The 54,696-nt window shown below is 60.7% G+C and carries 45 protein-coding genes, 1 other RNA gene and 1 pseudogene; 26 read left to right on the top strand and 21 right to left on the bottom strand.

The window, feature by feature from the left end:
- Together B2V21_RS07335 and grpE are read right to left on the bottom strand one after the other, a co-directional pair.
- The coding region (locus B2V21_RS07335) for an Hsp70 family protein (protein WP_286916496.1) at positions 1-97 on the bottom strand (97 nt) is incomplete at its 3' end.
- A 116-nt stretch (positions 98-213) separates the two neighbouring features.
- Complete coding sequence (grpE, locus tag B2V21_RS07340; protein WP_056845239.1) at positions 214-780, bottom strand: nucleotide exchange factor GrpE; 567 nt, start codon at positions 778-780, stop codon at positions 214-216.
- Positions 781-1,008: 228 nt separating this feature from the next.
- Between grpE and recN the strand changes: the two genes are divergently transcribed.
- The gene (gene recN, locus B2V21_RS07345) at positions 1,009-2,682 is read left to right on the top strand and encodes a DNA repair protein RecN (protein ID WP_286916464.1); all 1,674 of its coding nucleotides are present in this window, start codon (positions 1,009-1,011) and stop codon (positions 2,680-2,682) included.
- A 157-nt stretch (positions 2,683-2,839) separates the two neighbouring features.
- On the opposite strand, the gene fur is transcribed toward recN, so the two are convergent.
- Positions 2,840-3,244, bottom strand: coding sequence for a ferric iron uptake transcriptional regulator (gene fur / locus B2V21_RS07350; RefSeq protein ID WP_049858656.1), 405 nt, complete (start codon positions 3,242-3,244; stop codon positions 2,840-2,842).
- 98 nt (positions 3,245-3,342) lie between these two features.
- Between fur and B2V21_RS07355 the strand changes: the two genes are divergently transcribed.
- Entirely contained in the window at positions 3,343-3,864 is a 522-nt protein-coding gene (locus tag B2V21_RS07355; RefSeq protein WP_049858655.1) for an outer membrane protein assembly factor BamE, read from the top strand.
- 61 nt (positions 3,865-3,925) lie between these two features.
- Here B2V21_RS07355 and B2V21_RS07360 read toward each other — a convergent pair whose 3' ends face one another.
- Both B2V21_RS07360 and B2V21_RS07365 read right to left on the bottom strand, forming a co-directional pair.
- Positions 3,926-4,237: an RnfH family protein gene (locus B2V21_RS07360; RefSeq protein ID WP_286916465.1), complete on the bottom strand. Its 312-nt coding sequence runs from the start codon at positions 4,235-4,237 to the stop codon at positions 3,926-3,928.
- Positions 4,230-4,664 carry a type II toxin-antitoxin system RatA family toxin gene (locus tag B2V21_RS07365; RefSeq protein WP_056845235.1) on the bottom strand — a complete coding sequence of 145 codons (435 nt, stop codon included), beginning with the start codon at positions 4,662-4,664 and terminating at the stop codon, positions 4,230-4,232. The genes B2V21_RS07360 and B2V21_RS07365 overlap by 8 nt, the downstream gene beginning before the upstream one ends.
- A gap of 258 nt (positions 4,665-4,922) precedes the next feature.
- Here B2V21_RS07365 and smpB point away from each other — a divergent pair, with 258 nt between their 5' ends.
- Positions 4,923-5,405 (top strand): SsrA-binding protein SmpB, encoded by a 483-nt coding sequence (gene smpB / locus B2V21_RS07370; RefSeq protein ID WP_043190812.1) that lies wholly within the window; start codon positions 4,923-4,925, stop codon positions 5,403-5,405.
- A gap of 49 nt (positions 5,406-5,454) precedes the next feature.
- Here the strand turns inward: smpB and B2V21_RS07375 are convergent, their stop codons facing one another.
- Positions 5,455-6,222, bottom strand: coding sequence for a GntR family transcriptional regulator (locus B2V21_RS07375; protein ID WP_286916466.1), 768 nt, complete (start codon positions 6,220-6,222; stop codon positions 5,455-5,457).
- A 185-nt stretch (positions 6,223-6,407) separates the two neighbouring features.
- Here B2V21_RS07375 and B2V21_RS07380 point away from each other — a divergent pair, with 185 nt between their 5' ends.
- From B2V21_RS07380 to B2V21_RS07430, 11 genes are all read left to right on the top strand, one after another.
- The gene (locus B2V21_RS07380) at positions 6,408-8,108 is read left to right on the top strand and encodes a lactate permease LctP family transporter (RefSeq protein WP_286916467.1); all 1,701 of its coding nucleotides are present in this window, start codon (positions 6,408-6,410) and stop codon (positions 8,106-8,108) included.
- A 216-nt stretch (positions 8,109-8,324) separates the two neighbouring features.
- A complete protein-coding gene (locus tag B2V21_RS07385) occupies positions 8,325-8,597 on the top strand; it encodes a hypothetical protein (protein ID WP_043190822.1) in 273 nt (90 codons plus the stop codon).
- A 78-nt stretch (positions 8,598-8,675) separates the two neighbouring features.
- Positions 8,676-9,068, top strand: a transfer-messenger RNA (tmRNA) gene (gene ssrA / locus B2V21_RS07390).
- 187 nt (positions 9,069-9,255) lie between these two features.
- A complete protein-coding gene (locus B2V21_RS07395; RefSeq protein WP_286916468.1) occupies positions 9,256-10,512 on the top strand; it encodes an integrase domain-containing protein in 1,257 nt (418 codons plus the stop codon).
- Between the two features lie 952 nt (positions 10,513-11,464).
- Positions 11,465-12,445 (top strand): integrase domain-containing protein, encoded by a 981-nt coding sequence (locus B2V21_RS07400; protein ID WP_286916469.1) that lies wholly within the window; start codon positions 11,465-11,467, stop codon positions 12,443-12,445.
- On the top strand, positions 12,442-12,717 hold the full coding sequence (locus B2V21_RS07405; protein ID WP_286916470.1) for a hypothetical protein: 276 nt from the start codon (positions 12,442-12,444) through the stop codon (positions 12,715-12,717). Before B2V21_RS07400 ends, B2V21_RS07405 begins: the two co-directional genes overlap by 4 nt.
- 681 nt (positions 12,718-13,398) lie before the next feature.
- A complete protein-coding gene (locus tag B2V21_RS07410; RefSeq protein WP_286916471.1) occupies positions 13,399-14,742 on the top strand; it encodes an N-6 DNA methylase in 1,344 nt (447 codons plus the stop codon).
- Positions 14,739-17,009 (top strand): sensor histidine kinase, encoded by a 2,271-nt coding sequence (locus tag B2V21_RS07415; protein WP_286916472.1) that lies wholly within the window; start codon positions 14,739-14,741, stop codon positions 17,007-17,009. The genes B2V21_RS07410 and B2V21_RS07415 overlap by 4 nt, the downstream gene beginning before the upstream one ends.
- Before the next feature lie 4 nt (positions 17,010-17,013).
- Positions 17,014-17,655 (top strand): hypothetical protein, encoded by a 642-nt coding sequence (locus B2V21_RS07420; RefSeq protein ID WP_286916473.1) that lies wholly within the window; start codon positions 17,014-17,016, stop codon positions 17,653-17,655.
- Between the two features lies 1 nt (position 17,656).
- Positions 17,657-18,307: an HNH endonuclease signature motif containing protein gene (locus B2V21_RS07425; RefSeq protein ID WP_286916474.1), complete on the top strand. Its 651-nt coding sequence runs from the start codon at positions 17,657-17,659 to the stop codon at positions 18,305-18,307.
- A 725-nt stretch (positions 18,308-19,032) separates the two neighbouring features.
- Entirely contained in the window at positions 19,033-19,554 is a 522-nt protein-coding gene (locus tag B2V21_RS07430) for a GAF domain-containing protein (RefSeq protein WP_286916475.1), read from the top strand.
- Between the two features lie 33 nt (positions 19,555-19,587).
- On the opposite strand, the gene B2V21_RS07435 is transcribed toward B2V21_RS07430, so the two are convergent.
- Entirely contained in the window at positions 19,588-20,841 is a 1,254-nt protein-coding gene (locus B2V21_RS07435) for an ATP-binding protein (protein ID WP_286916476.1), read from the bottom strand.
- An 899-nt stretch (positions 20,842-21,740) separates the two neighbouring features.
- Between B2V21_RS07435 and B2V21_RS07440 the strand changes: the two genes are divergently transcribed.
- Positions 21,741-21,956, top strand: a complete 216-nt coding sequence (locus tag B2V21_RS07440; RefSeq protein WP_286916477.1) for a hypothetical protein — start codon at positions 21,741-21,743, stop codon at positions 21,954-21,956.
- Positions 21,957-22,964: 1,008 nt separating this feature from the next.
- Complete coding sequence (locus B2V21_RS07445) at positions 22,965-25,160, top strand: TonB-dependent receptor (protein ID WP_286916478.1); 2,196 nt, start codon at positions 22,965-22,967, stop codon at positions 25,158-25,160.
- A gap of 10 nt (positions 25,161-25,170) precedes the next feature.
- On the opposite strand, the gene B2V21_RS07450 is transcribed toward B2V21_RS07445, so the two are convergent.
- A complete protein-coding gene (locus B2V21_RS07450) occupies positions 25,171-26,763 on the bottom strand; it encodes an ATP-binding cassette domain-containing protein (RefSeq protein WP_286916479.1) in 1,593 nt (530 codons plus the stop codon).
- Positions 26,764-27,007: 244 nt separating this feature from the next.
- Between B2V21_RS07450 and B2V21_RS07455 the strand changes: the two genes are divergently transcribed.
- Positions 27,008-27,913 carry a hypothetical protein gene (locus tag B2V21_RS07455; RefSeq protein ID WP_286916480.1) on the top strand — a complete coding sequence of 302 codons (906 nt, stop codon included), beginning with the start codon at positions 27,008-27,010 and terminating at the stop codon, positions 27,911-27,913.
- Between the two features lie 78 nt (positions 27,914-27,991).
- Here the strand turns inward: B2V21_RS07455 and B2V21_RS07460 are convergent, their stop codons facing one another.
- Both B2V21_RS07460 and B2V21_RS07465 read right to left on the bottom strand, forming a co-directional pair.
- A complete protein-coding gene (locus B2V21_RS07460; protein WP_286916481.1) occupies positions 27,992-28,273 on the bottom strand; it encodes a BrnA antitoxin family protein in 282 nt (93 codons plus the stop codon).
- Positions 28,233-28,505 carry a BrnT family toxin gene (locus B2V21_RS07465; protein WP_286916482.1) on the bottom strand — a complete coding sequence of 91 codons (273 nt, stop codon included), beginning with the start codon at positions 28,503-28,505 and terminating at the stop codon, positions 28,233-28,235. Before B2V21_RS07465 ends, B2V21_RS07460 begins: the two co-directional genes overlap by 41 nt.
- Before the next feature lie 222 nt (positions 28,506-28,727).
- On the opposite strand from B2V21_RS07465, the gene B2V21_RS07470 reads away from it, so the two are divergent.
- Positions 28,728-29,297 (top strand): isochorismatase family protein, encoded by a 570-nt coding sequence (locus B2V21_RS07470; RefSeq protein WP_286916483.1) that lies wholly within the window; start codon positions 28,728-28,730, stop codon positions 29,295-29,297.
- Here B2V21_RS07470 and B2V21_RS07475 read toward each other — a convergent pair.
- From B2V21_RS07475 to B2V21_RS07500, 6 genes are all read right to left on the bottom strand, one after another.
- Positions 29,210-30,307, bottom strand: coding sequence for an ABC transporter ATP-binding protein (locus B2V21_RS07475; protein ID WP_286916484.1), 1,098 nt, complete (start codon positions 30,305-30,307; stop codon positions 29,210-29,212). The two genes, B2V21_RS07470 and B2V21_RS07475, sit on opposite strands and share 88 nt — an antisense overlap.
- The gene (locus tag B2V21_RS07480) at positions 30,304-31,332 is read right to left on the bottom strand and encodes an ABC transporter ATP-binding protein (RefSeq protein WP_286916485.1); all 1,029 of its coding nucleotides are present in this window, start codon (positions 31,330-31,332) and stop codon (positions 30,304-30,306) included. The genes B2V21_RS07475 and B2V21_RS07480 overlap by 4 nt, the downstream gene beginning before the upstream one ends.
- The gene (locus B2V21_RS07485) at positions 31,329-32,216 is read right to left on the bottom strand and encodes an ABC transporter permease (protein WP_286916486.1); all 888 of its coding nucleotides are present in this window, start codon (positions 32,214-32,216) and stop codon (positions 31,329-31,331) included. Before B2V21_RS07485 ends, B2V21_RS07480 begins: the two co-directional genes overlap by 4 nt.
- Before the next feature lie 13 nt (positions 32,217-32,229).
- Positions 32,230-33,180 (bottom strand): ABC transporter permease, encoded by a 951-nt coding sequence (locus B2V21_RS07490; protein WP_043190850.1) that lies wholly within the window; start codon positions 33,178-33,180, stop codon positions 32,230-32,232.
- 57 nt (positions 33,181-33,237) lie between these two features.
- On the bottom strand, positions 33,238-34,914 hold the full coding sequence (locus B2V21_RS07495) for a peptide ABC transporter substrate-binding protein (protein WP_286916487.1): 1,677 nt from the start codon (positions 34,912-34,914) through the stop codon (positions 33,238-33,240).
- Positions 34,915-35,036: 122 nt separating this feature from the next.
- Positions 35,037-36,371: an NAD(P)/FAD-dependent oxidoreductase gene (locus B2V21_RS07500; RefSeq protein ID WP_286916488.1), complete on the bottom strand. Its 1,335-nt coding sequence runs from the start codon at positions 36,369-36,371 to the stop codon at positions 35,037-35,039.
- A gap of 131 nt (positions 36,372-36,502) precedes the next feature.
- Here B2V21_RS07500 and B2V21_RS07505 point away from each other — a divergent pair, with 131 nt between their 5' ends.
- A complete protein-coding gene (locus B2V21_RS07505; RefSeq protein WP_286916489.1) occupies positions 36,503-37,306 on the top strand; it encodes an IclR family transcriptional regulator in 804 nt (267 codons plus the stop codon).
- Between the two features lie 11 nt (positions 37,307-37,317).
- Here the strand turns inward: B2V21_RS07505 and B2V21_RS07510 are convergent, their stop codons facing one another.
- The gene (locus B2V21_RS07510; protein WP_282348983.1) at positions 37,318-38,619 is read right to left on the bottom strand and encodes an NAD(P)/FAD-dependent oxidoreductase; all 1,302 of its coding nucleotides are present in this window, start codon (positions 38,617-38,619) and stop codon (positions 37,318-37,320) included.
- Between the two features lie 469 nt (positions 38,620-39,088).
- Between B2V21_RS07510 and B2V21_RS07515 the strand changes: the two genes are divergently transcribed.
- On the top strand, positions 39,089-40,432 hold the full coding sequence (locus tag B2V21_RS07515) for an MFS transporter (RefSeq protein ID WP_286916490.1): 1,344 nt from the start codon (positions 39,089-39,091) through the stop codon (positions 40,430-40,432).
- 9 nt (positions 40,433-40,441) lie between these two features.
- Here the strand turns inward: B2V21_RS07515 and B2V21_RS07520 are convergent, their stop codons facing one another.
- Together B2V21_RS07520 and B2V21_RS07525 are read right to left on the bottom strand one after the other, a co-directional pair.
- Positions 40,442-41,401: a sensor domain-containing diguanylate cyclase gene (locus B2V21_RS07520; RefSeq protein ID WP_090356120.1), complete on the bottom strand. Its 960-nt coding sequence runs from the start codon at positions 41,399-41,401 to the stop codon at positions 40,442-40,444.
- Positions 41,402-41,404: 3 nt separating this feature from the next.
- Positions 41,405-42,403, bottom strand: coding sequence for a response regulator (locus tag B2V21_RS07525; RefSeq protein ID WP_286916491.1), 999 nt, complete (start codon positions 42,401-42,403; stop codon positions 41,405-41,407).
- A 489-nt stretch (positions 42,404-42,892) separates the two neighbouring features.
- Between B2V21_RS07525 and B2V21_RS07530 the strand changes: the two genes are divergently transcribed.
- The 4 genes and pseudogenes from B2V21_RS07530 to B2V21_RS07540 all read left to right on the top strand — a co-directional run bounded on the left by B2V21_RS07530 (position 42,893) and on the right by B2V21_RS07540 (position 47,117).
- On the top strand, positions 42,893-44,479 hold the full coding sequence (locus tag B2V21_RS07530; RefSeq protein ID WP_056845180.1) for an aldehyde dehydrogenase (NADP(+)): 1,587 nt from the start codon (positions 42,893-42,895) through the stop codon (positions 44,477-44,479).
- 326 nt (positions 44,480-44,805) lie between these two features.
- A pseudogene (locus B2V21_RS21575) lies at positions 44,806-45,684 on the top strand (methyl-accepting chemotaxis protein); the annotation flags it as partial.
- A gap of 198 nt (positions 45,685-45,882) precedes the next feature.
- Positions 45,883-46,722: a methyl-accepting chemotaxis protein gene (locus B2V21_RS21580; protein WP_414708373.1), complete on the top strand. Its 840-nt coding sequence runs from the start codon at positions 45,883-45,885 to the stop codon at positions 46,720-46,722.
- Positions 46,723-46,820: 98 nt separating this feature from the next.
- A complete protein-coding gene (locus B2V21_RS07540) occupies positions 46,821-47,117 on the top strand; it encodes a hypothetical protein (protein WP_286916493.1) in 297 nt (98 codons plus the stop codon).
- Between the two features lie 209 nt (positions 47,118-47,326).
- Here B2V21_RS07540 and B2V21_RS07545 read toward each other — a convergent pair whose 3' ends face one another.
- Together B2V21_RS07545 and B2V21_RS07550 are read right to left on the bottom strand one after the other, a co-directional pair.
- Complete coding sequence (locus B2V21_RS07545; protein WP_286916494.1) at positions 47,327-47,854, bottom strand: hypothetical protein; 528 nt, start codon at positions 47,852-47,854, stop codon at positions 47,327-47,329.
- Complete coding sequence (locus tag B2V21_RS07550; RefSeq protein ID WP_286916495.1) at positions 47,851-50,637, bottom strand: bifunctional diguanylate cyclase/phosphodiesterase; 2,787 nt, start codon at positions 50,635-50,637, stop codon at positions 47,851-47,853. The genes B2V21_RS07545 and B2V21_RS07550 overlap by 4 nt, the downstream gene beginning before the upstream one ends.
- 150 nt (positions 50,638-50,787) lie before the next feature.
- On the opposite strand from B2V21_RS07550, the gene B2V21_RS07555 reads away from it, so the two are divergent.
- Both B2V21_RS07555 and B2V21_RS07560 read left to right on the top strand, forming a co-directional pair.
- Positions 50,788-52,893, top strand: coding sequence for a PAS domain-containing sensor histidine kinase (locus B2V21_RS07555; protein WP_088435087.1), 2,106 nt, complete (start codon positions 50,788-50,790; stop codon positions 52,891-52,893).
- A gap of 4 nt (positions 52,894-52,897) precedes the next feature.
- Positions 52,898-54,655 (top strand): EAL domain-containing protein, encoded by a 1,758-nt coding sequence (locus B2V21_RS07560; protein WP_088435086.1) that lies wholly within the window; start codon positions 52,898-52,900, stop codon positions 54,653-54,655.
- Positions 54,656-54,696: the final 41 nt, after the last annotated feature.

Genomic DNA, 54,696 nt, shown 5'->3' on the forward strand with positions numbered 1-54,696 from the left:
CGCCTTCGGCGTTCTCGATGACCTTGGCCTTACCGTTTTCCAGAATGGAGACGCAGGAGTTGGTAGTCCCCAGGTCGATACCGATAATCTTGCCCATGTTTCTTCTCCTGGCACTAAGGCCCGAAAATTTTGGATTTGGTTGCCGCGACAGTGGTGGCTGTCTGCGGTAGCACTTAAACGCTTGACACTAAGATGGGGGCCACTTGGCCGATTTCAAGCCTGCTCGTCGATCGAAGGCGAAACCGGTGCGGCGGCCTTGCTGACCACGACCATGGCCGGGCGCAGCAGGCGTCCATTGAGCTGATAGCCCTTCTGGAAAACTTTCAAGACACTGTTGGGCTCGACGTCCGCGCTTTCCTGCATGGCCATGGCCTGATGATGCTCGGCGTTGAACGGCTGACCATGCGGATCGATGGCTTCGAGGTTGTAACGCTTGAGCGTGTCCTGGAACATCTTCAGAGTCAGCTCCATGCCTTCGCGCATCGGACGGATGCTTTCGTCATCGGGGCTGGACAGCTCGATGCCGCGCTCCAGACTGTCGAGCACAGGCAGCAGGTCGCCGGCGAACTTCTCGAGGGCAAACTTGTGCGCTTTTTCCACGTCCTGGTCGGCACGGCGGCGAACGTTCTGCAGGTCGGCGGCTACGCGCAGGGACTGGTCCTGGGCGGCGGCGAGCTGCTCTTCGAGCAATTGCACGCGCGCGGTGAGGTCTTCGGCACCGGCGTCGGCAGCCTGATTAGCGTCTAGATTCTGATCGTCCAGGTTCTGTTCGTCAGCCATTGGTTCTCTCCTCTCGATTACGTCCGCGAGGTCGACTCGCGCTTCTGACCGGTATATGGGGTCGCAAATCCGCGCTTCAAGGGCTGACGACAAGCGGCGTTACGCGAGCTTTGCGGGTCAGCAATAAAAACTCCCGGGATCAGGCGAAAACGAGCTAAGGACGAATATTGTCAGTCCTGCATGAAACACTGTATAAATAACCAGACATTCATGCCTGGGGGCGGTCTTATGCTGGTGCACCTGTCCGTACACAACTATGCCATCGTCGAACATCTCGACCTCGAACTCGAGCGCGGGATGAGCGTGATCACGGGCGAAACCGGCGCCGGCAAATCGATCATGCTCGATGCGCTGGGCCTTGCCCTGGGCGACCGTGCCGACAGCGGCGTGGTTCGCCCAGGCGCCGACAAGGCCGACATTCTGGCCACGTTCGACCTGGTCGATATCCCCGAGGCCAGTGCCTGGCTGGCCGAGCGCGACCTGGAAACCGACGGCCCCTGCATTCTGCGCCGGGTGATCACCGCCAAGGGCGGTTCGCGCGGCTACATCAACGGCACCCCCTGCCCGCTGGGCGACCTCAAGTCTCTGGGTGAGCTGCTGATCGACATCCACAGCCAGCACGAGCACCAGTCGCTGCTCAAGACCGACACCCATCGCCGCCTGCTCGACGAATATGCCGGTGCCAGCGACCTGGCTCGCCAAGTGCAACTGGCCGCGCAGAAATGGCGGCAGACTCGCCAGGAACTCGAACGCCTGTCGGATTCCGGCGACGAGCAGCGCGCACGCCACCAGCTGCTCAGCTATCAGCTGGAAGAGCTGGAGAATCTCGGCCTGGGTGAAAACGAGCTGGAGCAGCTGGAACAGGAACACAAGAACCTGACCAACGCCGAAGCGCTGTTCGGCATCTGCCGCCAGGTCATCGACCACTGCAGCGAAAACGATTCGGGCAACGTGCTCAGCGCGCTGACCGCCAGTCTGAATCGCCTGGGCGGCGTCAGCAATGCACCGAACGCGCTGGGCGAAGCCGCCTCGATGCTGGCCACGGCGCAGATTCAGGTGGAAGAAGCGGTCGGCGAACTCAATCGCTTTCTCGACCACTTCGAGGCAGACCCGGCGCGTTTGCAGCACATCGAGGAGCGCCTCGACACTATCTATACCCTGGCGCGCAAACACCGCGTGCACCCGACTGAAGTCGTGGCGCTGCAACACCGTTTGCTCGAAGAGCTGGAAGGCTTGAACGCCAGCGATGAATCGATCGAGCAACTGGGTGAAGAACTGGCGGCCTATGCCCGTCACTATCAGGAAAAAGCGCGCGAGCTGACCGGCCTGCGCACCCATGCGGCAGCGCAACTGGCCGCGGCGGTGGAAGTGGAAATCCAGCGCTTGGGCATGCCTGGCGGGCGCTTCACTATCGAACTGCGCGCCAACGCCCATGAGGATTTGCACCCCAATGGTCTGGAGCAGGTTGAGCTGCTGGTCAGCGCCAACCCTGGGCAGCCCATGAAGCCCCTGGCCAAGGTGGCTTCGGGTGGTGAGCTGTCGCGGATCAGTCTGGCGATCCAGGTGATCACGGCGCAGACCTCGCGGGTCCCGACGCTGGTGTTCGACGAAGTGGACGTGGGCATCGGCGGGCCTACCGCCGAAATTGTCGGCCAGTTGCTGCGTCGCCTGGGTGAACGTGGCCAGGTGCTGACCGTGACCCACCTGCCGCAGGTGGCGGCTCAAGGGCATCATCATCTGTTCGTGCACAAGGTGCGCGGCAGCGACGAGACGCGCACGGCGGTGTCGAACCTGGGCAAGGGCGAGCGCGTGGAAGAAGTGGCGCGGATGCTGGGCGGGATCGATTTGACCAAGGAATCACTTGCCCATGCCAAGAAGATGGTGGTGACGGCCAAGGGGTGATGGTGGCAGGTCCGACCTCTTCGCGGGCAGAGCCCGCTCCCACATGGGGGAGGTTGCCTTCCTGTGGGAGCGGGCTCTGCCCGCGAATAGGCCCTCACTGACACACCGCATACAAAAAAGGCGACCCTCGGGTCGCCTTTCTGCATCAAGCCCGAGATTACTTGGGCCGGCGCACGTACAGCACCAGGTTGTGATCGACCAACTCGTAGCCGTTCTGGATCGCACGCTCTTTCTGGAGCCGTTCAATCTCGTGATCGGTGAACTCGATCACTTCACCCGACTCCACATCGACCATGTGGTCGTGATGCTCGCCGTCTGCCAATTCGAACACGGCATGGCCGCCGTCGAAGTTGTGACGTGCTACCAGACCGGCCGCTTCGAATTGAGTCAGAACACGGTAAACCGTGGCCAGACCCACATCCTCGCCAGCCTCCATCAGCGCCTTGTAGACCTCTTCGGCGCTCATGTGGCGTTGCTGTGCCGATTCCAGCATTTGCAGAATCTTGACCCGTGGAAGGGTCACCTTGAGGCCGGCTTTACGCAGTTCGCTATTATCAACCATGGTCAGCTTTCTCAACGATGCGGCTTCGCAGCATCTCTTAATACGGGTATGATCGGGGTTTACGTTGTCCCAGCAAAGATAGTGGAAGTCGCCCACCGATGCAAAACACCAAGCACTTGCTAACCAGCCTCACCTTCGTGGGACTGCTCGCACTCGCCGGTTGTTCATTCCCCGGGGTTTACAAAATCGACATCCAGCAGGGCAATGTCGTCACGCAGGACATGATAGACCAGTTAAGGCCCGGAATGACCCGTCGGCAAGTAAGGTTTATCATGGGCAACCCTCTGCTGGTCGACACGTTCCACGCCAATCGCTGGGATTACCTGTACAGCCTGCAGCCAGGCGGCGGCGAACGTCAGCAGGAACGCATGAGTGTCCTGTTCAACGGCAACGACCAGCTGGTCGGCCTGTCCGGCGACTTCATGCCTGGCGTCAGCAAGGATCAGGCGATTCTGGGCAGCGATACCGACACCAACGTCGTGCCTCAACAGGGCGAGCCACAGAAAGCCGAAGAGCCACCCAAGCCTGGGTCGATGCTCGAAGACATCCAGCGCGATGTGGACGGTGTGAAGACGGTTCCCGTCCCAACGCCCCAGCCGCTGGACGTTTCGCCGCAGTAAGCAGGCGATACGAAAAAAGCCCGGTGATGCCGGGCTTTTTCATGGGCGAAGAACACGTATCTCAGCGTGTCTTGCGCGCTTGCGCCGCCTTGGCCGCGCGCAATCGCCGCACTTCTTTCGGGTGCGCCAACAAAGGTCGATAGAGCTCGATGCGATCACCTGCCTGCAGCACCTGTTCCGCAGGAGAATCCACAAGCTTTGCGAAGATGCCTACCGGACATTGGGAGAAGTCCACGCCGGGAAAGCGTTCGGCGATGCCCGACATCTCGATGGCCTGGGCCACCGTGGTACCTACGGGTACCTGAAGCGAGATCAATGCCTGGTCATCGACAGCGGCATAGACCACCTCGATCTCGATCGACTGGTCAGCCATGCAACTGCTTGGCGCGCTGGCAAAAGGCATCGACCAGGGTATTGGCAGCCTGGTTGAACAGCGGACCCAAGGTGGCACGAACGATGGGGCCTGCGTAGTCGAAGGACAGATCCAGGCTGATCTTGCAGGCCTTCTCACCCAACGGCTTGAATATCCACATACCGTGCAATTGATTGAACGGGCCTTCTTCCAGGTTCATTTCGATGGAGCGACCAGGCTCCAGAGTATTGCGGGTCACGAAGTGCTGACTCAACCCACCCTTGGCGATGTCCAGGTTCGCACGCATCAAGGTGTCGGTTTCTTCGAGGATGGTGGTGGCCGAACACCAGGGCAGGAACTCGGGATAGCGCGACACATCGTTGACCAGGTCATACAGGGCCTGAGCAGGATATGGCAGCAAAGCCGAGCGTTGAATATGGGTAGTCATGCGAGCGTCACTTCCAAAGCTGGGCGGCGGACGCGAGCATCACGCGCCGGCCGGACGACGCCAACGGCGCCTTGAAAATAAGGTAGGCATGCCAGCAGACAGGGGGCACGCCAACGAAATCATGGGGCTTCTTTGTCGACAGCGGCAGAGCGCAGGCTATCCAAAAAGATCACGTATTGTCCGGTATTCATTGCAACCGCTCAAGCACACCGCAATACCGTAGCCGAGAGCGCAACGACTGCCTATAATGCGCGCCCTATGGCCAAATTAAAGAAACACCCTACAGGGACCATCGCGCAGAACAAGAAAGCGCGACACGATTACTTCATCGAACACCGTTTCGAGGCTGGCTTGGTCCTGGCCGGCTGGGAAGTAAAAAGCCTGCGTGCCGGCAAGGCGCAACTGGTGGACAGCTACGTGCTGCTCAAGGATGGCGAAGCCTGGCTGATGGGTAGCCACTTCACCCCCCTGACCACGGCCAGCACCCACGTGATCGCCGACCCGACGCGTACCCGCAAACTGTTGCTCAACCGCCGCGAACTGGAAAAGCTGTTCGCCCAGGTTCAGCAGAAGGGCTATGCCTGCGTGGCCTTGTCGATCTACTGGAGCAAGCACTTGATCAAGTGCGAAATCGCTCTGGGCAAGGGCAAGAAGGAATACGACAAGCGCGACACCGAGCGCGAACGCGATTCCAACCGCGAGCTGCAGCGTGCCGTGCGCAACAAGGGCAAGGAAGACTAACTTCCCGCTCCTTGCAGCGCCGGCTTCGCCGCGATTCCCGGCTTGACCTTTACAAGCCGTTGCGCCGCTGCGCGCGAGCGGTTCGCTGCACCGTCTGCCGCGCCTCGTCGAGCACGCCCTGCACGTAGGTGATGTGCAGACTGGCCAACTCCCGCGCCTGTTCTGCCTGCCCCTCGACGATTGCTTGAAATAGCTGCCGATGCTGCGCGATGAGCTTGTCGCGGGTTTCGACACTGTGCCGATGCATCCCCCCGATGTTCACCACCATATTGCGCTTGAGCATGTCGAACAGCCCGCGCACGGTGTGCAGCAACACCGCGTTGTGACTGGCTTCGGCGATGGCCAGATGGAAGTTGGCATCGGCCACGCCCTCCTCCTCCCGCGTCACGCTGTCGACTCGCCGGTAACAGTCTTCCAGAACATCCATGGCCAGCTTCAGTTGTTCACGGTCGATCTCAGTGGCGCGCTGCGCCGCATAGAACGCACATGACGCTTCCAGCGTGTGGCGAAATTCCAGTAGATCGCGCTGACTCTCCGGATTGCTCTCCAGCAGCGCCAGCAATGGATCGCTGAAGGTCGAGCCCAGCTTGTGGCAGACATAGTTGCCGCCGCCCTGACGACTGACCAGCATGCCCTTGGCGACCAGCTTCTGGATGGCTTCGCGCAGCGAGGGGCGCGACACGCCAAATTGCTCGGCGAGCGCCCGCTCGGCCGGCAAGCGCTCGCCTGCACGCAGCGTGCCCTCCAGAATCATGGCTTCCAGACGCTCGATGATGCCATCGGACAAACGCCGCTGACGGACTTGATCAATACCCATGGGTGGCTCCAACACACGATTGCTTTGGCCGCACTCGACCAAAGTCATAGACAAGGAAATTGACAGCCCAACGGCTGCGCCCTAACCTGACTTGGATTTATTGTAAATTGGTATTACCAATTTCTGCAATCACGCAGCCGCACTACAGCGCCAAGCCTTCCAAAAAAAACAAGGGGCCTCAGCTTATGCAAACCTGGCAGCAGATCTACAACCCGCTCGGAAGCCTCGGGCTGTCCGCCCTGGTTGCCGTCATTCCCATCGTGTTCTTCTTCCTGGCGTTGGCCGTGTTCCGCATGAAGGGTCATATCGCCGGCAGCATCACGCTGGCGCTGTCCATCATCCTGGCCATCTTCGCCTACGGCATGCCCGCCGACATGGCGCTGGCCGCCGCGGGTTACGGATTCATGTACGGCCTGTGGCCGATTGCCTGGATCATCGTTGCCGCCGTGTTCCTCTACAAACTCACGGTGAAGAGCGGCCAGTTCGAAATCATCCGCAGCTCGGTGCTGTCCATCACCGACGACCAGCGCCTGCAAGTGCTGCTGATCGGCTTCTGCTTCGGCGCGTTTCTGGAAGGGGCGGCAGGCTTCGGCGCGCCGGTGGCGATTACCGCGGCCCTGTTGGTGGGCCTGGGCTTCAACCCGCTGTACGCCGCAGGCCTGTGCCTGATCGCCAACACCGCGCCGGTGGCCTTCGGCGCGCTGGGCATCCCGATCATCGTCGCGGGTCAGGTGACCGGCATCGACCCGTTCAAGATCGGCGCCATGACCGGCCGCCAACTGCCGCTGCTGTCGCTGATCGTACCGTTCTGGCTGGTGTTCATCATGGACGGCCTGCGCGGCGTTCGGGAAACCTGGCCAGCGGCGCTGGTCGCAGGCCTGAGCTTCGCCATCGTGCAGTACCTGACCTCCAATTTCATCGGTCCGGAACTACCCGACATCACCTCGGCCCTGGCCAGCATCGTCTGCCTAACCCTGTTTCTCAAAGTGTGGCAACCCAAGCGCGCGGCCAGCCGCGAAACGGTCGCCGTCAGCGGTGGCGCAGCCGTGATGGGCGGCGGGCCAACAGGCAAAGCCAGCACTGTCGGTGGCTCGACGCCAACGCCCTACAGCCTGGGGCAGATTCTCAAGGCCTGGTCGCCGTTCCTGATCCTGACCGTACTCGTCACCATCTGGACCCTGAAGCCGTTCAAGGCGATGTTCGCCCCGGGCGGCGCCATGTACGACTTCGTCTTCAACTTCGCCATCCCGCACCTGGACCAACTGGTGCTAAAGACCGCGCCCATCGTCGCCACCGCCACACCGATGCCCGCCGTGTTCAAGTTCGACCCGATCTCGGCCACCGGCACGGCGATTCTGTTTGCCGCGATCATCTCGATGATGGTGCTGCGCATCAATATCAAGACCGCGTTCAAGACGTTCGGTGAAACCTTGTTCGAACTGCGCTGGCCGATCCTGTCCATCGGCATGGTGCTGGCCTTCGCCTTCGTCACCAACTTCTCGGGCATGTCCTCCACCATGGCGCTGGTCCTGGCCGGTACCGGCTCCGCGTTCCCGTTCTTCTCGCCGTTCCTGGGCTGGCTCGGTGTGTTCCTCACCGGCTCGGACACCTCGTCCAACGCCCTGTTCGGCTCGCTGCAGGCCACCACCGCGCACCAGCTAGGTGTCAGCGATGTGTTGATGGTGGCCGCCAACTCCAGCGGCGGCGTGACCGGCAAGATGATCTCGCCACAATCCATCGCCGTCGCCTGTGCTGCCACCGGGCTGGTGGGCCGCGAGTCCGACCTGCTGCGCTTCACGCTCAAGCACAGCCTGTTGTTCGCCACCATCATCGGCTTGATCACCCTGGCCCAAGCGTACTGGTTCACCGGCATGCTGGTGCACTGATCGGCAGCCGATCTACGTCTATCACACCAAACCTGGGGGCTATCATGCCCCCTTTTGGTGCCTTATGAATTTTTTTACATCCGCACACGTTTTGCGTAGAACCCCTGCATTGGCGCGAAGTCCATTTATCAGGCCCGCAAGCAATCGGGCTATTTCTGACTGCGGACGCCGATCCTACCGAGGAGCGCCGAGTCCACCTTGAGTAAGGAGATTCTTATGAAGCGTACCTATCTGTCCGGCCTGATCGTAGCCTCCGCCCTGGTAGCATCCCCTGTGTTCGCAGCTGAAGACCTGTGCGCCGTCAACATGCAGAAGCTGAACGACGCCAAGACCACTTCCATGCAACTGGGCGACCCTGCCAAGAGCCAATACGACGACGCGTACAAAGCAGCCATGGCCGCCCACGCTGCCAAGGACGAAAAAGCCTGCATCTCGCACTCCACCGATGCCATGAACATCCTGATGGATGCTCAGAAAAGCAAAGGCTGACCGCCAAGCCAACCATAGGGTTGGCCTGACGCCGCAAAATGACGTAGACTACGTCTCCCCTGCCTAACCGCAGGGGCTGGGGCCGATTAGGATTCGACGCCGGTTGCGAAACTTTAGGTGCATGCCGACTTGGTAACAGAAGTCGTAAATCCACTGTTGCAACTTTCTATAGTTGCCAATGACGAAACCTACGAGGGCCAAGCTCTCGCTGCCTAACGGTAGCTGAGCCGCTCTTCTGGCTACTTCGGTGCCAGCGATCATCAGGGGATGCCTGTAAACCCAAAGTGATCGTCACGCAGAACAGGATCGTCGTGTAGCACGCTGTGGGCAAAGCGACTAAAACTTACACAGCTCGTCCAATGCACCCTGCCAGTCGGGCGGCTGCGGATTAACTCAGTAGACACGGCTAAGCATGTAGTACCGACAGCGGAGTACTGGCGGACGGGGGTTCAAATCCCCCCGGCTCCACCAAATGATAAAACAAAGACGTCCACGGACGTCTTTTTTTGTGCCTGCTATCCAGTAAATACGCGGCCTCCAGCGCTTTTGCGGTCTTTTGAGAGTTTTTGAGTTCCAACCGTTCGGGTATTCCAGGCGGTATTCCACCTCACCCGGTGCTAATCTTTGGAATACCGAATCAGTGCTTGAGGCCAATCTCATGCCTGCTCAAAACCTCCGCCTCTCCGATCGACAGCCCAAGGGAGTCAAACCGGCGTCCAAGGATTGCGTCCTTACTGACGGTGACGGTTTGCAGCTCCGCGTACGCAGCAACGGCTCGTTGCTGTGGAATTTCAACTACCGCGAACCGGTGACCAAAAAGCGCATCAACATCGGCTTCGGGACCTACCCCGAACTGTCACTGGCGAATGCACGAAAGATGGCAGTCGATGCGCGCGAGCTGCTCGCACAGGGCATTGATCCGAAGGTGCAGCGCAATACGTTGAATGAAGCCAAACGCGCGGAAACCGAACACACCTTCGAGAACGTGGCCACCGCTTGGTTTGAACTCAAGAAAGACTCGGTCACTCCAGCCTACGCCGAGGACATCTGGCGGTCGCTCACGCTGCACGTGTTCCCCGATTTGAAGACGACACCACTCACCAAAATCACCGCGCCGATGGTGATCGGACTGCTTCGCCCAATCGAAGCGAAAGGCAGCCTGGAGACGGTCAAGCGTCTTAGCCAGCGGCTAAACGAGATCATGACCTACGGCGTAAACTCCGGCCTGATCTTCGCCAACCCGCTCACCGGCATCAGGGCAGTATTCAAGAAGCCCAAGAAAGAGAACATGGCTGCGCTTCCGCCCGAAGAACTCCCCGAGCTCATGCTGGAGATCGCGAACGCCAGTATCAAACGCACGACCCGCTGCCTAATCGAATGGCAGTTGCACACGATGACTCGCCCCGCCGAGGCGGCGACTACTCGCTGGGCAGACATTGACTTCGAAAGGCGTGTCTGGACTATCCCACCGGAGCGTATGAAGAAGCGCCGTCCACACAGCATCCCGTTGAGTGATCATGCTGTCGCACTATTGGAGTCACTGAAGACTCACAGCGGCCATCGCGAATACGTCTTCCCGGCCGATAGAAATCCACGCACCCACGCCAATAGCCAGACCGCCAACATGGCATTGAAACGCATGGGCTTTCAGGATCGATTGGTCAGCCACGGTATGCGCTCGATGGCCAGCACCATCTTGAATGAACATGGGTGGGACGCCGAACTCATTGAGGTCGCACTGGCGCATGTCGACAAGGATGAGGTGCGCAGCGCTTACAACCGGGCCGACTACATCGAGCGCCGGCGCCCGATGATGGCCTGGTGGAGTGAGTACATCCAGAAAGCCGCCACCGGCAGCCTGCTTGCCTCAGCCTACGGTCAAGTCAGAGACAAGAACGTGGTACCGATCCGCTAGCTCTGTACGGCGCAAGAACGGCAGCAGCAACAACTGAACGTTCAAGATTCGGGTCAAGCAGCCTCGCTCATCCGCTTCTCAGCACGGGTCCTTCCAAACAGGGCTGCAAAGCCGCCCTGTTTGGAAGGACCTCACTTTGAAGAGCTAAAAGCGAACACGTTATCCAGGATTTACCACGGAATTCCATCGGTGGATAACCGCTCTTAAAGTCCAAAGTGGCGCTGAATCTCGAACCTTGACCGCGTTTATCCACAGGCGTAGAACAGGTCGTGCAAGCGCTGTCGATGACAGCAACCCAGGTGGCCCGAGCCTTGAAGGTCACGCCGCTCTCGCGGTGGTTCTCCCCCAAATGGCGATTCGCATCCGGCAGCTCGCCCGGTCACCTCCCCGGTGATGGATGCCTACTTCAGATCATGGCCCTCGTGCGCCAGGCAACACCTCCTACTTCGCTGCCCTGCAGCAACCAATCCGCTTGGCCGAATCTTGCACCAACCTGCGCCCGTCTCTTTCTCCTGGAAAGAGACGGGCGCTTCTAGCACTGCTGCAGCCCTCATCGCACCTGGCTCTGCGGCAACTCCACTCGTGACAATCGGCGTGACAAACGCCGATGTCACCAGCAACAGCGATGTAGATGATGGTGCCGCAGACTAGGGAATGGACTGCACCTGACTGACAGTCAGGCATGCCCCGGTCATCACATTGCTGCATTCACCCGGCTCAGGATCTCGCGGCACTGGACTCGTCAGCCAATGCAGCCTCCACCCGCCCACCGGTAACGGTGCTCAGGAGGCCAGATCATGAGATGCCCTTGCTCCCGGTCGTAAGGAGCCGCCAGTCCCGCGTAGAGGACATTCCCCACAGGTCGCAGGGGCCTTGATCCCTGATAACACTCAGCATTCTTGGCGGGATGACGTGGGGCGAGGATTGGAGAACGGCAAATGAGGTGACCAACATGGCATTGGTGGGTAGACGAGATGGTCGTAATTTCGGCTATGGCAGGCAATTGAGCTACGCGGGACCTCAGGCGCTGAAAGACATGTTCAGCGGTGGCCACTACGGTACGGTGAAGGCGCACAGTGGTCGATGGCAGGCATTCGTGAAGTGGTGCCGCTCCGAACAAGGGCCAGGTATCAATGATGCGCGGCAGATTGATCGGAAGGTATTGGCGGACTATGCGGCGTATCTGCGCGATGCGGTTGAGTGTGGTAGCCTCGCCATCAGCACCGCACAAAACCGCCTCTCCAGCGTTAACAGGACAATGGCGGCGCTTCGTGGTGATCAGTGCGTGAAATTGCCCAGTCCGAGCAAGGCGTTGGGTATGCAGCGCACCGGGGTTCGCCAGTCGGTACCGCAAGGCCAAAACCGCGAACAGGTTAAACAGATCGTCGATGCGCTTTGTAGCCAACATCAGCTACGGGCCGCTGCGATCGTTCTGTTGGCGCGAGCGACCGGCATGCGATTGCGCGAGGCGATCCTCGCTGACCTGCCACGCCTTTGCCGAGAGGCCAGCAACCTTGGAAGGATCAACATTCAGGATGGCACTAAGGGGGGCCGCACAGGTGCTTCGGCCCCTCGGTGGATTGTGGTCGATGAACAGGTTCTTGATGCCTTGACGATTGCGGCGCAGGTGTCGCCGGCGGGTAGCCACAACTTGATTGCGCCAAGCGAAAGCTATCTCGATGTTTTACAGGGAATTGCCAAACCAGCCCGCGAGGTATTGCACAAACACCACCTGAAAGGGTTTCACGAATTGAGGACTGCTTTTGCGTGCGAGCGCTACCAGCGGATCACCGGGGATCGCGCCCCTGTTAATGGTGGGAGGTGCTACACCGTGGACCGATGTCTTGACCGTGACGCCCGCCTGCGAATCAGCTATGAGCTAGGACACGGCCGGGTCGATGTGGTCGCTGCCTATATTGGGGGGCGGCCATGAGTAAAGCGTTTGATATGGAGGTGTTCTTGGCTGGCGTATTGACTGGATCACACGCGACGCGGCTGCGCCATTTGCGGCAGGCGAGGATCATCCAGGCTGCTATAGCTAAGCGGTGGCAGCGGGAGAGCCCTTGGGCTTGGCAGCGGAAGCATCTGGAGTGGTTTCTAAAGCATCACTTAGAACAGCGTCGCGAAAACACGCGGTATTACTATCTGCTCACCATCAGGTTGATCGTTCGACGCTTGGAGGTGTTGTGGATTTTTGATCTCTGAGTTGGGACGGTTCTGCGCAAGGAGCGACCGCAATCACTTCGAAGCAACTCCTCGCGTCCGGCTGTCGCCGGCAAGAAACGGTTACTGGCTCTGCGGACAGTTCTTCTACAATTTTTCTGCTCCACAAACGCCCCTGATCGTGTGGAGCACGCGCAACACCTGATTCAGATGTACCCGAAGGCCTCATGCTCTATGCCAACCGGCAGGCCTTCAAGGGAAGAGTGTTCGCGACCATCACGGAGTTGCACGTACCTTCCGCAGGTCCATGATCTTGATCGTCAGGGTCGACCCTGTCAGCGACTGCAGGCTAGCTCGCGAAACTTGGAATCCTGGGGCATCCCTAAGAAGCCATTCCCTACGGGTTCATCACAGCCTAGCTCGTTCCCCATAGCTGAAAACTACCGAGATGTCCATCCTCCTTGCATGGTAGCGAGACCTAACGGTTAGCAGGGTCAACCAGTGAAAATTCGTTCTACGCTCTGTGAAAATACGTCAATCTTTTCAGGTTCTCCGAACCGGCCTCTCCGACTGGACGCAGATCCTGCTCGTGCGCCCCCCAACCGCTGCTGTATATTTGTGCAAAGGATGGCGATTCCCTCAGGGTTGCTGAGTGACGTTGAAATGTATTCTGATTTTGAAGGTCACCTAGATGCATCGCTCACAAGAAAACTATAAATCTTAATGCTTATAATTCATTCACCAAAAACAGCTATTGAAACAAACAAGATTCAAGACGGGGAACAAATGGAAGGCTTTGCGAAATACAATACAAAACTTGAGCAAGTCTTCCATCTATGGAAAAAAGACTACAATTCCAACTTCTCCAATCATAGCAATATCACAGCCAGCAAAGTTAGAGAACTAATAGATATAGCAACTCTCCGCGAATCTGGAGTTTTCTTTACCAGCGATGCCCTGGCGGAAAAAGCTATAAACTCTTTTAACGAGCCAATTGATGATAGCTCTCTCGTGGTGGACCCCACGTGTGGCTCAGGAAGTCTACTTGTTGCTGCCTCCAGAAAGCTTTCCGTAATGCCTTTAGCCAGCGAGACTTTAGAGCAATGGGGAAAACAGCTATGTGGAATTGATTTATTCCCAGAGTTCGTTTATTGCACCAAGTTGAGATTAGTACTTGAGAGCTTAGTAAGGGGAGCTGAAGCAGACAAAAGCCTACCTGAACTACTGGACTTGTTAACCAATATCCACACGGGCGACTGTTTAGAAAATATAGCAGTTATAGCCAAGGCCACACACCTCGCGCTTAACCCACCTTACAACAACTCGAAGACAGTAGCAAAATATCGTTGGGCTAACGGCAAAATTAACAACGCGGCAATTTACTACTATGAGCTGACACAAGTCTTAAAGGACGGCTCATCGATTTCTGCTATTCTACCCGACGTCCTTAGAAGCGGAAGTAGATTTGAAGCGTGGCGTAACGCGATTGAGTCTACTCTAAGCATTTCCAAAGTCTCTGTCGAAGGCAGATTCGACAAGCAAACCGATATTGATATTTTCATTCTCAATGGACTAGTTGACCGGAAAAACCCTAGCATAATTGAATGGCAGACTGCGGAAACGCTAGGTCTCGAAGGCTCTCCTAAGCTCCGAGATTTTTTTGAGGTCTCGGTTGGAGCAGTCGTACCATATAGAGACCCTCACGAAGGAAAACTGTATGCATACATTCATCCAAAAACTCTTCCACGATGGGGGGAGATAGGGAAGATCTCAGAAAATCGTAAATTTTCAGGGAGAGTTTTCCAACCGCCCTTTGTTGCGATCAGAAGAACATCTGGCCCTAGAGACAGACATCGTGCTGTGCCAACTATAGTTCTAGGAAAAAGATTAGTCGCAGTCGAAAACCACCTAATCGTCTTAACGCCGAAGAATGGAAGCCTAGATAGGTGTCGCGAACTATTAAAGCTATTGAAAGAAGAAAATATTAATGAGTTTCTGAACAACAGAATTCGATGCCGCCACTTAACCGTATCGGCAATATCAGAAATACCATGGAGGTTTGAATGAAAGAATTGCTTGATGAGCTACCTTTTGAGATCGCAGCTCGTTTACCTATTCAGCTCGGACGACAAAGTATATCAAGCTCTATGGTAGCTATCTCCGAGCTCATCAAAAACTCCTATGACGCCGACTCAAAAAACGTACGACTTACATTCACCAAATCTAAAGAAGGCTTTCCCTCTCTAATAATTGATGATGATGGGGATGGCATGTCTTATGAAGAAGTAAAAGAAAACTGGTTGATTATTGGCACAAGCCATAAGACGCATCAGGACATCTCGGATAAAGAAAGAATTTACACCGGGGCTAAAGGGCTAGGCCGACTAGGTGCAGATAGACTTTGCAAAACATTAATTCTGCAAACCAAGCGAGAAAATGATCAAGCTGTACTGGAGCTCCAAATAGAATGGGAGGCATACGAAAACGCCGAAAAACCCCTTTCACAGATAAAGCATAAGCTTTACAAGCATTCCGGTCATATTCAGGACGAGCACGGAACGTTCCCAAACACCGAAAAAAATTCTGGCACGCGAATTATGCTGCTGGGTTTAAAGGATGACTGGAACCTGAGCCTTCTGACCGATCTTAAGAAAGAGCTATCACTATTAATCTCTCCTTTCGACGACGCCAATGACTTCTCAATTTCAATTAAGTCAGACTTCTCTGAAATAGATGGACAGGTCGCAAGCTCGTCTGCCGTCGAATATGCACGCTGGGTAGTTGAAGCAGAGCTTGATGGCGAAAACATCAATGCCAACTTTAAATACTCTGATGGCCGAGAGTTTAAAGTCGAGTCAGAAGAATGGAAAAGCTGGATCAAGGATCGACCACCTGTACCAAGCTCTGGTCCCCTCAAGCTTAAAATGTACTTTATTCCATGGGATGCACCAGGCCTAAAGAATATCGACTTTAGTAAGCGCAATTGGCGGGAGTTCATGAATGCGAACCAAGGGATTCGTATCTATCGAGATAGATTCAGAGTTCGCCCTTATGGCGAGCCTACGGGCAAAGGTGATTGGCTAGATCTTGGTATCCGTCGCGCGCGCAGCCCTGGCGGGGTTAAGCAAGGCGGTTGGAAAGTTGGCCCGCATCAAGTTATTGGAGCAGTATTCATAGGTAGGCAGACCAACCCCCTCTTGGAAGATCAAACAAATCGTGAGGGCATAGTTGAATCAGACGCATTTTATGATATGCGTGCTTTCTGTCTAAAAATTATTGCTCGATTTGAATCTTACGCTCATCAAATAGCCCGAGAAGAAGACGATGGGTCTGATACACAAGAAAAGAAACTGCTTGCAAAAAAGGCTCTTGATGAGACCACAAAAGTAGTCGAGGAACTTAAAGAATCCATCTCTAAAGGTGCACAACAAAACGTCGACACTGGTGAGCAAAAAGATATCAGCGTGGACAATCCCGAAACTCTAATGACTAGGATCGCCGAGGTGGAATCCAGACTGGCAGAGGCCGCAGCCAGATCAAGCGAGCTGGAGATACACTTAGAAAAAAAGGCTGAGGAGTTAGAGCATGAAAAGGATACGCTAGCTAACTTAGCATCGCTGGGAATTCTTACAGTCTGCTTTGGACATGAAGCAAAAGAGTTCACGAACCTATCATTGGTTAACGCAAAAAATCTAAAGGACAGTTTCGAGAGAGGCATATTCATGCTGACACCTCCTTACGACGAGGAATTTTCGAACTGTTTGAGAACGATAATATCAAGTACAGGCTTCGTAAGAAATTTTGCATCCTTTGCCTTAGGAAACATAAAGCCAGATAAAAGAAAGCGCAAAGCTGTTGACGTTGGCGAAGTCGCAACAGGAGTATTCAAAGCCTTAAACGCTTCACTAGAAAGGCAGAACATTGTAACAAGCGTCGCATGCACAACCAAACGAAAAATTACTGCCTTTGAAATAGATCTGGAGAGTATTTTTGTTAACCTCATATCTAATTCCATATGGGCACTCAAAAAAACTGCCATAGGGGAGCGCTTTATTTCTGTTAACATCCAGGAAGAAAATGAATACATGTTAATTAGCTTTGCTGATAGCGGTTTTGGGCTAGAGTTAGGAACAGAAGAACAAATCTTCCAACCGATGTATAGCACACGCCTCGACAGGAAAGGCTCAGTTGAGGGCACTGGCATGGGGCTTTCTATTGTCAAAAGTTTCGTAGACAATCACACAGGTGGGAATATTTCCGCAACGCCAAAGGGGAGGCTTGGCGGAGCAGAATTTACAATCAAAATACCTTTAACTACACACAGCAAGGCCTGACTTCATGGAAAGGAATGTCGTTCTATACATTGATGAAGAGCAAATCGCTCTTGACTCTTACGGCAGAGAACTCAGAAAAAACTTACCTCCAGAACTTGAGGTAATTTGCGCCTTACCTCAGCCCACCCTTCCTTTAATGCTAAAATTTATCTGCACCATGCGCCCCAGGATTGCCTCTATCGTTGTCGATGAGCACCTTGAGGTCGCGGGAACTGCAGATTATATAGGAAGTCAGTTGGCAGGTGCATATAGACAGCTCGATAGCAAAATCCCTATATATATTCTCAGCAACCATCCAGACGAAATTGATGACAATTTAGAAAGTGTTGAATATGTATTAAGCAAAGATGATTTTGCTGATGGTGGGGCTGCACTGGAGAGCGCCATCAAACGCATGGTCCGGCACATCAATGCTTACGAACAAATTGTGGATGAACGCGAACAGCGTTTTGTACTTCTACTAAAGAAATATGTCCTATCTGAAATATCAAAAGAAGAAGCAAATGAGTTAAATGAGTTAAAGCTTTGGCGAGAGGCTCCTGCTGCTATTGAGGAGTCGACTATGACCATGGAGCTTAAAAGAAAACTAGATGAACAGGAAGAAACATTAAACAACATAGAAAAAATACTTCTGGGCAAAAAATAAAATGTTCTATCCTCTTCTCACTCGCCGCCAAAATTACTCAAAAAAAGCAGACGGCAGCTATTATGCAGACTACCACCACTATTTCACAGAAATTAAAGAAGATTGCCAAGATCGATGCATTTATTGTGACGCACTACTTGAAGAGCACGGAAACGAAGGTTTTCATATCGACCATTTCAGACCGTATGCACACTTTGCAGAATTAAAGAGCGACCCAAACAACTTAGTCTTGGCCTGCTCCAAATGTAATATATGGAAATCAAAAAACTGGCCGACAAACATGTACTTCCATGTACACGCTTCTCACGACGGCACAATTGGATTCATTGACCCCTTCCTTGAACCATTATCCAATTATTTCAAAGTAGAGCGATCAGGACATCTCTTAACAACGGGAGTAGTTGCACGATATATGCTTGAGCTCCTACACCTCAACAGAGAGTCAAGAATTCAGCTAAGGAGGAAGAGAACCATTCTTTACAAAGCGATGCAGCTTAATGAAATTGTGGATCTAAAGTTAAAAGAGCTAGTCGAATACATGCAAGCCGACGACTTCGACCGAGACACGGCAAGAAACATGGCAACCTCATTGCGCGAAGTTAAGGACGTGCTAACTGAAGCCTTCAATATGCTTCACAAAAAAAACTTATGACAATTCGAATCACAGGGACTACCCGTTAATTTTACACTGATATTTAACCCAAGGATGAACCATAAAGCCCACTGACGAGCCGCACTAGCTGTGATGATGCCTTTCGCGAGAGATCTCGGAAAACGATATCTCTCCCTACGAGCCGGCTGAAATATCATCAATCAGGCGGAGCGTTCGTTGCATGCATAGTGCTCACCACCAAAGGCACGCCGTCCCCCCCGAGTCGATTCCACCAAGCGCCATAATTAGCTGATTTATTTATAACTACCCTAAGAGGAGCCCCGCGAATCCTCTGCCCTAACGGTGTCGTAAGCTAGGAGCTTCTGTACCTACAGGTGGCGCATCTTACGCGCTGGTGCGATGATCATCAGCAGTTGGTGATCAACCATTTGCTTGGTAGATTCAATACCGACTCATTAATGGCGTAGCTCTTTAAAAAGGCGCCGTCCATCGGAATCCAGACCACACAGCGTTCCAACTGGTATTCCAAGCGAGTTTATCAATCAATTATTAATTAGACAAAACAGATAGATACCTACTCGTTTCAGATTACCCCGGCCCATACAGCCGTCACAAACCAGGCACCTTGCGTAGCGCGCAACAGCTTATTTGTACCTAAATGCTCGGTTTTGGCTGCATAGCGCTCGTGTCACAACATCGCTCCATCTCCCCCCTTGCAGAACCTCCCTCACAAGCCGAAACTGCACCAAACGACGAGGTACACCATGGCACTCGACTACCCGCCCAGCCTCCTGTCCCAGGAAGAACGCTCAGCCATTGCTGAAATCGAAGCCACCACCAACATTCTGCGTCTGGTGACCCGGCTCACCAACATGCGCTTCGCCGCGATCACCAAATTTGGCGACGCTGAATTGGTCATCTGCTCCGTGCACGATTCCGCCGACCTGGGAATCGGCGCAGGTGAGGCCTTTCCGCTGGAAGACACGATCTGCAGCGAGTTTCAGCGGGATCCGGCGCCGTTGCTGATCCCGAGAGTCAGCCATGACCACAGCTTCGCCTCACGACTGATCGTCAAGACCTATGATCTGGACAGTTACGTAGGCGTGCCCATTTTCCTGCCTGATGGCCGGTTGTACGGAGCGCTTTGCGCGATCGATTCGCGGCCTGTGCTGTTTGAAGATCCGGATGTGTGCGAAACGCTGGAGATTTTTGCCCGGTTGATCGGGTGCATATTCTTCGCGAGCTTGGCCGTGAAAGTGGCGGGTGTCGGGATTGAGTTGGAGTGATTGTTGGAAGAGGATGTTAGCTCAGGTCACCCTCTAGCGATGTGCACACACAGCCCCGCACAACAAGCGCGACAGCTGCTCCACCGAATACGGCTTATGCAACAGCTCAAACCCATCCGTGCCCTTCTCTGCCAGCACATGGCTGTATCCCGACGTCAGCACTACAGGTAACCCTGCGTATCGCCGACGAATCTCATGGGCCAGCTCGATGCCTGTCATCCCCGGCATCACCACATCGGAAAACACCACTTTGAATCGGCTGGCGTCGCGGGCCAGTTCGGCCAAGGCTTCCTGTCCATTGATGGCAAGGACCGGCCGGTAGCCAAGATCCGTGAGTGAGTGCATCGCAAAGGCGCCCACCTGAGGGTTGTCTTCGACGATCAATACACCGGTGCCGTGCCCGTGTACCAATTCATGGGGCGCTTCGACACTCCGTTGCTCGCGCGGCTCGGATGCCTGGGGCAGGTAGAGTGTGAAGGTGGTGCCTTGATCGACTTCACTGTCCACGGTGATCTCGCCACCCGACTGCTTGGCGAACCCAAACGCTTGCGACAGGCCAAGGCCCGTGCCCTGCCCCACGCCTTTGGTGGTGAAGAAGGGCTCGAATATCCTGCCCAGGTGCAACGGCGCGATGCCGCTGCCGGTATCGGTCATCGAGATCACTACCTGATCGCCGGCGATCATCGGCTGTTCGCGGGCCTTGGCTTCGTAGCGGGCTGGACCCACTCGAATGGTGAGGCGCCCCTGGCCGACCATGGCGTCACGCGCGTTGACGGCCATGTTGACGATTGCCATGTCGAACTGAGAGGGGTCAGCGATCACTAAGTGGCTGTGTTCGGGGATGTCCATCACCAGCTCCACTTCGGCGCCCACTAGTGTCTTGATCATACTGGCCAGGGCCCGAGGGTTCTCTGCAGGTGCGAACACTGTCGGTTGCAGTGTTTGACGCCGGGCGAAGGCAAGCAGTTGCGAGGTGACTTTGGCGGCTCGTTCGACGGTGTCGGCGATGGCTGAGACATAGCGTGTGCGTCGCTCGCTGGAGAAATCCGGCCGTTTGAGCAGGTCAGTCGAAGACTTGATCACGGTCAGCAGGTTGTTGAAGTCGTGGGCGACGCCACCGGTGAGTTGGCCGATGGCTTCCAGCTTCTGCGATTGACGCAGGGCTTCCTCGGCGGCGGCCAGGGCGATGGCGCTCTCCCGCTCGGCGGTGAAGTCGCGGCCCACGGCGTTGATCTGCTGCTCGTCTGGCTGGGTCGACCAGGATATCCAGCGGTTGTACGCCTTCATAACCGCCGCTTTCGCCCTGCACAGGCGAGAAGCTGTAGGTCCACACGGTCTCTTCCTGCTGGCCGTGACGCTGCATCATCATCGACAGGTTCTCTATGGAGAAACCATCGCCTGTGGCAAGCACCCGTGCCACTTGAGGGCTGAGCACCGGGGCGATGTCGGTGAGCACCTCCGGCATCGGGCGACCGAACGCGGCGGGATGCCGATCGCCCAGAGCCAGGCCGTAGGCGTCGTTGTAGAGCAGCCACTGCTGCGGCCCCTAGTAAAGGGCCGCAATGCCTTTGGTGTTCAACACCAGCGACAAGGCAGTACGCAGGGATGCAGGCCATGAGCTGTAATCACCCAAGGCGGTGCTGGACCAATCCGTGTCGCGCACCAAGTCTCCCATTTCTCCGCCACCTATCATGGGCGGCACGGGAGCCAGCGAGTTGGAGGGGGCAGCTGACATGGGGGACGTCCAAGCGGATAGGGCTGGAAGTGTGAGTGGTTGGGGATAGGGCTGGCAATGCTTGGGAGAATTCAGGCAAGTCTCCTCCAAGACCCACGAGCCTTTTTGGGATTTATGCTTGAGACACTGCTTGCAAACAATCGACCGGGGCCGGCGCCCTGGCTAGACAGGCATCACAGTTGACCTGCCTACCCACGCTGCCTATCCTCCCACTCGTCACGCCACATGCGTGACCAGGTTTGACGGCCTGTCTTACATACGAACGCGCAGTCTCAAGACTCGGCTCGGGCGCCTCCGCACCCGTTTCGAACGCTATGGCGGCTGTGCGTGGGGCACCTTCGGGTGCGCCGGGTTCGTATGTGACCGGTCCGTCAACCCATGCACAGCTGCCACCCACTCGTTTGACGGCGAGTGCTGGCAGATCTCACCTCACATACGGAAGTCGCCAATCATGAAAGATCAAACGAATCTCGCTGCTTACCAATCCCTTCAACGTGCTAGTCAGTTGCTGGATACCGCGTCAGTGCTTGCCGCGGAAACGAGCGATGCCAATCAGCAGCTCTGTCGTGCTCTTAATCAGGCAGTTGCTTTGCTGACGGAGACAAGCAGGACGCTGGTGGAGGATTCGCTGTTGGAGATGAAGTTGCGGTTTCAAGTTAACGGCTGATCGCTCCAACGCGAGGATGTGCCGCCCGTCCATGGTGATAGGTGCCGCTAGAAACATAAGCGGCACCTCATTTGCGCGCCCCACTACCCCATCGGACTAAACCCCGAAGCCGCCGAACAATACCGCTCCCGCAGTGCCGGATTTCGCTCTGAACGGCACTGCTCCTTGAACCACTGCTTCGCGCCTTTCCTACACTCGCGGTATTCAATCGATCCGCTTCGGTAGCCAGTGCAAACACTGCCGTGATCAATCTGGTTATCACTGACACTCCACGAAGCCGTGTACGACCTCTTCCTGTCCCAACCGAGTATCAGGTGCGACTCAGCCCCACTACTGACAGCCCGCCGAACCGGTCGCGCACCCTGCCCCGCCTTGTACTCAGCCAGATACTGCGCAGAAACCATCCCCTGCACCGCCCGCTCTTCGCGCATCGGCTGAGGACGGTCTCCATACCGACACCGCAATACCTGGTCGTTGACCACATTGTCAGCGCCCATGCACTCGTGCAGGGTTTTAGGCACAACCGGCGCCACTGCTCGCACAACGGGTGCAGATACCGGCGCAGATTCAACAACCGGCGATTCATATCGCTCAACCACCTCAGCAGGCGGTTCTACACGCTCAGGTTCAAAGTACGCGACAATCCGCGCCCAGTTCATCCCCACCGCGATCGCTGGCACCAGTAGCCACAACAGCCACCCCGGATGCGCACGTTGTTGAACGCGCGGACGTGGCGCAATCGGTCCATGGTGCAGGTCGTCTTGCAGACTCATTTGAATTCCATTTCCAAAGTGAACGCTGAAATGCCATCACTGAATACCTATCGGTAGCCCTTTGCCATTCTTTAGGTTGAACACCTGTCGAGTCGACCCATCGGACTTCGTGAAAATCCCCTCAAAAAAGCGTTAACGCTTTGTGAAACTCTTGTTAGGATACGCGCCACTGAGACACATTCTCAGTTGCCAGGGAGGCGCTTCATTGACCTCTTCTATTCCCGGAATTGCTCCCATGGCCCTTCGTTTTCCTTCTCGCCCTACCCTTCTGGCGGTGTGCTGCTCACTGAGCCTCGGCGCCCATGGGGCGGACGCTCTCGCGTTGGACGCTACCTCGATCGATGCGCAAACCACCAAGGCTGCCAAAGGCGCTTCGCCCGAGGTGTTTGCCGGTGGGCAGGTGGCGCGTGGTGGGCAGATGGGTGTGCTGGGCAACCAGGACAACATGGATGTGCCGTTCACGCTGACCAGCTACACCTCAAAGCTGATCGAGGATCAGCAGGCGGAGGACGTGGGCGATGTGCTGCTGAATGATCCGTCGGTGCGGCAGTCGTTCGGGTTCGGTAACCAGGCGCAGGTGTTCGTGATTCGTGGTTTGCCGCTGTCCAGCGATGACATTTCCTACAACGGTTTGTATGGGGTGTTGCCGCGGCAGATCATTTCCACCGATGCGGTGGAGCGGGTCGAGGTGTTCAAGGGGCCGAACGCGTTCATCAACGGCGTGAGTCCAACGGGGACCGGGCTGGGCGGCAGTGTGAACCTGGTGCCCAAGCGGGCAGGTGATGAGCCCATTCGTCGCTACACGCAGGACATCAGCACAGATGGCCGTGTGGGTGAGCATCTGGATATCGGTCAGCGCTTTGGTGAGGGCAACCGCTTCGGTGCGCGGGTCAATCTGGCCCAGCGCGAGGGTGATACGGCGGTCGATGACGAGTCGCAGCGCACAAAGCTGTTCACGCTGGGGCTGGATTATCGGGGTGACAATTTCCGCCTGTCCGGCGATTTTGGTTATCAGAAGCAGCGCATCAATGGGCTGCGCAACTCGGTGCGCTTCGGCACGATTACGAGCATCCCACGGGCGCCGGATGCCAGCCACAACTATGGGCAGGATTGGACGTACAGCCAGACCGAGGACACGTTCGGCATGTTGCGTGGCGAGTGGGATCTCAACGAGGACTGGACGGCGTACGTGGCGGGTGGGGCGAAGCACACGCGGGAGAATGGTGTGTATGGCACGCCGGTGCTGACGGATTCGAACACAGGCGCGGCGACCATCAGTGGGTCGAAGATTCCGCACGACGAGGACAATGCCACATTCATGACTGGCATCAACGGCAACCTGCAGACGGGGCCGGTCAGCCATCAGATCAGCGTGGGTGCGTCGAGCATCTGGACCGAGCAGCGCAATGCCTACGAGTTCTACCTGCCCACGGGCACTACCAACATTTACAACACCGGACCTCTGCCCAAGCCTACTGCGGTGAACTTCGAAGCCGGTGACATGAGCGACCCGGGCATCACCGGCAAGACGCGCAACCGCAGCCTGGCGGTGTCGGACACTTTGGGTTTCTTCGACGACACGGTGCTGTTCACGGCCGGGCTGCGCCGCCAGCAATTGCTGGTGCAGAACTATGCCTATGAGTCGACCACCGGTGTCGGCGGCGCGCGCACTTCCATGTACGACGAGGCGATCACCACGCCGGTGTATGGCATCGTCTACAAGCCGGTGGAGTCGGTGTCGCTGTTTGCCAACCGTATCGAGGGGCTGGCGGCAGGGCCAACGGCGTCGGGCCAGGTCGTCAACGTGGGTGAGGCGTTCCCGCCGGGGCGTACCAAGCAGGTGGAAGCGGGGATCAAACTGGACAAGCAATCGTGGGGCGCCACGCTGGCGGCATTCCGGATCGAGCGGCCTACCGATGGTTACACCCAGAGCTTCGCGACGGCCGGAGGCGGCAGCGTTAATGTGTACGTGCGCGACGGCAAGCAGGTCAATCGCGGTGTCGAGTTGAGTGTGTTCGGCGAACCCGTGGAAGGCCTGCGTCTGATGGCCGGCGGCACGCGCCTGCAGTCCGAGCTCGAAGACACGCAGGGCGGCGCGAATGACGGCAACCACGCCATCGGTGTGCCGACCTTCCAGCTCAACGCGACGGTGGATTGGGACGTACCGGGCCTGAACGGCCTGGCGCTCAACGCCCGTGCGCTGCGCACCGGTGGCCAGTATGCCGACCAGGCCAACAACCTGAGCCTGCCCACCTGGAACCGCTTCGACGCGGGCGCACGCTACACCTTCAAGGTCGAGCGCAAGGAAATCAACCTGCGCATGAACGTGGAGAACATCACCGACAAGAACTACTGGGCATCGGCCAACGGCGGCTACCTGACCCAGGGTGAGCCGCGGTTGGTGAAGTTTTCCGGGACGGTTGATTTCTAAAACATGATGCTTATGGGCGTGGATGGAGAAGATGCAGTGTCTGATCCACGCCCAGCGCCTCGATGAAGGCATCGTCATGGGACACCACCAGCAGCGCGCCCTGGTACTGACTGAGCATCTGCTCAAGTGCAAGCTTGCTGGGCAGATCCAAGTGGTTGTCGGGCTCGTCCAACAGCAATAGCTGGGGTGGGCGTTGCGCGTGCAACAGTGCCGCCAGGGCTGTCTTGAGACGCTCGCCGCCGCTGAGCTGCGCGGTTTGTAGCTGGACGCGATCGGCGTCGATGCCCAACTGGGCCAGGCGCGTTCTGGCTTCGGCTTCGGGCAGTTCCGGGTTGCTTTCGTGCAGCCACTGCACGGCGGTCCGATCAGGGTGTTCGAGGCCGGCGTGTTGGTCCAGCCAACCCACTTCCACCGTGCAAATGACTTCGCCGGCGCGTGGCACCAGGCGACCGGCGATGACCTGAAGCAGTGTCGATTTACCGCTGCCGTTGGCGCCCGTGATGGCCATGCGCAGGGGACCTGTCAGCGTAAAGCTGATCGACGCGACATGCCCGAACGGCAGTATCAGCTCATTGAGCTGAAGCACCAGTTTGCCGTTGGGTACGACGGTTTCCGGGGGCAGCATTATGCGTTGGATATCGGCGGCGCAGCGCGCACGGGCATCGGCAATGCGCTGTTGTTGCTGGTCGCGGGCGAGCTGTTGGTTGAGGCGCAGTTTGCCCTGGCTGTTTTCGCTGCGTTCTTTCTGGGCGTTGGTGATCAGCTTGGTCTGGCTACCACCACGGGCGTTACGATCACCGCGTGCATTGCGCCGTTGCTGGCGCTCCATCTGCATGGCCATTTCCCGTTGCTCGCGCTTGGCTTGGGTGCGTTCGCCTTGCAAGGTCGCCTGGAAGGCTTGTTGCTCTAGTTCGCGGGCAGCGACGTAATGGCTGTAGTTACCGCCATAAACGGCGAGGCGGATGGGCGAGAGCTCGACGATTTCATCCATGAGTTCGAGCAGGGTGCGGTCGTGGCTGATCATCACCAAGCCGTTCGGCCAGCGCTGGATCTGCTGTGCCAGTTTCTGCTGTTGCTCGCGATCGAGGTGGTTGCTCGGTTCGTCGAGGATCAGCCAGTCGGCCTTGGACAGCCAGGCACCGAGCAGTGCGATGCGTTGGCGCTCGCCACCGCTGAGGGCGTGCGTCGGTGTGTCGGCGGTCAAGTGGCCCAAGCCGTTCAGGTCCAGCTCGGCGCGCAGGCGTGCTGCGCAATCCCACTGGTCCATCGCAAGCGTATGGTCGTGATCATCGAGGCTGCCTTCGGCGATCCGCTGCAGGGCTTGCAGGATGTGCTCGACGCCCGCCAGCGCGGCAACGGTGGGAAAACGCTCGGGCTCAAGCTGTTGAGAGACGACATAGACATGCCCTTCGCGGCGGACGTGGCCACTGCTGGGCGCACGGTCGCCAGCCAGCAACTGGCCGAGCAGGGATTTACCGCTGCCATTGCCGCCGACGATGCCGGTGGCTTTGGCGTGGAAGCCGTGGTTGAGGTTGTCCAGCAGTAGGCGTCCATCCGGGAGGGTGAGGCAGAGGTGATCGAGATGGAGTTGTCGTTGGGTCATGGTGCTCCTTGCGTGATATCTCTCGAATGGAACCAGCATGAACTTGATCAGTTATTGCGTCATTTCATTTCGGTTTCGAGTTATTACCTTGGCCTTTTCTTGAAAAACAGTCCTGTTAGGATTGCATCCCCTTTTGCTGGCTTGGCAAAAAACAACTTTTGACCACACTGAAAAAGGTGGCCAATAGCTGGCCATTCGCAGCAATTCATTTTTCACTCTTCCAAGTAAGGTTTCAAATACACCTATGCAATGGTTGAAAGACAAGTACGCTGCTACGCCAGTGGCACATCGGTTTTATATGGTTTCCGTCATTCTGGTCTTCTCTGGAGTGTGGCTATCCAGGAGCTGGGGCACTGCGGCCCTCGACGTGACCAGCATGATTGCTGCTGGCTTCATGATTGCAGGGTTCATCATGTGGTGCCTGCCAATGGCGCGGTGGATGCGTCTGAAGTGGCACAAATCGTTGTATAAGGCACCTATCGTTCTTTTGCACTTGCTGGCGCTGTTGGCCGCTACCGGATTATCGCGCTTTGCAGTTTCCGAAGCATTGGGCTTGCCGCCGCAGTCTTTCGATCTGACGGTTGGTCTGCTGGCGTTGCTGTTCTATGTACCGGCATGGATGGCCGTACTGGCACTTTTGCTGTCGCTCGGTGGCCTTCTGCTGCTTGTCCTCTTCGGTGTTGCAGTGGTTATCTTCGCGGCCATTCAAATGCTCGCTTCATTCCTGAAGATCTTCGGCGTTAATTACGCTCCCAAGCTTAACCTGGGTATGACGTTGTTCCACCCCGGAGGCGCTATCGCAGCTGCCATGGTGCTGGTTGCCTGCTATTCGTTCTTGACCGACACGTATCAGCCTTGGGTGCTCTCTGCGATCAGAACAACCGCTGTGATCGCAGACTTTCATCCTGCACCGAATTACCCAGGTGTACTACCTGGGGAGCGAATTCACCCGCTTGATAACGGTTACACAGCCTATGCACAGGAGCAGCCTGACCACAGCATCGTGATCGGCGTAAGAACGCAGGAGACCCGCGCACATGACCAGCCTTTGGCTAATCCCATCCCCTCCCCGGCGCAGGTGATGAAGCCGCTGTTTGAGCGGTTATCCGTTCCAGTAGAGGTGGGAGATGCGTCACGAACGATGCAATAGAACTGCGCATTTATCAGTAAAAAAAACTGTTCATGGACGCTGGGAATTGCAGTGGTTTTTCAGGTTGAAAAGCCCCAGCTACCCTTGCAGATCCGAAGGGTCATGAGTCTTGAGCCAGTCCGCCAATGCGGCATTCATGCGCGTCTGCCAACCAGGTCCGGATGCCCGAAATTCTGCGAGCACGGCTGGTTCGAGGCGGATCGAAATGCGCTCTCGCACAATGCCAGCTTTGGGCCGACCACGGCGGATCACTTGACTACCTGCGTACTCGTCGGCACGCTCGAAAAAAGCATCGGTCAGCTCCGGAGCATCGTCAGGGTCAACCCAGTCGATGCTGATAGCGGTCTTGTTCTCGCTCATTGGCTTTCCTCATGGAAATGATGCGGCGAGCTTCGCCGCGTGGAGTCCACACCATGACGACCATTCGCTCGTGGAGCAGACCTACGGTGATGAAGCGCGCTTCACCGTATTCACGCCTATCATCCGCAAGGGTGAAATGCCGACCCTCGAACACCAGCGCTGCATCCATGAAATCAATGCCCCGCTCGGCTAAGGTCTTGTCTCGCTTGGCAATGTCGAAGGTAATAGGCATTGAGTTACTGTATGCACAATAAATCTTAGAGCAAGCAGATGGGTTCTGCAAAATGTTGCCGACAGTCGAGGTACGTGCTCAAGCGCGCGGTGCGAAGGAGCCATAGAGTCGCGTTCGTGCATAGCCCTTTCAGATACGCCCCCCACACCTCCTACCACCCATTGAAGCCCCCTGCCCCTTACCGCACACTGACGCGATTCCTTTCCAACAAAACGGCCGTCCATGAGCAACCCACCTAGCTCCATCCCCCTGATCATCCTCGATGTGCAAGACGCCATCGACCAGCCGAGATGGAAGGGTAAGAGCAACCCTGGCTATCTGGAAACCATCCAGCGGCTTCTGCAGCTGTGGCGCTCGAATGGCTGGCCGGTGCTGCATGTGAAGCACGATGAGCCGACGCCTACGTCGACGTACCACACCCATGGGCCGTGGAATGGGATCAAGCAGGAAGTTACGCCGGTGGAGGGCGAGCCGGTGATCACCAAGCAGCAGAACTGCGCGTTCATCGGCACCGAGCTGGATGCGGTGCTCAAGGCCATGCAGGTGACACGCTTCGTGCTGACGGGTGTGGTCGTTCACAACAGCATGGATGCCACCGTTCGCGCCGGAAAGGCTCTGGGCTATAGCATTACCCTCCCCTCGGATGCGACGACAGCGGTCCCGGTGACCGGCGCGGATGGAACGGTTTGGGATGCGGGCACCGTTCACGATCTGACGTTGGCGATACTCGATAGCGAATACGCCGAGGTGGTGCTGGCCAGCGACGTCGTCGAGGCGCTCGGGCTGGGGTGAGCGGTGAGCGGCGACACCAACTCCAGATCATCCCGTATACACGCCACGCCATGACCTGCGCTGACCTCACGCAACAGCGGTCGATCCTGTGCGCAGGCAGGCAGCACGTAAGGGCATCGGGTGCGAAACGCGCATCCCGAAGGCGGTGAGATCGGGCTGGGGATATCGCCCTGAAGCACGATTCGCTGGCGCCGCTGCCCAGGTTCGGGCATCGGGATGGCCGACATCAGCGCTTCGGTATAGGGGTGGCGAGGATGGCTGAACAGCTCGCGGGTGGGCGCTATTTCGACGATGCGGCCCAGGTACATCACCGCGACGCGGTCGGCGATGTGGCCGACCACGGCCAGGTCGTGGGTGACGAAGAGCATGGTCAGGTTCATCTGCCGACGGATGCGCGCGAACAGGTTGAGCACTTGCGCCTGCACCGAGACGTCCAGGGCCGACACCGGTTCGTCGGCCATGATGAATTCAGGTTCCAGGGTCAGGGCGCGGGCGATGCCGATGCGCTGGCGTTGGCCGCCGGAGAACTCGTGGGGGTAACGGTCCAGGTACTGGGCGGCGAGGCCGACGGTTTCCAGGGCCTGCCCGGCCTTTTCGCGGCGCCCGGCGGCGTCGAGTTCGGGGTTGTGGAAGCGCAGCGGCATGGCGAGGATGTCACCCACGCTCATGCGCGGGTTCAGCGAGCCGTAGGGGTCTTGGAAGATCATCTGCATGCGCTTGCGATAGGGCTTGAGCAGGCGGTCGTTGAAGGGTGTGATCTCGGTGTTGTCGAAGACGATGTGCCCGTCGGTGGGTGGGTCGAGCATCATCAGGCTGCGGCCCAGGGTGCTCTTGCCCGAGCCGCTTTCGCCCACCAGGCCGAGCACTTCGCCACGGGCGATGCTCAGGTCGACGCCATCCACGGCGCGGACCAGGTTGTCGTCGCGGTCGCGACGGTGGGCGAGGAAGGTCTTGCGCACGGGGAAGTATTTCTTCAAGCCGACGACGTCGATCAGCGGACGCTCTTTCATCGTGCACCTTCCTGTTCGGTCGCCAGTTCCCGCCAGCGCACGCAGCGCAGTTGGTGGCCCATTTCGATTTCTTCCAGCACGGGTGCCTGTTGGTCGCAGCGGCCAGCGATGCTGTAGCCGCAGCGCGGGTGGAAGGCGCAGCCGCTGGGCGGCGTGCTGGGGTCGGGGACGAAGCCGGCGATGGTGCCCAGTTCACCTTGCGCCAGACCGGCCTGTTCGAAGCGCGGCACTGCGGCCAGCAAGCCGCGGGTGTAGGGCATGCGCGGCGAGGACAGCACCTGGCTGACGCTGCCCTGTTCGACGATGCGCCCGGCGTACATCACCATGACCCGGTCGGCGATTTCCGCGACCACGCCGAAGTTGTGGGTGATGAACAGGATCGCCATGCCGTTCTTCTTCTGCAGGTTGCGCAGCAGGTCGAGAATCTGCGCCTGCACGGTGACGTCCAGCGCGGTGGTGGGCTCGTCGGCAATCAGCACGTCCGGCTCCATGGCCAGGGCGATGGCGATCATCACCCGCTGGCGCATGCCGCCGGACAGCTCGTGGGGATAACAGTCCAGGCGCTTCACCGGTTCCGGAATGCCGACCTGCTCCAGCAGGGCCAGCGCGCGGGCGCGGGCGGCGGCTTTGCTCAGGGATTGATGGAAACGGATCGCTTCGGCGATCTGGTCGCCCACGCGGTGCACCGGGTTCAGCGAGGTCAGCGGTTCCTGGAAGATCATCGCCACGCGGTTGCCGCGCACGTGGCGCATCTGCTGCTCGCCCATGGCCACCAGGTCGATGGGCGCGCCGTGGCGGTCGGCGACGATGGCGCTGCCGTCGATGCGGGTTTTCGGCGCTTCGGCGAGCAGCTTCATGATGGCCAGGCTGGTGACGCTCTTGCCCGAACCGCTCTCGCCCACCAGGGCCAGGGTTTCGCCGGCACCGATGGCGAAGTTGATGTCGTGGACCACGGGCACGTAGCCGGTGCCCTTGCGGAAGGCGACGTGGAGGTGCGCCACGGCGATCTTTTCATCTGCGTTCATTTCAGGTCGCTCCTGCCGTCCAGCGCGTCGCGCAGGCCGTCGCCGATGAAGTTGAAGCTGGTCACCGCGAGGGTGATCGCCAGCCCGGGAATGATCGCCAGCCAGGGCGCCTTGCCCAGGTACTGCTGGGCGGCGTTGAGCATGTTGCCCCAACTGGGCAAGGGCGGCTGGATGCCGTAGCCGAGGAAGCTGATGTAGGCCTCCAGCAGGATGGCGTTGGCGATGGTCAGGGTGGCCGCGACGATGATCGGGCCGATGGCGTTGGGCATCAGTTCGCGGAACATGATCCAGCGGTTGCTGGCGCCGATCATGCGGGCGGCCAGGGTGAAGTCGCGTTCGCGCAGCGAGCGGATCTCGGCTTCGACGATGCGCGAGATTTCCATCCAGCTGGTCACGGCGATGATCAGGGTGATCATCATCGGGCTGGGTTTGGTGAACGCCGCCAGCACCAGCACCAGGAACACGCTGGGAAAGGATAGAAAGGCGTCGACGAAGCGCATCAGCCCGGCGCCGATCCAGCCGCGGTAGTAACCGGCGATGACGCCGATCAGGGTGCCGATGACGATGCTGATGAGCATGGCGCAGAAGCCCACCATCAGGGAGATGCGCCCGGCGTTGAGCAAGCGGGCGGCGGTGTCGCGACCCAGCGCATCGGTGCCCAGGTAGTGATTGCCGGTGAACGGCAGCGCGAAGCGGTTGCGGATGTCGATGCTCAGGTCGTTGTAGTGCAGCAGGTAGGGGCCGAACACGCAGGCCAGAATCAGTACGGTGATCATCACCACGCCGAGCACGGCCAACTTGTGGCGCATGAAACGGCGCAGGGTGGGGTTGGCCAGCCAGGCCCAGCGGCGGCTGGCGGGCAGGTAGTGCGTGGCGGTGGTCATGGGCGGTACTCCTTCAGGCCAGCCGGACACGGGGGTCGGCGACACCTATCAACAGATCGGCGAGCAGGTTGCCCAGCAGCACCAGTACGGCGGAGAACATCAGAATGCCCATGATCACCGGGTAGTCGCTGTAGCCCAGGCTGTCGAGGAACAGCCGGCCCATGCCGGGCCAGGTGAACACCGTTTCGGTGACCAGCGCGCCGCCAAGGATGGTGGGTATCTGCAGCCCGGCCAGGGTGATCATCGGCAACAGAGCATTGCGAATCACGTGGTGAGTCAGCACGCGGCGATAGGGCACGCCCTTGGCGCGGGCGGTGCGGACGAAATCCTGGTCGATCACGTCGAGGGTGGCGGAGCGCATGTAGCGGCTCCAGATCGCCACGTTGACCAAGGCCAGCACCAGCACCGGCAGCACCAGGTGAATGGCGTAGTCGCCCAGGGACTGGTCACCGATGGTGTACATGTTGCCCGCCGGCAGCCAGCCCAGGTGCAGGGAGAAAAAGAAGATCGCCACCAGCCCGAACCAGAAGGTGGGAATCGACAGCGCCACCATCGCGCCGACCGTGGCCAGGGTGTCGAACACCGAATAGCGGCGCACCGCGCCCAGCACGCCGACCCAGGTGCCGATGACGATGGACAGCAGCGTCGAGGTGCCCATCAGCAGCAACGTCGCGGGCAGGTGCCCGGCGATCACGCTGAGCACCGGGCGGCCGTCGCGAAACGAGTGGCCCCAGTCGCCGACGAACAGATGGCTGAACCAGTCGATGTACTGCACCAGCAGTGGCCGCTTCAAGCCCAACTGCTCGGCGATGCGGTCCAGCTCGGCCTGGCTCATGCCGGGGTTCAGGGCGAACTGCGACATCGGTCCGCCGGGTGCCAGGTTGAGCACCATGAAGCCGATCAGCGAGACCAGCACCAGCACCACGGCGCTCTGCCCCAGGCGGTTGAGAATGTAGTTCGGCATGCTTGAATCCTCTGCGGTGCGAACGACACCCGACCCTGCGGCCAGGCATGGGCGTGCTCAGGTCCACGACCAGGTGTTGACGTTCCAGGGTTCGATGCGCAGGTTGATGTTGCCGGTGAAGCCCTTGAGGCCCGATTTGTAGCCGCGCACGTAGGTGTACTGAAACAGCGGCAGGATGGGCAGGTCCTGGCGGATCAGGTCCTGCACCTGCACGTACACCGCCTTGCGCTGGGCGACGTCCTGGATCGCCGCGCCCTGGGCCAGCAGTTCGTCGACCTTGGCGTTGACGTACTGCGAGTTGTTCTGCCCGGCCCCGCCTTTGGCGTTGGTCGATTGCGAACCGAAGTAGTCGCGGGTGTCGGGGTCGGCACCGGTGAGGAAGTTATTGCCGACGATCACCGAGTCGAATTTGGACTGCACCCAGTACTCGCCCCACATCACCGCAGGCGGCAGGTTGGAGATTTTCATTTCCACACCGATGGCCAGCCAGGTCTGCTGGATGAACTGCTGCGCCTGTTCGCGAATCTGGTTGCCTGCGGTGGTGGAGTTGGTAAACGAAAGGCGCACCCCGCCCTTCTCGCGAATGCCGCCAGCGCCCGGTTTCCAGCCGGCGTCATCGAGCAGTTTGCTGGCCGCCTCGATGTTGAAGCTTTGCTTGGGCAGGTTCGGGTTGTAGTAGGCCGACTGTTGCGGCATGTAGGTTTCGGTGGGCAGCACCAGGCCGAAATACAACTCGTCGATGATGGTCTTCTTGTCGATGGCCATGTACAGCGCCTGGCGCACGACGGGGTCCTTGAACTGGGGGCGCTCCATGTTCAGGGTCACCGACTCGATGGTGGCCACCGGCAGGATCACCACGGTGCGCCCGGCCAGGTCCTTGGCTTCCTCGTAATGGTCGGGGGTGATGCCCTGCATGGCGGTGACGTCGATGTCGCCGGTCTTGAACTGGGTGTAGAGCACGGTCAGGTCGGGGATGTACTTGAAGATCACGCTGTCGATCTGCGGCTGGGTGCCGTGATAGTCCGGGTTGGCCTTGAGCTGGATGTGATCGCCAGCCACCCGCGTGCCCCACTTGAACGGGCCGGTGCCGATGGGTGCGTTGTTGAACGGTGCCGTGTTGACGTCGGCGGCGACCGAGAGAATATGTTTGGGCACCATGAAGGTGGACGACAGGATCGAGGCGTAGGGTGCGTAGGATTTCTCCATGCGCCAGTGGATTTCGGTGGGCGAAACCACGGTGATGTCGCGCAGCAGATCGTGGCCGGCGCGGCGACCGCTGCGAAAATTCGGCGAGACGATCAGTTCCAGGGTGTACTTCACGTCTTCGGCGGTGAAGGGTCGGCCGTCGTGCCATTTGGCATCGCTGCGCAGTTTCACCTTCCACTGCAGGCCGTCGGCGGAGATGCCGCCATTGGCCACGGTCGGCACCTCGGTGGCCAGGGCCGGGAAGAATTCGCCGCTGGGCGAGATGCCGAACAGGGGGTCGAACACGTTCCAGTGGATGCCGTCGTCCACTTCGATGTGCGGCATGTGCGGATTGAAGACGGTGGGCTCCTGGGACAGGCCGATGATCACCTGCCCGGACGGCGGGGCGGCCATGGCCGCGAAGGATTGACTGGCCCGGCCCAGGGGCAGCAGGGTGCCCGCGGCACCGATGATGGCCATGGCCAGCGCCTGGCGGCGGGTCGGGTTAAACAGGCTGTTGCCTTTATCCGAGTCATCGCGTTGCGACATGCTGAAGCTCCCACAGTAAGGAAGAAAGGGCAGGTGGCAGGCGTTGGAAAGCGTCTTGGACGCGGGACCCGGGCTCGTTCGAACGAGCTTCTGCAGGGCTGTTGCCGAGTGATCGGGTGGTTCTAGAATCCGGAAATGGGCCGTGGGTTGGAACCATCGCTGAAGCGCGAGAGGCGAAACGCTTGCGGGTCGACGATCGGGGTTTCACCGGTGACCAGATTGGCCATCAGCCTGCCTGCCGCCGGACCGATGCCGAAGCCATGACCCGAGAATCCGGTGGCGATGAAAAACCCGGGCACACCGTCCACCGCCGAGATCACCGGCACGGCATCGGGCGTGACATCGATCATGCCGCCCCAGCGCTGGGCGATCCGCACGTTGGCGAACACCGGGAAGGCGTTGGTCAGGCTGGCCAGGGCGCGGTTGGTTTGCCGGATCGATGGCACCGGATCGAGCACGCGGCGGTATTCGAACGGGCTGGCTTCGTCCAGTGCCCAACGCTTGGGCAGCACCGCTTCCTGGAAAAAACGCTGGCCCAGGCGAAACGACAGTGACTTGTGCTCCTGCTGCAACGCAGGCCAGAACTGCCGCGCGTAGCGAAAGGAGTCGGGGACGATGTCGGCGATGTTCTCGTGGCCGGAGGCGACGGTGTAGCCGCCGTCCTGGCGTTTGCGCACGGCGAAGTCCATTGCCCAGATGGCGGATTCCGGGCCGCCCTGCAACGGCGTGGTACGGATCACCGAATTGAGCACCTTGAGCTGCGGCAGGTGCACCTTCAACGGCGAGCAGAACAGGCTCGACCAGGCGCCACCGGCCAGCACCACGGACGTGCAAGCGATCGCGCCGCGCTCGGTGATGACGCCGCTGACCCGGCCCGCCGCGCGCTCGATGCCACGTACCGCGCACTCGGTGAAGATCATCGCGCCCTTGGTCCGCGCCGCTTCGGCAATCGCCGGGGCCGCCTGTTGCGGTTCGGCGCGACCGTCATCGGGGGTGTACAGCGCACCCTTGATGCGCAAACGCTCGGCGCCGGGTAGCACTGCGGACAGGTCGGTGCCCGAGAGCATCCGGGCACGCACCGGGTAATCGTCCAGATTGGCCTTCCAGCGCTCGTGCTCCGCGTAGCTTTGATCGTCCGCACAGGTGAAGAGAATGCCGGCGCGGGTGTAGCCGACGTCCTTGCCGATGCGCGCGGCGAGGTCGCCCCAGATGTTCAGGGCATGGGCCATCAGCGGCAGTTCACGCGGGTCGCGGCGCGAGATGCGCACCCAGCCCCAGTTGCGACTGGACTGCTCGTGACCGATGCCACCTTTCTCGCACAGGGCCACCTTCAAGCCGCGTTCGGCAAGCTCCAGCGCCGTGGAGGCACCGACGATGCCACCCCCGATCACCACCACGTCGACACGCTCCGGCAGTTGTTCATCGCCCTGTACGGGTACTACGCGAGGTCCTGGCATCGCTGGCTGTTCTCCTGATGGATCATGAATGAATGGGCGCTGTGAGGGCCCGGATATTGCAGCGCATTTGCAGTGCCAGTCGGCCTGCCGGGCCATGGCTCGGCAATCGTCGCTTCACGGGAGAGGTCAGCATGCCCCACACCGACTCATCGACCCGCCGCCTGCCACGCTGCAGCACTCAAGGCACGCAGACGCTGGATCGCTCCTTCGACATTCTCCAGGCGATCGCGGCGCGCGGCGCGCAGGGCGCGACCATCGAAGCGCTCAGCGCCGACACCCAGCTCAGCCGCGCCACCCTGTACCGCCTGCTCAAGGCCATGAAATCCTACGGCTTCGTGCGCCTGCCGCGGCTGCGGGGCCCCTACTTTCTGGGTTACCAATTGCTCAGCCTCGGTGCCCAGGCCGGCAACACCGGCGGCGTGCGCGAGTTGGCCCGTCCGGCCTTGCTGCGCCTGTGCGAGACCTTTCAGGACAGCTTCTTTCTGTTCGTTCAGGACGGCTACTACGCGCTGTGCCTGGAGCTGCACGAAGGCGCCAATCCCACCCAGAGTTTTGCCCACTGCGTGGGCGCGCGCGTACTGAGCGGCGTTGGCCAGGGCTCGCTGGCGCTGCTCAGCCACCTGCCCACTGCGGCCCGTGCGCAGATTCTGGAACACAACGCGCCGCGCCTGCTGCGCGAATACGCCATCAGCGACAGCGCCCTGCGTTCCACCTTCAAGCAGGTGCGCCAGCAAGGTTTCGCCTGCGGCCTGGCCGATCGCGTGCTGCCGCTGCACACCGGCGTGGCGGTGCCGATCCTCGACGCCAGCGCCGCCCCGGTGGGGGCGCTGAGCTGCGCCTTGCCCAGCGTGCGCATGACCCCGCTTTACCAGCAGCGATTGGTGCAGGCCATGCGCAAGGAAGCCGACAGCATCGCGCAACGGCTGGGACCCTGAATGAACGCGCCTCATCGGGCGAACCGGGCGAAACGAAACGGCGCAGGATCGACCAGGGGTTGCTCGCCGGTGATCAGGTCGGCCATCAGGTGGCCGGCGCCTGGTCCGATGCCGAAACCATGCCCGGAGAAGCCGGTGGCCAGATAGAAACCCGGCAGGCTCTGCACTTGATCCATCACCGGGACGATGTCGGGTGTGACATCGATCAGCCCCGCCCAGCGCTGCTCGATCCGCGCCTGGGCAAAGATCGGGAACTGCTCGGCGAGCATGCTCAGGGCCTTGTCGAGGTAGGCGTCCACCGGCTTGGGATCGTACAAACGCTGTGTCTCGAACGGTGAAGCCTGGGCATTGCTCCAGCGTTTGGGGGTGTTGAGTTCCTGCCAGCTCTGGCGGGTCACGCGCAGGCGGTATTCGTGGTGATGCGCCCTGACCATGGGCAGAAAGTCGGGCAGGTAGCGAAAGCTGTCCGGCACCAGCGCCGCCACGTTGGCGTTGCGCAGGGCCACGGTGTAGCCGCCGTCGGCACGCTTTCTGAACGAGACCTTCTCGGTGGCCACGGCGCACTCCGGCCCGCCCGGCAGCGGTCCGGTGCGCATCACCGAACCGAGCACGCGCAGCTGCGGCAGGCGGATGCCCAGGTTGCCGCAGAACAGGCTCGACCAGGCGCCCGCCGCCAGCACGACGCTGGTGCATTTGATTTCGCCCAGTTCGGTGACCACCGAGCTGACCTTTCCCGCAGTGGTTTCGACACTGCGCGCGGCACAGCGCACGAACAGCCTGGCGCCGCGTGCGCGAGCCCCTTCGGCGATGGCCGCCGTGGCGATGTCCGGCTCGGCGCGACCGTCGCTTTCGGTGAACAGCGCACCGGTCCAGGAGGCCGGCACCTTGGCTTGCAGGCGCGCCTGAATCTGGACGGTGTCGAGCAGCCGCGCCTCGATGCCCAGCGGTTTGGCCTGATCCAGCCAGCTGACCTTGGCTGCCAGCTCGGCTGCCGATTCGCAGGCATAGAGAATGCCGGAGCGGGTGAAGCCTGTCTCGTGGCGCAGCTTGCTGGCCCAGCCGTCCCACAGTTTCAGACTGGCGATGGCCAATGGCACTTCGGCGACGTCACGGCCCATGGTCCGCACCCAACCCCAATTGCGCGACGACTGTTCGTGGGCGATGCCGCTCTTTTCCACCAGCACCACCGACACGCCCCGCTCGGCCAGGAAGAAGGCCGTGCACACGCCGATGATGCCGCCGCCGATGATGACCACATCGGCGCTGTCGGGCAGAGAAGTGTCGCTGTCGACGTGGGAAATGAGCGGGTACATGGGAACGCCTGCCAATGTCGGTGCCCCTACATCTACCCCTTGGAACGGCGAGCGGCAAGTCTTGGGGACGTGGCGCGCTCATGCTCTCACATGCTGAGACAAAGCCCGGCGCAATGGAAAATTATCCGGATTTTTTTCAGTCATCTTTTGCAACACCTTAGCCACCATGAGACGTGGCCTGCGGCCATTACCACCGGGCACGTTGTCGCAGGCAACGCCCGCTCAGGCGGTTGCGCTGAATCGTTTCAGATGCGATAACAAATAAGCAAACGGCGCGAAAATCTCAAATAAAGCAGATTACAGGGCCCATGCACGCCGTACGCCGGCGATCCTGCTGTGCCCCTCCTGACCCGCCGATTTGTGCCACCGCTGCGTGGCGATTTGCTCTTCACCGAGCCTGCCTTCCAACCTCATCGAGGCCATTCATTCGGCGCGCCCAAGCGCCGTGCTGCAAAAAAGGAACGGACCATTGAGCAATCAATCCACTCCGAACACCCCCCTGTCTCGCCTGTGCGACAAGATCGGCATCCCCTACCCCATGTTCTGGGGCTTCGTCGGCCTGCTGATCTTCATGATCGGCGACGGCGTCGAGCTTGGTTACCTCTCCCCGTTTCTCAGTGACCGCGGCATGCCCGAGAGCGAAATCGCCATGGTGTTCACGCTGTATGGCGTCACCGTCGGCATCTCCTCCTGGCTGGCCGGCGCACTGTCGAACATCTGGGGGCCGAAACGGGTGATGATGCTGGGCCTGTTGATCTGGAGCGTGTTCGAAGTTCTGTTCCTGATCTATGGCCTGGAAACCCTGAGCTACAAGATGATCCTGCTGACCTACGGTCTGCGCGGCTTCGGCTATCCGCTGTTCGCCTACGGGTTTCTGGTGTGGATCGCCGCCGCGACACCGTCGCGCAAGATGGGTCTGGCCGTCGGCTGGTTCTGGGTGGCTTATGCAGCAGGTCTGCCGACCCTGGGTTCGCTGGTGGCGAGCATGAGCATTCCGCTGATCGGCGCGTTGCAGACTTTCTGGCTGTCGTTCGCGCTGGTGGTCATCGGTGGTTTGATCGGCCTGATCGGCATGCGTGAAGCCCACGGCATGCGCCGCCTGGCGCCCGAAGGCGAGAAGCCGCTGGTGTCGATGGCCAAGAACGTCACCATCATGTGGTCGCACCCCAAGGTGACCCTGGCCGGTGTGGTGCGCATCATCAACACCTCGTCGATGTTCGGTTTTCTGGTGGTGCTGCCGGGGTTCTTCATGGACACGGTGGGGTTCACCCTTGAACAGTGGCTGCAACTGCTGACCATCGTCTTCGTGTTCAACATCATCGGCAACATGGGTTCCAGCGTCATCAGCACGCGGATCGGCTACCGCAATACCATCCTCTGGCTGGGCGCCATCGGTAGCACGATCACCACGCCGCTGTTCTTCTTCATGCCGCAGGCCTTTCCCGACAACTTCCTGCTGGCCTCGGTGTTCGGCGCGCTGTATGGCCTGACCCTGGCGTGCTTCGTGCCGCTGTCGGCACTGGCGCCGGCCCTGGCGCCGCACAACAAGGCCGCCGCGCTGTCGGTGCTGAGCCTGGGCGCAGGTGCATCCACCTGGGTAGGCCCTGCGGTGGTGGCGATCTTCAATGAAAGCTTCGGCCTGGAAGGCGTGGTCTGGGCCTTTACTGGCCTGTACGCATTGAGTGCGGTATTGACGGTGTTCCTGAAAGATCCCGAGCCGGTGCACGAGCCGTTGTTCAGCAAGACCAAGCGCCGGATCAAAGTCCGTGCGCCGCGTCTGGACTATCGCTGGGCGCATGCCACTAAGGATTGATCGTTCCGGTCAGGGCCGTTCGTAGACGGTCACCCGATTGCGGCCAGCGCGCTTGGAGGCATACAGCGCCTGGTCGGCCCATTCGATCAGTTGCTGGTGTTCGGTGCTGGGGTAGCCGAGGTCGGCTACGCCCAGGCTGATGGTGAAGCGGATCGGGCCGCTTTCGTGCTCGACCACTTCAGCCTCGACGGCCTGGCGCAACCGCTCGGCCAATATGGCGCCACCGGCCTTGTCGGTGTCCGGCAGCAGCACGGCGAACTCCTCGCCGCCGTAGCGTCCGGCAATGTCGGCGTCACGAACCAGCCCGCGCAGCACCTGCGCTACGCGCTGGATGACCTGGTCGCCCACCTGATGGCCATAGGTGTCGTTGACCCGTTTGAAGTGGTCGATGTCGAACATGATCAACGAGGTGGCGTGGCCATAGCGGCCATGTCGGACGTACTCGACCTTCAGCGCTTCTTCCCAGTGGCCACGGTTGCACAACCCGGTCAGGCGATCGGTGCTCGACAGCTTCTGCAGTTCCAGGTTGGAGGCCTGCAGTTGTCGCCGGTTGATGGCCACGTCGGTGACATCGTAGATCACCACGCAGATGTGTTTGACCTCACCATGGGTGGAGCGCAGTGGCAGGATGGTGGTGTTCTGATACATGAACGCCTCCTGCCCGGTGATCGGCTGGTAGTTCTTGAAGCGCAGCAGGTACGGACGCTGTTCCCAGATGGTGAAGGCCGGGGTGCCGAGGGTGACCACGCTGCTGACCTTCTTGCGGAACCACTCGCAATCGATCTCCGGGAACAAGCTGAAGAAACAGTGCCCGATGGCGTCCTTGGGCTGCACGCCGGAGCGGTTTTCCATGAAGGTGTTCCAGACCTGCACCTGGTAATCGCTGTCGAGCACCACCACGCCTACGTCGATGCTCTGGGTAATCGCCAGCAGCCAGTGAAATTCGTCGAGTTCGATAGGTCGGCTCATGGTTCAGTTCATCAGGTAGTCGAGCTTGTCGCGCAGCAACGGTACCGAGTCCTCGGTGAACAGCAGCAACAGGTCGAAGTGAATGCAGTGGCCTTCCAGGGCGTAGCTGATTTCCACGGTGAGAGTCTTTTTCCAGCGGTGCTTGCCGACGGCGATCAAATCGTCGATCGCGGCATGATTGCCAAGGATGTGCGGGTGGCTCTGAGAGAACATGACGTCCAGCTGCTGGGCCAGGCCGCTGAGGCAGGCGCCGATGATGACCGATGACAGATCCAGCAGCATCTCGAGGTCGGAGTAGTCGAGCGCGCTGCGATTCATCAAGCGAGCCAGGTCGGCGATGTCGCAATCGTGAAAGATCAGCATCGCTTCGCCGGCAATGCCGCCGCCGATGAACCCCTGACAGATGGCGGTGATCGGTTGCTCACTCTGCACGTCCGCCAGCACCATGTGCAGCTCGCTAGCTTCGAGCAGGTTGACGTTGGGTACGGGCAGGTGGATGAACACGCCGAGCACCTTGGCCAGCATGGCGGCGGCCTGGCCCATGGCAACGTTGATGGCTTCGCGCAGGGCGTCGATGAAGCCGATGTGCAGCGTGCTGTCGCTGCTGCGACGCAGGGCTGTGCCAGTGGTTTTTTCCAGCAGACCAGCCTTGAGCAGCACCCGGCGCAGTTCTTCGGGTTCGGCCGGTTTCTTGATGAAGGCCAGCGCGCCCAACTCGCGGACCCGGCGCAGGGCCTGATCCTGGACGTCACCCGAGACGACGATGACCTTGCACGGCAGGTTTTGCTCGCGCAGCGCGGCCAGGACCTGGTAGCCGTCCATGTCGGGCATGGTCAGGTCCAGCAACATCACATCGCCTTTCCCCTCACGCACGGCCTCGAGCGCCTGGCGGCCGTTCACCGCCTGGGTCACAGTGGTGTCCCAATCCGCCGGCAAGGCGCGCAGCAGCTGCTTGCGAGCCATGTTCGAGTCGTCGCAGATCAACAGGGGAATGGGCAACATGTCCTCTCGTTCTCTCCATGGGGCGACGCGCATGATCGCCATTGATGCACCATTGCCCACCTTACCTCTAAGGCCCTGTTCGCCGCTACCTTGCGTGCTGGCTATTTGCTTTCATTCGGCGCGAATGCCGATGTGGGTTACCACGTTCAGCCAGATTCACCGCATCCACCGCCGACGCGGGGTTGCAGATCGATCACGCCAGGCCTCTGTAGCAGCGGTGCAAGCCGCGTCCGGGCGCACCGCGGTCTGCCTGATCCACCGCGCCAACCGCCGACGCGGCTCGCGCCGCTGCTACAGGGGCCACAACCGCTCGCGACGGGCTTTTGTAGCAGCGGTGCAAGCCGCGTCCGGGCACACCACGGTCTGCCTGATTCACCACATCGGCGGCTGAGGCGGCTACAGTGGGTGATTCGGGGGGCAACTTGCCCGGTATATGACCAAGTTGTATGATGTCTGTTAACAACCCGCCCACAGGACACGGAGACAACAATGCCTAACATCCTCGGTCACAACTTCATCGGCGGCAACCGCAGCGCCAGTGGCGAGCCCAAACTCAAGAGTGTCGACGCCACCACCGGCGAGGCGCTTCCTTATGCCTTCTACCAAGCCACCGATGCCGAAGTCGACGCCGCCTGCCAGGCCGCCGACAACGCTTTCCTGGAATATCGCCAGCTGAGCCCTGCTCGCCGCGCTGAATTCCTGGACGCTATCGCTGACGAACTCGATGCCCTGGGCGATGACTTCGTGGCCATCGTCTGCCAGGAAACCGCCCTGCCTGCCGGCCGCATCCAAGGCGAGCGCGGTCGCACCAGCGGCCAGATGCGCCTGTTCGCCAAGGTCCTGCGCCGCGGCGACTTCCTCGGTGCCCGCATCGACCTCGCCCTGCCGGACCGCAAGCCGCTGCCGCGGGTCGACCTGCGCCAGTACCGCATCGGCGTCGGCCCAGTGGCCGTGTTTGGCGCCAGCAACTTCCCGCTCGCATTCTCCACCGCCGGTGGCGACACCGCCGCAGCCCTGGCTTCGGGCTGCCCAGTGGTGTTCAAGGCCCACAGCGGTCACATGGCGACAGCCGATCTGGTGGGCACCGCCATCATCCGCGCAGCGGAAAAAACCGGCATGCCCAAGGGCGTGTTCAACATGATCTTCGGTGCCGGCGTCGGTGAGCCGCTGGTCAAGCACCCGGCGATTCAGGCAGTCGGCTTCACCGGCTCGCTGAACGGCGGCAACGCGCTGTGCAAGATGGCCGCCGAGCGCGCCCAGCCGATCCCGGTGTTCGCTGAAATGTCCAGCATCAACCCGGTCGTGCTGCTGCCGGACGCCCTGGCCACCCGTGGCGAAACCGTGGCCAAGGAACTGGCGGCTTCCGTGGTGATGGGCGGTGGGCAGTTCTGCACCAACCCAGGCCTGGTGATCGGCGTTCGCTCGCCGGCCTTCAGTGCCTTCCTTGAGCACCTGCAAGCGCAGATGGCAGCCCAGGCGCCACAAACCATGCTCAACGCCGGTGGCCTGCGCAGCTACAGCAAGGGCGTCGAACACCTGCTGTCGCACCAGGGCGTCACGCATTTGGCCGGCAACCCGCAGGAAGGCCAACAGGCTCAGGCGCAACTGTTCAAGGCCGACGTGAGCCTGCTGCTCAATGGCGACGAACTGCTTCAGGAAGAAGTGTTCGGCCCGGCCACCGTGGTGATCGAAGTCGCCGACGATGCCGAGCTCAAGACTGCCCTGCAATCGCTGCGTGGACAGCTGACCGCCACGCTGATCGGCGAAACTGGTACGGACCTGGTCAAGTACCAGTGGCTGGTGCCGGTGCTGGAGCAGAAAGTCGGTCGCATTCTGGTCAATGGCTACCCGACCGGCGTGGAAGTGTCCGATGCCATGGTCCACGGCGGCCCTTACCCAGCCACCTCCGATGCCCGCGGCACGTCGGTCGGCACCTTGGCGATCGACCGCTTCCTGCGTCCGGTCTGCTACCAGAACTACCCGGACGCGCTGCTGCCCGAAGCACTGCGCAATGCCAACCCGCTGGGCCTGCAGCGCCTGGTCAATGGCGAGTGGAGTTCACAGCCGATCGCATGACGCATCGGTGGTGACAATGAACGGCGCGATCTTGATCGCGCCGTTTTTTTTGCGTCACCGTTCTCACTTTTTGTTTCAGCTCTGCCGCCCGTGGCCGATATGGGGAAATCACCGAGACCTTTTCATGGCGACCGCCATAAGCACAACTATGGTCGTCCAGGTCTGACCCTTTACTGTCAGGAGCACATTTTATGAACGGCTGGTTCGGCAATATCAGCGTTACCCGAAAACTTGCATTGGGCTTCGGCCTGGTGCTGGTATTGACCGCGCTGTTGGCGCTGACCGGATGGACCAGCTTGAGCAGCCTGATCCAGCGCAGCAACTGGATGAGCGATATTTCCGAGCTCAACAACAGCCTGACCAAGCTGCGCATCGTGCGGCTGCAATACATGCTGGCCAACGGCGACGACGCTTCGGCGCAAACCGTTCAAACCCAGCTCGACGCTTTCAAGGCTCAGCAGCAGAAGCTGATCGAAGGGTTCAAGAGCCCGGAAAACCTGCAGCGGCTCAAAGCCCAGGCGGAACAGATCGAGGCGTACCAGAAGTCGCTCAACCAGATGCGCGACGGCTACAAGACGAGCAACGTGGCGCGGCAGAACATGACTGACACGGCAGCGGCCGCCACTGCACTGGTCGCTCAGATCAACGACGCCGTACTCGCCGTGCCCGACATCGAGCTGCGCTTCGAAGAATTGCAGGCCAGCGCCCGGATTCGGGAATTGACCCAGCAGACGCGCTATGAAGTGCTTGCCTATGTCAGCAACGCCAACGAAAAATCCGAGCAGGCTGCATTCGCGCAGATGGACCGCGCCGCGGTCGAGCTGCAACAACTGTCCACTCGCCTGCCTACCGAGCAGGCCCGCATGCAGCAGCTCATTGCCGCACTGGTCAATTACCGCAATGCGGTGACCAGCTTCAAAGCATCGATTGCCACCATCACTACCGCACGCGCCGAGATGACCGTCGAAGGCTCGGAGATCGTCCGCCTCAGCGATGAGCTGTACAAGATCCAGATCCAGCGCCGCGATGCCGAAAGCGCCGAAGCGCGCAGCTATCAGATCGGCGCGGCACTGCTGGCATTGATCTTCGGCATCCTTGCCGCCTGGATCATCACCCGGCAGATCACCCGCCCTCTGCAGGAGACTCTGGACGTGGTCGAGCGCATTGCCAGTGGCGACCTCAGCCACGACTTGAAGGTGACGCGCAAGGACGAACTGGGTGTGCTGCAGCAAGGCATCCAGCGCATGGGCGCCACCCTGCGCGAACTGATCGGTGGCATCCGCGACAGCGTCACCCAGATCGCCAGCGCAGCCGAGGAGCTGTCTGCCGTCACCGAGCAGACCAGTGCCGGGGTCAACAATCAGAAGGTCGAGACCGATCAGGTCGCCACCGCCATGCACGAGATGACCGCGACCGTTCAGGAAGTGGCTCGCAACGCCGAGCAGGCCTCGGTGGCTGCGACCACGGCTGACGAGGAAGCGCGCGAGGGCGACAAGGTCGTCGGCGAAGCGATTGCGCAGATCGAAAAGCTGGCCGAGGAAGTCCGCCGTTCCACCGAAGCGATGAACGCGCTGCAGAAGGAAAGCGACAAGATCGGCAGCGTCATGGACGTGATCAAGGCCGTGGCCGAACAAACCAACCTGCTGGCCCTCAACGCGGCCATCGAAGCGGCCCGCGCCGGTGAAGCCGGTCGTGGCTTTGCGGTGGTCGCCGACGAGGTCCGCAACCTGTCCGAGCGCTCGACCACCTTCAACGAGCAGATCCGCAAGCTGGCCCACAGCTCCAAAGACGCCATCGCCAAGGTCCGCGAGACGGTCTCGCACATGGCCTCGCGCGATATGGACCGCTCCCGCGAAGCGCGCCATGAAGCAGCGCAGATGCTGGACAACGTGGCCCAGATCAACGCCTCGCTGGGTGATGGCATGCGCGAGATCTCCGAGTGCGGCCGTGCCATCGACAGCAGCGTCGCCGAAGCCGTGCGTGCCCTGGAGTTCGAAGACATCGCCACCCAGGCCCTGGGCGGCGTGCACACCCACCTGGACCGCCTGACCGCGATCAACCGCGAAGCGGTCGCCCTGCAGGAGCTGCTGCATCGCAGTGGCGGCGTGTTCGACGAGGAAGTCGTGACCGCCCTGCAGCGCACCGGCACCCGCCTGCGCGACATGCGCACCGAGTGGGAGCGCCCGCCGCACAAGGCCGTCGCCCAGCAGAGCATGGCCGCCGGCGCGGTCGAACTGTTCTGATCCAGATGTCCCGTGCCGAACCCGGCACACCCAACGGCCCCGGTTTCCCCGGGGCCGTTGCGCTTGCACGACCCGCCTTGGCTGCAGATGATTACCCGATGTTGAACGCGTCCGTGTTGTCCGTTGCATCCGTTGTCCCCGCCGAACTGGAGCCGTCGGTGCAGAGCGGTGACCCCGTTGCAGCGCCTGCCGCTGCGGCAGCGCCTATTGCCCCGCTGCAGGGCCGCGCCCTGATCGCACGGCTGGAGCAGTTGGCCCTGCAGGAACTTGCCCAGCTGGCCAAGCGTCCCTCGCCTGCCATCGCCACCCTGCCCTCCCCGGTCGAGCCCGCCCTCGCCGGCCTGGCGTGGGATCTTGGCCTGAGCGGTGATGATCTGGATGCGGCGGCGCGCTGAAGGCGATTCGCTGAGGTTCTCCCGCAGCCAACGCGTGGAGCACCCATCGCTCAGTGACGCTCGATGACTGTGACTGGTTGCACTGCGTAGGCGAATTGCGACGCGGCGCATCGACACCGATATCGCTGTCGATCACCATCAGGCCCCTGTTTGCCTGGTAAGACGTAATGGCGGGGTCTACCTGCCGGCGCTCTGCTGCATGGAGGATGCTAGGTTCCGGGCCTGCCAGTACACTCGCGCGAAATGATTCCGGAAAACACCCCGGCGCCGATCGCCGCAAAGCCGAAGGCGAACAGATACTTGAAGGGCACCAGGAAGGTGATCGCTGTCTTGACTCCGCCTGGAATCGAAGAGATGGCCAGCAGATAGCTGCGGCGCTCATAGACGCCCTCCAGGCCGGTGTAGACCAGCGAGGAGCAAACGATTAGGAGTACCGCGGCGGTCGCTTTGAAACGGTCGCTATGGCGGCCACGCCGTCGATACATCAGAACCAGCATCGCGATGTTGCTGATGAACGAGAAGATGCCGAGGTAGATCAATTCATCCAGAACAAGAAAGGCCACGGGCGGCAGACGTCGAGCAATTTCAACCCATATGCCGCATCCGATCAGCGATACCGTCCACGCCCACTGGACAATCGCGAGCTCCCGCCGATTACTGGATTGAGTGAGCCACTCATCCAGTCCGTTCCAGAGGCGCCGTGGCAGTGCCGGCTCAGGCGGCGCGGCGTCGCTCAAACGGCATGCACCACGGCCGGCGGCTCACCAGCACGTAACGATGCGCCACCCAGCTTCAACCACTGCGCCAGGTCACGCGGCGCCAGCGGGCGTGAGTACAGGTAGCCCTGGATCTCATCGCAGCCCTGGCGGCGCAGCATCGCCTCCTCCTGCTCGGTCTCCACGCCTTCGGCGACGACCTTCATGCCCAGCGCGTGGCCCAGGTGCACGATCGCCTGGGTGACCTCAGCGGTGCCGGCATCGTGCAGCATGCCCTGCACGAAGCTGCGGTCGATCTTCAGGCGGCCGACCGGGAAACGGTTGAGGTAGTGCAGGTTGGAGAAGCCGGTACCGAAATCGTCGACGGCCAACGGCACGCCGTGGCGCTCCAGTACATCGAAGCAATGGCGCAGCACATCGGTGTCACGGATCAGGGCGGACTCGGTCAGCTCCAGTTCCAGGCGCTGCGGCGGCCAGCCGTGGGCGTGGCAGATATCGATCACGCGCTCGGCAAAGCCGCGGTCGCGCAGCTGCACGGCCGAGACGTTCACCGCCACGCGGTCGAACTGCAGGCCGGCCGCGTCCCACGCGGCGGCCTGGCGGCAGGCCTCGGCCAGCACCCAGTCGCCGATGCGGACGATCTCGCCGCACTTCTCGGCAATTGGAATGAACTCGGCCGGGCTGCAGTAGCCGATGCCGGGCCGATGCCAGCGCAGCAAGGCCTCGATGGCTGGCGGCTGGTCGTTCTCGGCATGCAGCAGCGGCTGGTAGGCCAGGGTGAATTCTTCGCGCTCGATCGCGCCGAGCAGTGCGTGCTCGATCTCCAGCTTGCGCTGGATCTTGGCCAGGGCGTCCTGGCTGTAATACTGGTAGGTGTTGCGCCCGGCTTCCTTGGCCGCGTACATGGCGGCATCGGCGGCGCGCAGCAGCGATTCGAAATCCTGGCGGCTGTCGTCGAGCATGGCAATGCCGACGCTGGCGCCGACCTTCAGCGTGCTCTCGCCGCGGTGCAGCGGCTCGGCCAGCGAAGCAATCAGCTTGCGCGCGACGTGGCCGGCGTCTTGCGGCGCGGCCAGGTCGCGCAGCACCACGATGAACTCGTCGCCGCTGAAGCGGCCGAACAGGTCGTTGTTGCGCAGACTCTGGTGCAGGCGCGAAGCGGCCGCCTTGAGCAGCGCATCGCCGGTGGCGTGACCGAAGGTGTCGTTGATGGTCTTGAAGCCATCCAGATCGATGAACAACATCGCCAGCGGGCTGCCGCGATCACGGGCCACCTCGATGGCGTCGGCGGTCTGCTCGCGCAGCAACATGCGGTTCGGCAGACCGGTAAGCAGGTCGTAATGGGCCAGCAGCTCGATGCGCTCGTTGGCTTCGCGCTCGCGGGTGATGTCACGGAACAGCACCACGAAGCGGGTCGGCAGGCCGTCACGGCGGTCCAGTTCGATCAGCACCTGCACCCAGATGCGCAGGCCGGATTGCCGGTAGAAGCACAGGTCCAGCTGCTCGGGCAGCCCGCCTTCGGCGATCCGCAGCAGTGCGGCCTCGAAGGCGTCGCGGGAGTCCTGGGTGTACAGGCTCAGCGCCTGGTCCAGGCTGATCGGCTCTTTGCGCAGGCCGTGGATGCGGTAGCACTCCTCGGTCCACTGCATGTGGCGGGTGCCCACCTCGATCTCGCAGCCGCCGATACGGCCCAGGGCCGAGACGCGGTTGAGCAGTTCGGTACGCCAGCGGATCAGCGCATCGGTCTGGTGTTGTTCGGTGATGTTCTGGACCTGCCCGAGCAGGCGCTGGATGCGGCCATCCGGCCCGATCAGCGGCTGCATCCACACCCGCAGATGAAGCGCGCCGCCGTTGTCACGGATCAGCTCCAGCTCCAGCGTGGTGGCCGCCCCGTCGCGCCACATCCGGCGCCAGGCGCCACGCAGTCGGCCGCGCGATTGCGGCTCCAGCTGACGCAGCCAATGACGCCGGCCATGCAGAGGGTCGTCGCCGGTCTCCAGCAGCGCCCGGAACTCCGGCGACCACCAGAACTCGCGCGCCTGCGGATCCCAGGACCAACTGCCCATGCTGGCAATACGCTGGGCTTCGCGCAGGTGCACCTGCTGCTCACGCAGCTGGGCTTCCATCTGCTTCTGGGCCTGGATGTCGGTATGGGTGCCGACCATGCGCAGTGGCTGGCCGTCGGCCGTGCGGGTCACTACGCGGCCACGGTCCAGCACCCAGCGCCACTCGCCATTGGGGTGGCGGGCACGGAACTGGGCGGTATAGGCCTCGCTCTCGCCGCGCAGATGCGCATCCATCGCTACGCGCACCGCCGGCTGATCGTCCGGGTGGACGTTCTCCAGCAGCGCGCTGACGCCCTCGGCATTCGTGTGCGAATCTTCCACGGGCTGGCCGTCCCAGCGCCGTGAGCGGCGCACGCTGTCGCTGGGCAGGTCCCAGTCCCACAGTCCGTGTCCGGCATGATCCAGCGCCACTTCCCAGCGGCTACCCGCGTAGGCGGCGACCGGTTCGGGCACGCTCAGGGTGAACGCCAGCAGGTGGCCATCCGGATCGTGCACGGCGCGCATCCAGCCATCGAAACGACCACCGGGCCCGCCGGGAAGCTGGCAGGGCACCAGGCCGCCATCCGCCGCGAGCAGACGCAGGTCTTCCAGTACCTCGCCGTATGCGGCAACCGTTGCCGGCAGGCCGTGCTCGCGCGCGGCCGGATTGGCGGCGATCGGACGACCGGCACGGTCGAGGATCACCAGCGCAGAGGCCAATGGGTGCTGCAGCAGACTCGCGATAATCCCTTGGTCCACGCCCTGTAACTCCGATAACGCACCCGACAACCGGGGAACGCAATCGTTAACGGCGGAGATTGCGGATTATTGAGTTCCCTCGCGTCCTGCATCCTCACCCGGGGCAGGTAAGATGGCACTCGCCTTGTCCGATTGGCCCCGCCCTGCCCCATGCCGACCCACCTGCCAGGCCCTTCCGAACCCGCTGCCGACACGCCCCTGGCCCGCGATCTGCGCCGCGACCGCTGGCGCGTGGTGGTCGCCTATCTGGTGCTGGCCCTGGTATGGATACTGTGCAGCGATGCCGCAGTCAAAGTGGTGGCCGGTGATCTGCAGACCGCCGCGCAGTGGCAGACGCTCAAGGGCACCTTCTTCGTGGTCGCCAGCGCGGCGCTGATCTATCTGCTGCTGCGCCCGCTGGCCCAACACGTACTGCATACCCACGCACGGCTGGAGAGTTCGGAGACCCGGCACCGGCAGATGTTCGAAGGCAATCCCGGCCCGATCCTGGTCTACGACCTGGAGTCGCTGGCGATCCTGGACGTCAACCCGGCCGCGGCGAGCTTCTTCGGCTTCAGCCGCGAGGCCTTCACCGCGATGCCGATCACCGCGTTGTGGCCGCCCGGACACGAGGCCATGCTCGAGGCCAAGCTGGATCACATCCGCGCCAACCCGGAACAGCTGTGCGTGATCACCGCCGACCTGCGCCTGAGTGACGGCAGCACCCGGCGCATGGAAATGCGCAGCAATTTCATCGATTACGGCGGCCGTCGCGCGCGCCTGCTGATCGCGATCGACCGTACCCGCGAAGACCAGGCCCTGTTGCGCCGCGACCAAGCGCTCGCCCGGGTCGAGGAAGCGCACGAGATGGCGCGTATCGGCGCGTGGGAGATCGATCCGGCCACCGGCCTGGGCCGCTACGCCAACCAGGTGTATCGCCTGCTTGGCCGGCGCGCGCCCGAAGCCCGGCGCTGGCACCGGTTCGACGAACTGCTGGTGCCGGCCGATCCGGCCACGGCCGCACTCAGCGAACAGCTGTTGCAGGAGATGAGCTCCGGCGAGCCCGTGCAGATCGATGTGCTGCTGCCGCTGCTGGCGATGGATGGGCGCGCGCTGATGGTGCACCTGCGCGCCGAGAGCGGCCAGGACGACGCCGGGCGCCCGCGCGTGCTGGGCACCCTGCAGGATGTCACCGAGCGCGAGCAGTCGCGGCGCCTGCTGCGTGAGCGCGAGGAGCAGTTCCGCGAGCTGGTGCGTGTGCTTCCGGACGGCGTGGTGATCCTGTCCGAGGAGCACGTGCTGTACGCCAACGCCTGCGCCGCGACCCAGTTCGGCTACGGCCACAACACCCTGCTCGGCGAGCCGCTGGCGGCGCTGGTGACCCCCGACGACCTGCCCCGCGTGCGTGCGCAGCTGTTTGCCCAGTTGCCCCTGCAGAGCGCTGGCGCAGGCGAAGTGATCGGCATGCGCCGCTTCAACGGCCAGGCCTTCCAGGCCGGCCTGGCGGTGGGCGATGTGCGCTACGGCGGGCGCAACTGCAAGCTCCTGATCGTGCGTGACCTCAGCGAGCCCGAACGCATCCGCGAGGCGCTGGAAACCAGCAACCGTGAGCTGCAGGCGATGGCCGGGCGGCTGTTCTCGCTGCAGGAAGACGAACGCCGCGCGATCTCTCGCGACCTGCACGACGACATCGGCCAGGCGATCACCGCGATGAAACTGTCCGCCTATGCCGCGCAGGACGAGCAGGATGCCGCCCGCCGCGATGAGGACCTGGCGCAGATCATCCAGTTGGCCGACGCGACCGTCGGCAAGCTGCGCGACATCTCTACCCTGCTGCGCCCGCCGCAACTGGACGCGCTGGGCCTGGAAGCGGCGCTGCGCTGGCAGGCGGGCGTGCTGTTTCGCTCGGCGGCGATCGAACTGCTGCCGGACATCCAGTCGCTGCCGCGGCGCCCGGCCGGCGACATCGAGCAGGCCTGCTTCCGCATCGCGCAGGAGAGCCTGACCAACGTGCTGCGCCATGCCCGCGCCAGCCAGGTCAACCTGCATCTGCGCGATGTGGACGACCACGGTCTGCACCTGCAGGTCCGCGACGATGGCGAAGGGTTCGACCCGGACGGCCCGCGCGGGCTGGGCCTGATCGTGATGCGCGAGCGCGCGCAGAGCGTGGGTGGCACATTACGCATCGAATCGGCGCACGGCGCCGGTACCCTGATCGACCTTTACCTGCCGTACCGCGCCACCGGCGCGACGGCTCACGACACCCTGGAACACTGAGCTCATGTGGAACCCTTCTCTGCCCCTGGTCAGCATCGAGGACGCCCCGCCCCGCCTGGGCGCTGGCAACCCCGAACTGCAGGCGATGGTGACCGAGGCCGCCTCCGGCGGCACGCCGCTGATGCTCATGCACGTGGATATCGACCACTTCGCCTCGGTCAACGAGAACATGAGCGCCGAGGTCGGCGACCAGGCCCTGGTGCTGGTCGCCCAGCGCCTGCAGCACCACCTGCGCGGCCGCGGCAAGCTGTGGCGCCACGGCAGCGATGAATTCCTGCTGGCGGTGCCACGCACTGCCGACATGCCGCTGCCCGAGGACCTGGCCGAGGAGATCCGCCAGCAGCTGGAACTGCCGCTGTCGGTGCTGCCGTACACGCTGTTCATGACCGGCAAACTGGGCGTGAGCCTGTGCCCGGAGCACGCCACCGGCGTCTCGCGCCTGCTCGACCACGCCGAGGATGCGCTGTACCAGGCCGCCCGCGAGGGTGGCAATGCGGTGCGCATCCACGCGGTGGATACGCCCTCCAGCGCCCACAGCGAGAGCATCATCGCGCGCCAGATTGTCGACGCGATCCCCAATGGCGAGCTCAAGCTGCGTTACCAGCCGCTGGTCAGCGCCCGCGATGGCCACGTGGTCGGCATGGAAGCGCTGCTGCGCTGGCAATCGCCCACGCTGGGCATGCTGGTGCCGGAGCGTTTCATGCGCACGGCCGAACGGCTGGGCATCATCGTGCAGATCGGCACTTGGGTGCTGGAAGGCGCGCTCAAGCAGGCCAAGCTGTGGCGCGACCAGGGCTTTGATGACTTCACCATCGCGGTGAACGTGTCCACCCTGCAGCTGCTGCGCCCGAACTTCTTCGCCGAGGTGATGTCGCTGATGCAGGCCGCCGGTGTGCCGGCGCAGATGCTGACGCTGGAGATCAACGAAAGCGCGCTGACCAACAACGTCAACTTTGTGCACGAAACCCTGGTCAACCTGCGCAACGAAGGCATCAGCCTGAGCCTGGACAACTTCGGCACCGGCGATTCCAGCCTCAGCGCGCTGGTCCGCTACCCGGTGGACAAGCTCAAGATCGACCGCAGCTTCATCAAGAGCGCGCCGGCCGGCAACCGCGAGGCGGCCATTGCCCGCGCGATCATCGCCATGGGCCACCAGCTGGGCATGACGGTGATTGCCAACGGGGTGGAGTCGCAGGCGCAACTGGGCTTCCTGCGCCGCAACGACTGCGATGTATTCCAGGGCTATCTGTTCGGTGAGCCGATGTCCGCCGATGCCGCGGGCATGACCCTGCGCCGCCGTTACCTGCGCCCGGAGGCCTTCGCCGAGACGCGCCCGGACCGCACGCTGCTGCTGCTGGACGACGAAGAGAACGTGCTGCGCTCGCTGGTGCGTCTGTTCCGCCGCGACGGGTACCGGATCCTGGCCGCGGGCAACGTGCGCGATGCCTTCGATCTGCTGGCCATCAACGACGTGCAGGTGATCCTGTCCGACCAGCGCATGAGCGACATGAGCGGCACCGAGTTCCTGGGCCGGGTCAAGATGCTCTACCCGGATACGATCCGCCTGGTACTGTCCGGCTACACCGACCTCAACACCGTGACCGACGCAATCAACCGCGGCGCGATCTATCGCTTCCTGACCAAGCCGTGGAACGATGACGAGCTGCGCAAGCACATCCACCAGGCGTTCCGCACGCATGAGGAACAGCGGCGTGCGAACACCGCACCCGCGCCGGCGCTGCCGACGGTGGACGAGGATTGAGAGCGCCAGAGATTTCGGTAGAGCCGACCGTCGGTCGGCTG

This window comes from Pseudomonas sp. UBA6276, from assembly GCF_002438365.1.
In the GTDB taxonomy this organism is placed as follows: domain Bacteria; phylum Pseudomonadota; class Gammaproteobacteria; order Pseudomonadales; family Pseudomonadaceae; genus Aquipseudomonas; species Aquipseudomonas coleopterorum.

What these genes read in the sequence shown, in the direction of transcription:
- grpE (WP_056845239.1), bottom strand. Translation starts at nt 780, where the DNA reads ATGGCTGACGAACAGAACCTGGACGATCAGAATCTAGACGCTAATCAG.
- recN (WP_286916464.1), top strand. Translation starts at nt 1,009, where the DNA reads ATGCTGGTGCACCTGTCCGTACACAACTATGCCATCGTCGAACATCTC.
- fur (WP_049858656.1), bottom strand. Translation starts at nt 3,244, where the DNA reads ATGGTTGATAATAGCGAACTGCGTAAAGCCGGCCTCAAGGTGACCCTT.
- B2V21_RS07355 (WP_049858655.1), top strand. Translation starts at nt 3,343, where the DNA reads ATGCAAAACACCAAGCACTTGCTAACCAGCCTCACCTTCGTGGGACTG.
- B2V21_RS07360 (WP_286916465.1), bottom strand. Translation starts at nt 4,237, where the DNA reads ATGGCTGACCAGTCGATCGAGATCGAGGTGGTCTATGCCGCTGTCGAT.
- B2V21_RS07365 (WP_056845235.1), bottom strand. Translation starts at nt 4,664, where the DNA reads ATGACTACCCATATTCAACGCTCGGCTTTGCTGCCATATCCTGCTCAG.
- smpB (WP_043190812.1), top strand. Translation starts at nt 4,923, where the DNA reads ATGGCCAAATTAAAGAAACACCCTACAGGGACCATCGCGCAGAACAAG.
- B2V21_RS07375 (WP_286916466.1), bottom strand. Translation starts at nt 6,222, where the DNA reads ATGGGTATTGATCAAGTCCGTCAGCGGCGTTTGTCCGATGGCATCATC.
- B2V21_RS07380 (WP_286916467.1), top strand. Translation starts at nt 6,408, where the DNA reads ATGCAAACCTGGCAGCAGATCTACAACCCGCTCGGAAGCCTCGGGCTG.
- B2V21_RS07385 (WP_043190822.1), top strand. Translation starts at nt 8,325, where the DNA reads ATGAAGCGTACCTATCTGTCCGGCCTGATCGTAGCCTCCGCCCTGGTA.
- B2V21_RS07395 (WP_286916468.1), top strand. Translation starts at nt 9,256, where the DNA reads ATGCCTGCTCAAAACCTCCGCCTCTCCGATCGACAGCCCAAGGGAGTC.
- B2V21_RS07400 (WP_286916469.1), top strand. Translation starts at nt 11,465, where the DNA reads ATGGCATTGGTGGGTAGACGAGATGGTCGTAATTTCGGCTATGGCAGG.
- B2V21_RS07405 (WP_286916470.1), top strand. Translation starts at nt 12,442, where the DNA reads ATGAGTAAAGCGTTTGATATGGAGGTGTTCTTGGCTGGCGTATTGACT.
- B2V21_RS07410 (WP_286916471.1), top strand. Translation starts at nt 13,399, where the DNA reads ATGCTTATAATTCATTCACCAAAAACAGCTATTGAAACAAACAAGATT.
- B2V21_RS07415 (WP_286916472.1), top strand. Translation starts at nt 14,739, where the DNA reads ATGAAAGAATTGCTTGATGAGCTACCTTTTGAGATCGCAGCTCGTTTA.
- B2V21_RS07420 (WP_286916473.1), top strand. Translation starts at nt 17,014, where the DNA reads ATGGAAAGGAATGTCGTTCTATACATTGATGAAGAGCAAATCGCTCTT.
- B2V21_RS07425 (WP_286916474.1), top strand. Translation starts at nt 17,657, where the DNA reads ATGTTCTATCCTCTTCTCACTCGCCGCCAAAATTACTCAAAAAAAGCA.
- B2V21_RS07430 (WP_286916475.1), top strand. Translation starts at nt 19,033, where the DNA reads ATGGCACTCGACTACCCGCCCAGCCTCCTGTCCCAGGAAGAACGCTCA.
- B2V21_RS07435 (WP_286916476.1), bottom strand. Translation starts at nt 20,841, where the DNA reads ATGAAGGCGTACAACCGCTGGATATCCTGGTCGACCCAGCCAGACGAG.
- B2V21_RS07440 (WP_286916477.1), top strand. Translation starts at nt 21,741, where the DNA reads ATGAAAGATCAAACGAATCTCGCTGCTTACCAATCCCTTCAACGTGCT.
- B2V21_RS07445 (WP_286916478.1), top strand. Translation starts at nt 22,965, where the DNA reads ATGGCCCTTCGTTTTCCTTCTCGCCCTACCCTTCTGGCGGTGTGCTGC.
- B2V21_RS07450 (WP_286916479.1), bottom strand. Translation starts at nt 26,763, where the DNA reads ATGACCCAACGACAACTCCATCTCGATCACCTCTGCCTCACCCTCCCG.
- B2V21_RS07455 (WP_286916480.1), top strand. Translation starts at nt 27,008, where the DNA reads ATGCAATGGTTGAAAGACAAGTACGCTGCTACGCCAGTGGCACATCGG.
- B2V21_RS07460 (WP_286916481.1), bottom strand. Translation starts at nt 28,273, where the DNA reads ATGAGCGAGAACAAGACCGCTATCAGCATCGACTGGGTTGACCCTGAC.
- B2V21_RS07465 (WP_286916482.1), bottom strand. Translation starts at nt 28,505, where the DNA reads ATGCCTATTACCTTCGACATTGCCAAGCGAGACAAGACCTTAGCCGAG.
- B2V21_RS07470 (WP_286916483.1), top strand. Translation starts at nt 28,728, where the DNA reads ATGAGCAACCCACCTAGCTCCATCCCCCTGATCATCCTCGATGTGCAA.
- B2V21_RS07475 (WP_286916484.1), bottom strand. Translation starts at nt 30,307, where the DNA reads ATGAAAGAGCGTCCGCTGATCGACGTCGTCGGCTTGAAGAAATACTTC.
- B2V21_RS07480 (WP_286916485.1), bottom strand. Translation starts at nt 31,332, where the DNA reads ATGAACGCAGATGAAAAGATCGCCGTGGCGCACCTCCACGTCGCCTTC.
- B2V21_RS07485 (WP_286916486.1), bottom strand. Translation starts at nt 32,216, where the DNA reads ATGACCACCGCCACGCACTACCTGCCCGCCAGCCGCCGCTGGGCCTGG.
- B2V21_RS07490 (WP_043190850.1), bottom strand. Translation starts at nt 33,180, where the DNA reads ATGCCGAACTACATTCTCAACCGCCTGGGGCAGAGCGCCGTGGTGCTG.
- B2V21_RS07495 (WP_286916487.1), bottom strand. Translation starts at nt 34,914, where the DNA reads ATGTCGCAACGCGATGACTCGGATAAAGGCAACAGCCTGTTTAACCCG.
- B2V21_RS07500 (WP_286916488.1), bottom strand. Translation starts at nt 36,371, where the DNA reads ATGCCAGGACCTCGCGTAGTACCCGTACAGGGCGATGAACAACTGCCG.
- B2V21_RS07505 (WP_286916489.1), top strand. Translation starts at nt 36,503, where the DNA reads ATGCCCCACACCGACTCATCGACCCGCCGCCTGCCACGCTGCAGCACT.
- B2V21_RS07510 (WP_282348983.1), bottom strand. Translation starts at nt 38,619, where the DNA reads ATGTACCCGCTCATTTCCCACGTCGACAGCGACACTTCTCTGCCCGAC.
- B2V21_RS07520 (WP_090356120.1), bottom strand. Translation starts at nt 41,401, where the DNA reads ATGAGCCGACCTATCGAACTCGACGAATTTCACTGGCTGCTGGCGATT.
- B2V21_RS07525 (WP_286916491.1), bottom strand. Translation starts at nt 42,403, where the DNA reads ATGTTGCCCATTCCCCTGTTGATCTGCGACGACTCGAACATGGCTCGC.
- B2V21_RS07530 (WP_056845180.1), top strand. Translation starts at nt 42,893, where the DNA reads ATGCCTAACATCCTCGGTCACAACTTCATCGGCGGCAACCGCAGCGCC.
- B2V21_RS21580 (WP_414708373.1), top strand. Translation starts at nt 45,883, where the DNA reads ATGACCGCGACCGTTCAGGAAGTGGCTCGCAACGCCGAGCAGGCCTCG.
- B2V21_RS07540 (WP_286916493.1), top strand. Translation starts at nt 46,821, where the DNA reads ATGTTGAACGCGTCCGTGTTGTCCGTTGCATCCGTTGTCCCCGCCGAA.
- B2V21_RS07555 (WP_088435087.1), top strand. Translation starts at nt 50,788, where the DNA reads ATGCCGACCCACCTGCCAGGCCCTTCCGAACCCGCTGCCGACACGCCC.
- B2V21_RS07560 (WP_088435086.1), top strand. Translation starts at nt 52,898, where the DNA reads ATGTGGAACCCTTCTCTGCCCCTGGTCAGCATCGAGGACGCCCCGCCC.